Raw genomic sequence first — 57,671 nt, 5'->3', positions numbered from 1 at the left:
TAGCCAGCTTTCTTTATGTGAAGAAGCTAATTTGAACATTTCTTCTGTTTCTTTTTTTGGTCCATGATGCTTCCATAATTTTACCCACGCATGGGGATTGTTTTGAAATTCCTTGTGAAAACATAATGGTTTTCCTTTTTCATCTACTGCGACCATAGTAGATGAGGTGAAATCAATGCCAATACCTATAATTTGTGAAGAGCTGATATTTGCATCTTTTATAGCATGAGGAATTCCTTTCATAATGACTTCTAAATAGTCGCCCGGATGCTGAAGAGCATAATCTCTGGGTAATCTCGTCCCATCGTTCGTCGGAAGCATCTCTGTAATCACTCCATGCGCATATGGAATGACACATTGTCCTTTAATAGATCCATCGTCAATGTTTACTATTAAAACTCTCCCAGATTCAGTACCGAAATCAATTCCAATAGTATATTTTTCCATACCAACCACTCCATGAAAATGCTTTCATTGTACTGATTATATTAAACTAATAAAATAAAATTTACAAGCATAAAATTAATATAATCGAGCAAAAATAAACATATTTTTGTTCATTTATATTGACAATTTAAACAATATCGAATTATATTCATTATAAACAATCAAAAACAAGCAAGAAAGAACATAAATGAACATGGAGGATTAAGGATGACAGATGTGATTCATTCAAAGGCTTATAGGTTAATAGAGCCTGGAAAATTTAAAGAAACAATTATTGAACATAAAGTAAAGGAAGGTGAAGTAGTCGTCCAGCCTATTTTAGCCAGTATTTGTCATGCAGACTTAAGATACTATACCGGCAAAAGAAGAAAAGAAGCTCTTAACCAAAAGCTTCCGATGGCATTATTTCATGAAGGGATTGGAGAAGTAGTCATTTCAAAAGATGAGTTTATACAAGTTGGACAAAAGGTTGCAATTGTGCCAAGCATCCCTGGTTACAGATTAGAACAAAAGAAAAAAGAAGATTGTTGTGAATCCTGCAGGAGAAATGTCGCAGATAACTATTGTAAAACTGGAGTGTTTTTAGGAAGCGGATATGATGGCATTGGTCAGGAGTTTTTAGTATTGCCAAGCGAAAATGTTGTACCAATTCCAGAAAAGCTGAAAGATGAGATTGCTGTATTAGCAGAGTTATGCTCAGTTTCACTGCATGCACTGAATCATTTGAAAGAAGAAGATTTTCATAAAGGGAAAATTGCTGTGTTCGGCGATGGACCAGTAGGATATTTAACAGCCGCAATGCTATATCATTATTTTCATATTCCTAAAAGCCAGCTATTAGTGTTTGGAGCAGTGGAAGAAAAACTGAATCAGTTTGATTTTGCCACTGTACACTTAGTTAACGATTTTCCTTTTTTAGAAGCTAAAGGGGTGACAGTTGCAATTGAATGCACAGGTGGCAAGTTTAGCGAAAGCGCTATCAACCAAGCGATTGATTTATTGGAGCCTGAAGGCAAATTGATTTTAATGGGGGTGACAGAGCAGCGTGTACCAATTAATACAAGAGATGTATTAGAAAAAGGGTTGCAGCTTTACGGAAGTTCCAGAAGTTCAAGTGAAGATTTTAAAACTTTGATGCAAGCATTTCTAAATGAAGATTATCAGAAAACTCTCTCTAAGTTGATACCGGAAAAAAGCATAGCAATCCGAAACGCAGAAGATTTAAAAAAGGCAATGGATGAAGCTGCTGAACATAAAGGGTGGAAAAAAACATATTTATCTTTTTCATGGAACTAAATAAAAGGGGTGTAAAATAATGACACAAGTAACTGGAGTGAAATGGACTGAAAAATTAGGTATACCTTCTTCGATTGCATGGGGTTATTTAGGGATTTTAATTTTCATGATGGGAGATGGACTGGAAATTGGCTGGCTAAGTCCTTGGTTAATTGATCAAGGATTTACAGTTCAGCAAACTAGCCTATTGTTTTCGGCTTATGGGGTGACAGTCGCTGTTTCTTCGTGGCTGTCCGGAGTATTAGTTGAAGCGCTTGGTACAAAAAGAACGATGTGGCTAGGGGTGTTATTTTATATACTGGGAACAATTGGATTTTTGAGTTGTGGGCTGCCGAATTTGAATATTTGGTGGATGGTTCCGTTTTATGCATTAAGGGGCTTGGGATACCCGCTGTTTGCATACTCTTTCCTAGTATGGATTGCTTACCGTGCCGATCAGGAGCGTCTCGGAACAGCTGTCGGCTGGTTTTGGTTTGTATTTACAGGAGGTTTAAATGTTTTAGGGGCTTATTATTCCGTAGTTGCAATCAAATTATTTGGGCACTATACTACGTTGTGGTCATCAATCTTTTGGGTCGTATTAGGGGCGATAATCGCATTAATAGTTAATAAAGACAAATTAGAACCAAATCAAGGAAGTTCTGCAAAAGAAAAATTATATGAGCTAATAAAAGGTGTCACAATTGTCAAGGAAGAGCCGAAAGTATTATTAGGCGGCATTGTTCGTGTCATTAATACTACTGCGCAGTTTGCATTTCCTGTTTTTTTGCCTACTTATCTTGCTGGACACGGAATTCCAACATCTACATGGTTGGCTATTTGGGGGACAATTTTTACAAGCAATATTTTATTTAATCTATTTTTTGGATATATAGGGGATAAAATTGGCTGGCGCAATACCATCATGTATTTTGGCGGTATTGGCTGCGGAGTTACTACTTTAGCTATATATTATTTTCCAGAGTGGTTTAATGGTAATATTTGGATCGTTGGCTTAGTAGCCATTTTATGGGGCGGATTGTTAGCGGGATATGTTCCGTTGTCTGCTTTAGTACCTTCGTTGGTGAAAGAGGACAAAGGAGCTGCAATGTCTGTTCTAAATTTAGGCGCTGGCTTGCCTGTTTTTGTTGGTCCTGCTATCGTTGGCCTGTTAATTGGTTCAATAGGAAATGTAGGAGTTATTTGGGTGCTGGCAATACTTTATTTTGTAAGCGCTATATTAACCAAATTTATTACATTGCCTGAAGAAACGAAATAACAAGATCTGAAAAAACATAGTCGATTGAATTCCTAATGAAAAGAGAATAATATAAGAATAGAAAAATTTAAATTGTTAGGAAGTTCGACTATGTTAGCTCTTGAAAGGCAAAAAAAAATAGTAGAATACGTAAAGGAAAAGAAAATTGCTACTGTGGCTGAATTGGCTGTATATTTTCATGTCCATGAGGCAACGATTCGAAGAGATTTGTCGCTATTAGAATCAGAGGGAAAATTGAGAAGGACCCATGGCGGCGTTGTCATTGAGGAAGATAAAGTAAAATCGGAGCCGTCTTTTCAGGATCGGGAAACCGTTCAGTTCGAGGAAAAACGAAGAATTGGCATGCGTGCTGCACAGTTTATACAAGATGGCGAAAATATTATACTAGACTCAGGAACAACGACCGTTCATATTGCTGAAGCGATATTAGATAGAAAAAACATAACAGTGATTACAAACGATATAAATGTTGCGGCAAAGTTGCGTTTTTCAAATGGGATTAAAGTTATTGTAACAGGTGGTACGCTATATCCGGAAAGCTATATGTTAAATGGACTCATTGCTGATGAAGTGTTAGGCAATCTCCATGTGGACAAAGCATTCATCGGAACGCCAGCCCTTCATCACAAATTTGGCCTTACTCATTTTGATGAACAGATTGCTGCAACGAAGCGTTCTATGATAAAAGCTGCGAAGAGCGTCTATGTTGTAACGGATCATACGAAAGTAGGAAGGATTGCTTTGCATACTGTTGCCAGTCCAAATCAAATTGATGCGGTAATTATAGGCTCTGAATTAAGTGAGATTGAAATCAAAAAATGGGAAAATAGTGGCGTTAATCTTCATCTTGTATAAAGGAAAATTCAATATTTTACTCAAAATGCTTTCATTTTTCATTAACAATAATAATGAAAAAAGCAGATTGCACCGTACGGGCAGTCTGCTTTTAATTTACTAGCGGCAATTTTGCGAAATCAAGAACGAACAAAAAAACCTCTGAGTTTCGATTAGGAGCTGATCATGCTTTTTGTCCATTTAAAGCATTCGCAAATTCCTCTACTGCTGCGTCCAATCTTTGCACTAGCTCTTCTGACAAGCTGTATTGTTCATTTTCTTCTCTGGTTACCCAGGCATCAACGGCATAAACGCCTCCTAGAATATATCTGCCTCCCATTGTGGATAACACTGGTTTTAGCGCATAATCTATAGATAGAAGGTGAGCCAATGTGCCACCAATAAACAACGGAAGTATTGTTTTACCCAAAAGCCCTTTTTGCGGAAGTAGGTCAAGGTATGTTTTCAATACGCCTGTATAAGCTGCTTTATACACTGGGCTTGCGATGATAATTCCGTCAGCTTGTTCTACTTTTTGGTTGGCGTTCAGAATCGCCTCGCTGTCGAATTTAGCTTTGATTAAATCTTCCGCAGGCAGCTGTGCTACTTGAATGTAATCAATCTCAATTCCTTTTTGCTGCAATTGCTGTTCAGCATATTGGATTAATCCATTTAATCTTGATGATGGAAACGGACTTCCATTGATAATTACAACTTTGCTCATTTACTACTATGCTCCTTTCTACGATTCTAAAAAACATATAAATCTTATTGAAATAGTTCGCTTTATGCTATCATCATTTTTATATTCTGTCAATATATGGAGGCTCTTAGCTGTTATTCTAATAGCCTTTAATTTGAGCATAAATCAAGAGAAAATAAGAAGCAACTTTAAGCTCTTGGAGATTTAGCTTTTTCCAAAATTTTTTTGAGAAAGTTACATATTGTTCACTTTCTTTTAGATTCAACAATTCGCGAAGATATGAGACGCCTCTTTACGTGCTATTCTTTAATCCCGATGACACGAATTCGCTTATAATCGGCAAACCAGATGCCATTTTTATATATGACGTTTTTCAAGTTGTTTTCCACGTTTGTGAAGATAAGATTTTTTGTTTCGTTTGTCAAACTGTTAAACAGGCTGCCAGCGAACATCTCTATCCAATTTTTTACCCCATTTTCCCCATGTAATGGCGTTGGGCGGTCAAAATGCTGGGCGAACACGACACGGAACCCCACTTCTTCCATCAACGATGAATATTCACCAATGCTCGGGAAATACCAAGGAAATTGGTCTGCTAATTCCTCCATGCCCAATTTATTGAATTCATTTCGGATGGCATCGGTAATCGTTTTGACATTGCCTTTGCCGCCGAATTCCGCTACAAAACGGCCGTTCTCCTTTAAGGCCTGGTATATATTGATTAACGCCTGTTTTGGCGGCTTGATCCAGTGAAGAACTGCATTGGAGAAAACGGCATCAAACTCGTTGCGGTATCCAAGATTTAGAACATCCTTCACCTCAAAGGTTAAACCGGGGTATTTTGCTTTAGCCTGATTAATCATATTTTCTGATTTATCAATTCCGACGACGTCAACTCCTAATTCGTAAAGCTTCCAGGCTAAATCTCCCGTACCGCAGCCGAGGTCAAGAATACGTTCACCTTTTTTTGGCTCCAACAGATCAAGCAAATGCTCTCCAAATTTGGAAACAAATGAATGTTTTGCATCATACAAAGCTGCATTCCAACTGTCTTTTTTCATGTGATAGGATCCCTTCTTTCATTTGTAGTAAAAATATGGGGGAATTTTGCAAAATGCATTTCAATGGAACATTCGCTTATTTTTGGCCATTTCTAAACGGTTCCAGTACTTCATCCACCCATTGACGAAATTTTTCATACGCTTCCTCATTTGTTTGAACATTTTCTATAAATCCACCTTTAAATTTATCATAATAATGCTCTTTATTTACAAATAATTGTTGAAATTCTTCCTCTTTTAAATCATCAAAAAATAAATCCATTGTGCCATCAGTTCTTTCCCAGGCAATTCCTTCGATGAAAGGGGAAAATTCATCTTTAAAGTTGTCTACATGTAAATGATTCCCGGTGTAATTTTTCGAATGAAAGTAGTCATTCTTCTTCATGAGTGTGTCCTCCAAATTGATTTTTACATAATTTGAATTTTTTGCTAAGTATCTCGTTAAGAAAGATTACACAATATAACAAGATGTTTCTTGTTTACCAATTTGAAGAGCAATTTCGGAGCAGGTAACCTGCATCACGCTGCGCTTTTTAACTCCATTTTATATTTTAGAATATTTCAATTGTTTCTAGTAATGCTCTATTTCAAAAAAGATTGTAGCTTGGCCCTAGGAAAATGCGATGTTGAATCATTACACAGAAACAGGAGGCACTCCTCTTCTTAAAAACAAGGTGTCATTCCCTTATGGTAAAATGGACGAGAAGAATGTTTATCCCTACAATCTGGCAAAGGCGGGTAAAAAAGATGAAAAAAATAATCCCTCATATTTATTTGCATAACTGTAAGGAAGCGTTGCAATATTATCAGCAAGTATTTGGAGGAGAACTTAAAAATGTAGAGACATCCGATGGAAAAGAAATGTTTAAAGGCCACGAAGGAAAATATATTCATGCCGAGCTGCATATTAACGAATCCTGTGTACTTTATTTTGCCGATGTTTTCTCACCGGTGACGAAGGGGAACAATATATGGCTGACATTGGATTTGGAGTCAGAAGATGAAATAAATTCAATTTTTACAACATTAGCGAAAGACGGACAGGTCAAAATGGAATTGCAAGATACTTTTTGGAATTCAAAATATGGTGTGGTAATCGATAAATTCGGTGTAGTTTGGGAGCTAAACTATGCAAAATAATAAGCGGCAGAAATTCTAAAAATAAGTGTTTGATTTGAACATGTTTTGCTATAATTGAATAAAAGCTTAGAGGAGATGAGTAAGATGAGTCAGCAAACAGTTGAGAAGGGTTATTTTGGCCAATTTGGAGGAAGCTTTGTTCCAAAGGATTTGCAAAGAGCATTGGACATACTGGAAGAGAATTTCGAAAAATTTAAAAACGATTCAACGTTTAATGAAGAATTGGCATATTATTTAAGAGAATATGTTGGTAGAGAAAATCCGCTGACATATGCGAAAAATTTCACAGAAGCGCTCGGGGGCGCGAAAGTTTATTTAAAACGTGAAGATTTAAATCATACCGGAGCACATAAAATCAATAATGCAATTGGACAGATCTTGCTTGCCAAACGGATGGGGGCTACTAGAATCATTGCAGAAACAGGTGCTGGACAGCACGGTGTTGCAACAGCAACCGCGTGTGCGATGTTTGGAATGGAATGCACCATCTATATGGGCAAGCTCGATACAGAGCGGCAGGCATTAAATGTGTTTCGGATGGAGCTGCTTGGTGCAAAGGTAGTACCGGTTGAAAAAGGACAAGGACGTTTGAAGGATGCGGTGGATGCAGCTTTAGCTGATTATGTGGAAAATTACCAAAACACGTTTTACTTGCTTGGATCTGCTGTCGGCCCGCATCCGTATCCAACAATTGTCAAGCATTTTCAATCGGTTATTAGTGAAGAGTCGAAAAAGCAGATTCTTGAAAAAGAAGGGAAGCTTCCAACAGCAGTGATTGCTTGTGCAGGAGGAGGAAGCAATGCAATCGGAGCTTTTGCGCATTATCTGGACGAACCAAACGTAAGATTAATAGGAGTGGAGCCGGAAGAGGCACCAACGCTTACGAAAGGTGTTCCAGCTGTTATTCACGGATTTAAATGCTTAACTTTGCTTGACGAAAATAATGATCCAATGCCGACTTACTCTATTGCAGCAGGGCTTGATTATCCTGGAATTGGTCCAGAGCACAGCTATTTGAAGGAAACCGGACGGGCAGAATATGTTACGGTGTCTGGAAAAGAGGCTTTGGAAGCTTTTCAGCAATTATCTAAGTTGGAAGGAATCATCCCTGCCCTTGAAAGTTCACATGCTGTAGCATATGCGATGAAACTTGCCCCGCAGCTAAGCAAGGAGGATATTGTGATCGTTAATCTCTCTGGCAGAGGAGATAAGGATGTCGAGCAAGTGTTTGAAATGTTGAAAAAATAAGGTGAAAATCGGCGTTTTTGAACGTCGATTTTTTACTTTCTTTTAACGATTCATCAGCTGAATTTTTAGAAGAGCAAGTTGTTTATAGTAATATAAAAAAGGCAGATTTTTGATCCACCGGATAAGTGTATATTTATCTTTGAAAAAATTCTTGACAGCTCTGAAATGGGCAAGGTATGGGAGCTGTAGTCACGAAAGTGCTATAGAAAGTTAAAAGATATGGGATAAGTGCGCTCATCACATTTTTTCAATGAATCAAAATGGTGTAGTTTTTGAGGTATAGTTATCATTTGGTCTTAACTTTACTCTGATTTTATAGGAATCTTCTCAGCTCTTAGTATTTTATGTTGGTTGATAAATTTAGTTTGCGAAGGAATGACTGAGGGGTTCAATCTAACTGTTATCTAAGCTTGCCATGATTTCGGAGTTTACATTTAAACGCCGGACATTTACCACCAGCTTTGTAAATATATGAACAAAATAAGAAAAACTGTTGATTTAATGCTTTTTTCAGTGGTATAGGGTGTTAAATGGACAGCTTGGTATCTATTTTGTTCACAATTTCGACAAAAACATAAAAAAATGTCGTTTTTTTTACATTTTTCCGTTGCACCGTCATTTTCGCTTTGCTATAATAAAACCCGTCATTGCATTACGGCTACCACGAGCGATGCTTCGATGAATAAGCATCGAGTTGCCTCGACGCATCTCCTTCTTCGAATAAGCTGGAAGAGGAAGAGGCATGACAAATGCGTGTTTTTCGTCTTGATAGAAAAGAAATAATGTATGCGGGTGTAGTTTAGTGGTAAAACCTCAGCCACGAGCGATGCTTCAATGAATAAGCATCGAGTTGCCTCGACGCATCTCCTTCCTCGAATAAGCTGGAAGAGGAAGAGGCATGGCAAGTGCGTGTTTTTCGTCTTGATAGAAAAGAAATAATGTATGCGGGTGTAGTTTAGTGGTAAAACCTCAGCCACGAGCGATGCTTCGATGAATAAGCATCGAGTTGCCTCGACGCATCTACTTCCTCGAATAAGCTGGAAGAGGAAGAGGCATGGCAAGTGCGTGTTTTTCGTCTTGATAGAAAAGAAATAATGTATGCGGGTGTAGTTTAGTGGTAAAACCTCAGCCTTCCAAGCTGATGTCGTGGGTTCGATTCCCATCACCCGCTCCATACATATCATTCATCAACGCAGTGTTTCGTTTTTATAAGCAAACGAAGCATTGCGTTTTTTCATTATAGAAATTTTGTATATGGCTGCCATGCCATTAAAAGAAAGAAAAGGGAGAGGCTTAAGCGAAAATTTGTTGGCGAGCATCTCCACCGTGAATTTGAACAAACATGTTTGCCATCGCTTCAAGTAATTTTTTTGCTTCTTCTGTCCGCATCGATGGCTTTAAATAAACGATATGTAAAGCGCTTGTTGTCGAAAGCTGTACTGCTGTTCGCTTGGAATCAACATAGGGGCTTCCGAAAGGTCCGTTTGCATCACAGGTTACTAGTTTATTTTCCAAATTTACTTGGCGGCCGTTGATGGCATCATATGAATCATCATTTTCACCGATTTTTAACGTAATAGATCCTTTTATTTTGTTTCGGTCGTAGATGCCTAACGGAATTTCATATTTCAAGGAGAAAAAATTATTTAAGTCAACGGCTGAATGGATAGACTGTAAGTATTGCTGTTTTTGAACGCGGCGAAAAAGAGCCTCATTGGATGGGCGGTATCGATTAGGATCAGTGCCAACACGCTTAAAGACTTCCCGCCATTCTCGAATGCCGTCTAATTCAGCTGCATTTTTATTTTCTAGATCGAAAAAAATAGATTCTTGAAAGAAACGAAGTCTCCCTTTTAACATTTGGGGGGATTCGGATACTTGAATATGATCATACTCAATTAAGCCTATTTTAAAGTGAGGAATTCGTTGTTTGACCTCTTCAGCAATAAAAAATTCCATTGATTTCCCTCCTATTTTCAGCCATTTTATCTTAACATAGTTTATATATTTTTTGAAATAAAAACAAAGGGGGTGGAGCGGTGTGGATTTCGCAGTTCTCAAACAAGAAATTATTGAATACAGCAAGCAAATTGGAATCGATAAAATCGGTTTTGCGAGTGCTGATGTTTTTGAAACATTGAAGGAGCGGTTAATTGTACAGCAGCAGTTAGGATATCAGTCAGGATTCGAGGAGCCTGATATCGAAAAGCGGACAAATCCTGAGCTGCTCCTTCCAAAAGCAAAATCGATTATCTCTATAGCGTTGGCATATCCTTCAAAAATGAAAAATGCTCCCAGAAGTACAAAAAAAGAGCGGCGCGGTTTATTTTGCAGGGCTTCATGGGGGACAGACTATCACGTGATTCTAAAAGATCGGTTGAAAAAGCTGGAAAGATTTATTTTAGAAAAAGTGGACGGAGCACAGGTTAAATCGATGGTCGATACGGGGGAGCTGTCGGATCGGGCCGTAGCAGAGCGAGCCGGTATCGGATGGAGCGGAAAAAACTGCATGATTATTACACCGGAATTCGGCTCTTATGTATATTTGGGCGAAATGATTACAAATATTCCTTTTCCTCCCGACAGCCCCATTGAAGACCGATGCGGATCCTGCAACATATGTGTCGATTCATGTCCGACTGGTGCGCTCGTACAAGGCGGGCAGCTCGATTCAAAGAAATGTATTGCTTTTTTAACGCAAACAAAAGGGTTTCTGCCTGATGAATATCGTGGGAAAATCGGAAACAGGCTTTACGGCTGTGACACTTGTCAGCTTGTTTGTCCGGAAAATAAAGGAAAGGATTTCCATATCCATTCTGAAATGGAACCGGATCCTGAAATTGCAAAGCCAAAATTAAAGCCGCTTCTTCATATTTCAAACCGCGAGTTTAAAGAAAAATTCGGCCATATAGCTGGTTCATGGAGAGGAAAAAAACCGATTCAGCGAAATGCGATCATCGCTTTAGCCCATTATAAAGATAGAACGGCTTTGCCTGACTTAATTAAACTGATGCACGAAGATTCAAGACCGATTATTCGGGGAACCGCCGCATGGGCGATTGGAAGGATAGGAGATCAATCAGTGCTTTTTGAATTGGAAAAAGCTCTGGAAAAAGAACAAGATGAAGAAGTAAAGAATGAAATTGTCAAAGGAATTGAAATGTTGAAAGCATGATTTTAATTGTCACCATCATACGTATATAGAAGAAACGAAAATGGTGGTGACAAATGTGGACGTACAGGCTGTTTATCGAAAAATAAATGAAAAGCTGCAATTTTTAGTGAACAAATCTGTCAATCACAATCGGCAGCAATCTTCAGAGCTTGAATGGTGTGAAAAGAAAAAAGAGCTGGCAGCAAAACGAAAAGCGGAAATAGTGAAAGCGACTTGTCTCATAAAATGGCCGAAACAGATCGAAGATGAGGCAACCGTTGTAGATTATTTATGTGATTACAGGCTTCTTTATAAGCAGGGTGATTTTTTATATATAGAAGAAATTGGGGAAGAGCGGGTAGCGAAGTTTTCCAATAAAGGTCATTTAATATCTGATGAAGTTAAACTAAAAGACTGTTTTCATAAAGATGAAGAGGATGATTGGTCAAACGAAGAGTGGCATGGAAAAGATGAACGGGTTTCTTTTCAATATGATCGGTTGAAAAGCGTCCAATATGCGGAACGGTGGTGGAACAGCAGAAATCCGAATTATCCTTATTTTGACGTAAATTGTACAAATTATGTTTCCCAATGTTTACGTGCCGGTGATGCGCCGATGAGAGGCTACCCGAACCGGTCATCAGGATGGTGGCTTGCGAATAATAATTGGAGCTACAGCTGGTCTGTAGCTCATGCGCTGATGCTGTATTTGTCCACATCAAAAACAGGACTTAGAGCGGAAGAAGTTTCGTCTCCTGAGCTGCTTAAGCCCGGGGATGTGATTTGTTATGATTTTCAAGGCGACGGCAGATTTGACCATTCAACATTTGTTGTTGCAAAAGATAAAAGCGATATGCCGCTTGTCAATGCCCAAACATCCAACAGCCGAATGAGATATTGGTCGTACGAAGACTCAACTGCCTATACAGAAAACATTCAATATAAATTTTTTCATATCATTGATGATAATGAGGATTCTTAAAAATGTTATAATAGTTTTCGAGGTGAATCATTGTGGCATTACACGTTGTTTTATTTCAACCAGAAATCCCTGCAAATACTGGAAACATTGCTAGAACTTGTGCAGCGACTAATACAGCCCTTCATTTAATTCGTCCTTTAGGTTTTTCAACGGATGATAAAATGCTTCGACGCGCAGGGCTTGATTATTGGGAATTTGTAAACATTCATTATTATGATTCTCTTGACCATTTTTTTCAGCAAAACCAGAACGGGGATTTCTACTATATAACTAAATTTGGAAAACGATATTATACGAGCTATGATTTTAGTGATCCTTCCAAAGAGATTTTCTTCATTTTTGGACGTGAAACAACAGGACTTCCAAAAGAATTGCTTGCAGAAAATGAAGATCGGTGTTTGCGCATTCCAATGACGGAAAACGTTCGGGCATTAAATTTGTCGAACACTGCCGCTATTTTAGTGTATGAGGCGCTAAGACAGCAAAGCTTTCATGGATTATCTTAAACACTTTTAGTTTTGGGCTTCTTTCGGATTGTAAATATACATTATTTTTGGCGGTTATTAAAGGAAGTATGAGAAGGAAGCGGACTACCATAAGGTTAAAAAAGCAAATACAAAGGCCAGAGCTGTCAAAGCGCCTGGCCTTTTTTGCAGTCATCAAGGTATCCCATGAAGAAATGCCAATTCAAAACGTTATTTGCGGTGTTTTTCTTTATATGCTTTCGCATATTGATCAGCAGCAAAAATCGCATCTGCTACATCATCAGCTGTCACATTGAATGCATTATGGATTGTTTCCCCTTCTGCGGTTGCTGCTTTAGCGACTTTTAGTATATCTTCGCGTGAAGCATCTTTTAATTTAATGTCCTCCAACGTGACTGGCAAATCAAGGCTCAAATAAAGCTCAATATAGCGTTCAATTTCTTGTTGTGAATGTTCTTCGAGAGCGAGCTGGACAAGAGTACCAAATGCCACTTTCTCTCCGTGTGTCAAATGATGTATTTCGCCTTCTAACGCGGTAAATCCGTTATGAATAGCATGAGCCGCTGCCAAACCGCCGCTTTCAAAACCTAGTCCGCTAAGGAGCGTGTTTGCTTCGACGACCGCTTCTAACGCAGGGGTGACGACTTTTGCTTTTACTGATTCATAGGCAAGCTTCCCGTACTTGAATAAAGTTTGTTCACATTTTTCTGCAATTGCTTCAGCTGCAATTGTAGGGATACCGCCCGCCATCGTTTTTCCTCCGGATTTTATAACACTGCGTGCTTCCACCCAAGTTGCAAGTGCATCAGCGATTCCAGAGGCAAGTAAACGTGGCGGAGCATTGGCGATAATTTTCGTATCGACAAGTACAAGATCTGGATTCTTTTTATAAAAACGGTAGCTTTCAAATACGCCGTCATCAGAATATATAACAGAAAGAGCACTAGTTGGCGCATCAGTTGAAGCAGCTGTCGGCACAATCACTATATAAGCATCTAATTCATCCGCTACCGCTTTTGCGGTATCTAACGTTTTTCCTCCACCAACGCCGATTACAATAGCAGCTTCTGCTTTTCTTGCAATATTCGCGATTCTTTCTACCTCGTTTCTTGAAGCTTCTCCGCTAAAAACTACTTCTTCGGCTGCAATATTTCCTTTTTTTAATTCGTTTACTATTGTATGCCCAGCTATTTTCCAAACTATTTCATCAGCTATCACGACTGTCTTGTTTCCAATTCCTTCAAGATAATTCGCGATTTTTGTAATGACATTTTTACCTTGAACATATTTTGCAGGGCTGATAAATACTCTTTCTGCCGCCATTATTAGCACCCCTTTTATGTTTTGGAGTTATTTTCATGGAACTAAAACAAGCCGAAATTCCCTACCTGCTTTACCGCTTCACAAAATTACCGGGAGGACTACTTGTGAACAAATCATCAATATGCACAAAATTATTTTTTGTTGACACCAGGTTTATCGTTGTATCCTGCCGTGAAAATAGCAACTAAAAATGCGATGCAGACACCTAAAACTAAAGCAGTTTTCATGAAAAAGATCCCTCCTTCATATGTACAACGTAATCAAAAATTACTAGTTTTATTATACATTAACATTCCCAACGAGTGAAAGAATTTCCCTAAGGTTTGTCATTTTGTCAAAATTTTTTAACTCATTTTCAAACATTAAGCTAATCAAAAAGCATCTTTAAGGACATCCTCGCATAAATTGTATTAATCTGGTGCTCAAACCAACGATGGAGGAGGTCCCTGATGGATATTTTGAAAAAAATCGAAAAGCATAGAGAAATGGAAGAGCGCTTAAAATGGGAAGGCACCTTCGCTGAATATTTGGAAATATTAAAAGAAAAACCATGGATAGCCCAATCCGCCCACTCTCGCGTTTATAATATGATAAAAGATGCAGGGATTGAGGAGATTAATGGCCGAAAACGATATAAATTTTTCAACCAGGAAATTTTTGGACTGGACGAAGCATTGGAACGGCTTGTGGAAGAATATTTTCATCCCGCTGCTAAGCGGCTGGATGTAAGAAAAAGAATTCTGTTGTTAATGGGTCCTGTCAGCGGCGGAAAATCTACACTTGTCACTTTGTTAAAAAGGGGATTAGAAGAATATTCGAAAACCGATAGAGGTGCAGTTTATGCAATTAAAGGCTGCCCGATGCATGAAGATCCTTTGCACTTAATTCCGCACCATCTTCGCGACGACTTTTATAAAGAATACGGCATTCGAATTGAAGGCAATTTATCTCCGCTTAATATGATGCGCCTTGAAGAAGAATACGGCGGGAGAATTGAGGATGTTTTAGTTGAGCGAATTTTTTTCTCAGAAGACAAACGGGTAGGAATCGGCACATTCAGTCCGTCTGATCCAAAATCGCAGGATATTGCCGATTTAACGGGAAGTATAGATTTTTCTACAATTGCTGAATACGGCTCAGAATCCGATCCGAGAGCTTATCGATTTGATGGAGAGCTTAACAAGGCAAACAGAGGAATGATGGAATTTCAAGAGATGTTGAAATGTGATGAAAAATTTTTATGGCATCTGCTATCTCTAACTCAGGAAGGAAATTTTAAAGCGGGCCGATTTGCGCTCATTTCAGCTGATGAGCTCATAGTCGCTCACACGAATGAAACAGAATATCGTTCATTTATTTCAAACAAAAAAAATGAGGCTCTCCATTCGCGAATTATCGTCATGCCGATCCCGTATAATTTAAAGGTCTCCGATGAAGAAAGAATTTACGAAAAAATGATTAAAGAAAGCGATGTATCCGATGTTCATATCGCTCCTCATACATTGAGAGTAGCGGCAATGTTTACTATTTTAACCCGTTTAAAGGAGCCGAAGAGATCGGATATCGATCTTGTGAAAAAGATGCGGCTTTACGACGGAGAATTGGTTGAAGGGTTTAATGCTGTAGATGTGGAAGAGCTAAAAAAAGAATATCCGGAAGAAGGAATGAGCGGCATCGATCCTCGTTACGTCATCAATCGGATTTCTTCTACCATTATTCGGAAAGAAGTGCCTTCTATCAATGCGTTAGATGTACTTCGTTCGTTAAAAGAAGGTTTATATCAGCATCCTTCGATTTCAGAAGAAGACCGTGAGCGTTATTTGAATTTCATTTCCATCGCGCGGAAAGAATACGATGAAATTGCGAAAAAAGAGGTTCAAAAGGCGTTTGTCTATTCATATGAAGAATCAGCAAAAACTTTAATGGACAACTATTTAGATAATGTTGAAGCGTATTGCAATAAAAGCAAAATCCGCGATCCGCTGACAGGCGAGGAAATGAATCCGGATGAAAAATTGATGCGTTCGATTGAGGAGCAAATCGGCATCTCAGAAAATGCAAAAAAGGCTTTCCGAGAAGAAATTTTGATTCGCATTTCAGCATATGCAAGAAAAGGGAAACGTTTTGACTACAATTCCCATGAGCGGTTGCGCGAAGCTATTCAAAAAAAATTGTTTGCAGATTTGAAGGACGTTGTGAAAATTACAACGTCAACTAAAACGCCTGACGAACAGCAATTAAAGAAAATTAACGAGGTTGTAGCGAGACTCATTGATGAATATGGATACAATTCAACATCTGCCAATGAACTTCTTCGCTATGTAGGCAGTTTACTAAATCGTTGACAATTGAAGCTGGTTTCGTTCATGATTCGCCCAATGGGCGCTATTTTTTTCAAAATTTCTAATCAAAAAAGGTGTGCAACAGCATGTCAATTTTGGAAGATTCGAGCATATGATAGAATAATCTTTTATTTGTCCAAACGAACTCATTCGTTTGAATATAATAAAAGAATTGCCAAGTTTTTTAAGGGAGGGAAAAAAATGACATCCAAAGGGAACCATCACTTTGTTGTTTCTAGAGAGGATTGGTCCCTCCATCGTAAAGGCCATGATGACCAAGTTCGCCATCAAGAAAAAGTGCAAGAAGCGATTCGCAATAATCTCCCTGATCTTATTTCAGAAGAAAGCATCATCATGTCAAACGGAAAAAATGTAGTAAAAATTCCGATACGGTCGCTTGATGAATATAAAATTCGATATAACTATGACAAAAACAAACATGTCGGCCAAGGAAAGGGAGACAGTAAAATTGGCGATGTCGTTGCGAGGGATGGCACAAATGATGCACAAGCAGCTGGGAAAGGCGAAGGCGCTGGAGATTTGCCTGGAGAGGACTATTATGAAGCTGAAGTGTCGATTATGGACTTGGAAAAAGCGTTCTTTCAGGAACTTGAACTTCCAGATTTACAGCAAAAAGAAATGGATGAGAATATTGCTGAAAAAATAGAATTTAACGATGTTCGCCGTACAGGCCTTATGGGAAACATTGATAAAAAACGGACAATGCTTTCGGCATTTAAACGAAATGCGATGGCAGGAAAACGAAGTTTTTATCCGATATATCCGGAAGATTTGAAATTTAAGACTTGGAACGAAGTGGAAAAACCAGAGTCAAAAGCTGTTGTGCTTGCAATGATGGATACGAGCGGTTCTATGGGAATATGGGAAAAATACATGGCAAGAAGTTTCTTCTTTTGGATGATTAGATTTTTAAGATCGAAATACGAAACGGTAGATATTGAATTTATTGCCCATCATACGGAGGCAAAGGTTGTCACTGAGGATGAATTTTTTTCAAAAGGTGAAAGCGGAGGCACCATTTGTTCTTCTGCCTATCGAAAAGCATTAGCACTTATTGAAGAAAAATACCCGCCTTCCCGGTACAATATTTATCCGTTCCATTTTTCCGATGGAGATAATTTAACTTCAGATAACAGCCGATGCGTGAAGCTTGTCGAAGAACTAATGAAAATTTGCAACATCTTTTGTTACGGCGAGGTCAACCAGTACAACAGATACTCCACCTTAATGTCAGCTTATAAAAACATCAACAATCCAAAATTCCGCTATTTTGTGTTAAAGCAAAAAGCAGATGTGTTTCATGCGATGAAAACTTTTTTTAAAAAACAAGAAAGTAAAACCGGCTAAGTGTGAAAAGGGAACCTGACATAGGTTCCTTCTTTTGTTTTGCAGTTTCTAGTAACAGCTGTTCAAAAAGATTTTTTGAAGGAAAATTTCAGCAGATTCATTTGCATGTTGGAGAGAAGATAAGCACGAAGATTTTCACAGTCCCCTTCAACCAAAAAAATTTCCTCCTGCGCTAGACAGGTGATTTTACTGTCTAACGCAAGAGGAAAGATCAATTCGCTAGTTTATTCATATTGTTCGCAAAAGGTATTTTTGTACGGCTACTGATTCTACTGTTCAGAGTTCTTGCCTTTTTCTTTTTCTATTGGTTTATAGTAGAGCTTTTGCGCAAGTAATGTTTGCAGAATAAGGAATGATCCGCTTACTGTCCAGTAAAGAGGCAAGGCAGCTGGTGAAGCAAAAGAAGCTGTTCCTATCATTAGCGGCGACAGCATTCCCATCATTTTCATCGGTCCTTGCAATTGATCTTCAGGTACCGTTCTAATGGAAACTTTAAATTGCACATAATAAATAGCTGCAGCACAAAGCGTCAAAATAAGGTCAGGTGTTCCGAGATTAAACCATAAAAATGAATGTGTTGCAATTTCTTTCGAACCGCGAATGGCATAATACAGCCCCATGATGATCGGCATTTGAATAATAATGGGAAGGCAGCCCATTTTCAATGGATTGATGTCGTGCTTTCGATAGAAATCCATCATTTCCTTTTGAATTTTTTGTTGTTCTGCTTGATCCTTCGCCTTTTTAAACCTTTCTTGCAGCTCCTTCATCTCCGGCATGACTTTCTCCATTTTCAATTTCATATTTTGCTGGTCTTTATATTGGCGAAGCATTAACGGCATAAGAATCAACCGAATCAAGACCGTAATTAAAATAATCGCGATTCCATAGCTGCCGTGAAACCAGTCCGCAAAAGTTTTAATAATAATTGAAAAAGGTTCAACGAATGTTTGATGGAAAAAGCCTGATTGATTTGAGCTGCCAGCGCTGCATCCAGTTAGTGCAACAAAAGTGATCATGACTACGATATACAAAATATTTCGCATCTTTTTCCTCCTTATAAATAAACAAAATGTGTCTCCAACAGGGAAGGAAAAAGATGATCCTCCATATCGTCCGGTCCCTCTTTCCGCTTTCTTTTCTTTATAAGAAATGAAAGAAAAAGGAAAGTGAAATACGGGATCTCTCTTGAAATGCTGTCAAAAAAGCTGTTTTTGAACTGTTCAAATTTCGCTTTGGCAGAAATTTGATAACCAGTACGGACATAACGATGAAAAAAGTTTAGCCCGATCTGTATGCAGATCTGCAGTGAAAGGGCGATGATTAATGTATCAAAAGTCAGCTCTAGTTCGGGCACAAGAGTCACCTCAATAGCAATTATAAAGATATTGTATCGTGAACAAGCCTAATTGTCATTTCTTTATGAAAAAACATTTTAATGTAAACTTAAATAAATTTTAGGTTTACAAAAATCGTTATTTCAACTATTATGTGATTATAAAATTTTTTCGAAAGGAGTTATTTATATGAAGTTATATGATATGGTATTAGTATCAATGTTCGCGGCTGTTGTTGCTGTGCTCGGCCTCATACCGCCGATTGCGCTTCCGTTCACGCCAGTGCCAATCACCGCTCAAACATTGGGTGTGATGCTGGCAGGGGCAATATTAGGATCCAAACGAGGATTTATCAGTTTATTGTTGTTTGTATTACTTGTAGGAGCCGGAGCACCGATTCTTGCTGGCGGAAGAGGCGGGCTGGCAGTATTATTTGGTCCGAGCGGTGGATATATTTTATCTTGGCCTTTTGCATCCTTTATAATCGGTTTTTTAGTTGAAAAGAATTTTGAAAAATTAGCATTTTGGAAAGTGTTAGTATTTAATATAATTGGAGGCATTTTATTTGTTTATTTATGCGGCATTTCCTATTTGTCTTGGATTGCCAATATGAATTGGATAAGTGCGAGCATATCGGCGTTGGCTTATATTCCAGGAGATTTAACAAAAGCGGTGATTTCAGCATTTTTGGCAGTAAGAATTCAAAAATCGTATCCATTGATTAAAGCTCGTAATAAACAGGCTGCTTAAGGGGTGAGCTGATGGGGATCGGGAGAAACATTAGTCAATTTGCATACGAACATCCTCAAAAACCGGCAATTAAACAAATAAATGGAGAGACAGTTACATATTATGAACTGTACGAAAATATAAAAAAAATACAAACAGCTTTCGTTCGAATGACAAACAAAAAAAATATAAAAGTTGGCATATTAATGGGAAACACTTCAGAATTTTTAGAAGTGTTTTTTGCCGTTATTACACTTGGCGGGATTGCTGTTCCTTTTGATCCAAAATGGAGAAAGCGCGATATCCGGCATGTATTGGAAAGCGGCCAGCTGGATGTATGCATTGGAAGCCGCGATTTTTTGGAGCGGACCGGAATAAAGCAGGAGAACGTCATGTTAATTGACGAAATAAAAAAAGATGTCCAAACGGATCATCACGAGAAGTGGGAAGAGTTTGATGAAGAATTGTTTTATCTCGGCTTTACTTCAGGTTCAACTGGAAAACCGAAAGGATATATGAGAAATCATAAATCCTGGCTGGAAAGCTTTAATGTCGGAGAACAAATTTTTGGATATGGAAAAAATGATGTCATCCTTGCTCCCGGTCCTTTATGTCATTCGTTGTCCCTGTTTGCGGCTGTTCACGCCTTACATATCGGGGCGACTTTTTATTTGCTCCCGGCTTTTTCTCAAAAGGAAACATTTAATATTTTGTTAAAGAGAGAGGCAACTGTATTTTATGGTGTTCCAACGATGATTCAAGCTTTGCTTCAAATGAAGAAAAATGAAGAGAAATGCATAATGAACAATGTAACAATCATTTCGTCTGGTGCAAAGCTTTCTTATGAAGCTAGAAAGCAGTTAAAAGAAATGTTTCCGAACGGACAGTTGTTTGAGTTTTATGGCGCATCAGAATTAAGCTTTGTCAGTTATGTCGATGATGAAATTTTTAAAAAAGCGCCAAAAAGTGTCGGCATTCCTTTTCCAGGTGTGGAAGTAGCAATCAGAAAAAAAGATGGATCGGAAGCATCCTTTAATGAAGTTGGGGAAGTAGTCGTACGTAGCAATTTATTATTTTCAGGGTATTTCAACAACCCGATTGAAACAAAAAATGTATTGAAGGATGACGGCGCATCAATTGGTGATTTAGGGTACTTAGACGAGAACGGTTTTCTAACGATCGTTGGGCGCGAGAAAAATATGTTCATCAGCGGCGGTTTAAATATTTATCCGGAAGAAATTGAAAAAGTTTTGAAGGAACGGGATGAGGTTGAGGAAGCGGTTGTTATTGGAGTAGAGGACGATTATTGGGGGCAAAAGCCGGTTGCATTTATTAAATGGAAAGAGAAAGCTCAGCATAGAAGCTTCAATGCATTAAAGCGCTATTGCCGATCTGAGCTCCCGTTATATAAATGCCCGCGAACGTTTTATGAAGTGGACGAGTTCCCTTATACATCCAGCGGAAAGATTGCGCGAAAAGAACTTGAATTCATTGTGAAAGGGGAAGAAAAATGACGATCCCTGTCATTGTTATGGCAAAAAGAACGGCTATTGGAAAAATGGGGGGAATGTTTAAATACGTCCGCCCTGAACAACTGGCTGCTGCAGTCATCAAAGCGGTTGTAGACGAGAGCGGAATTGATCCGCAGGAAATTGATGAAGTTATTTTAGGAAATGCGGTCGGTCCAGGAGGAAATATCGCTAGACTCTCACTCCTTTTAGCGGGGCTTCCCGATCAAGTTCCGGGTATTACTGTTGATCGCCAATGCGGATCAGGATTGGAAGCGGTGAATCTCGCTTGCCGGCTTGTCCAATCAGGAGCCGGCGACATTTATATTGCCGGAGGAGTCGAAAGTACAAGCCTTGCCCCTTGGAAAATTGAAAAACCTTTATCTTTATATGAAATGAAGCCACCTAAGATCTATACGAGAGCACGGTTTTCGCCGGAGTCGTTCGGTGATCCTGAAATGGGGGAAGCGGCGGAAAATGTTGCGGAAGCGTTTCAAATTTCAAGGGAAGAGCAGGACTTGTTTGCATACAGCAGCCATCAAAAAGCGGTTCAAGCGATGGAGAATGACAGATTCAGCAGTGAAATTGTCCCTGTAAATGGCATGGATCGTGATGAATGTCCAAGGAAAAGGTTGAGCTTGGAAAGGCTTCGTGCCATGAAGCCGATATTTAAAGAAAATGGCACAGTGACTGTTGGAAATTCTTGTCCATTGAATGACGGGGCTTGTGCCGTCCTTGTCATGTCTGAAAAAAAATGCCGAGAGCTTGGGCTTCTGCCCGTTCTGAAATTTGTCGATTGTACAAGTGCAGGTGTCGATCCGAACCTTTTAGGCATTGGTCCTGTTCCAGCAGTGCAACAGCTGCTGAAACGAACCGGCTTCCAAATGGAGGATATCGATTTAATCGAATTTAATGAAGCTTTTGCCTCTCAAGTATTGGCTTCTGTTAAGCAATTAAACATCCCATTGGAAAAGCTGAATGTGGGAGGAGGGGCTATTGCCATCGGACATCCTTATGGTGCTTCAGGCGCTATTCTTGTTGCAAGGCTTTGCACAGAAATGAAAAGATTGAGAGGCAAACGGGCAATCGCAACATTAGGAATCGCAGGTGGTCTGGGCCTCGCTACATTGTTTGAATTGTATGACGCATAAAACAAATCATTGGAAAGCGCGTTTTCGAAGCAGCTTTCCAATATCCTTTCATTCGGCCAGACAAGTGGAAATAATCGCTTATCAGCGATGAATGGAATAGCTAAGCCTCAATCATCATTGCGAGCGGTATTTGTTTGATTGAGGCGAGCCAAAAGTATAAAAAACGCGCATATATTATTTTTCAGCGCTTCAGGCAAAGCGTTATGATTTGGAGCGTCGGAATCGAAAAAAATACCAAATGATGATTGCAGCAAATACAAGAACGGCGATCACAGCATAAATGATTTTCGAATAAATATCTATGTATTCGGTAATGAGAGGCCAAGCTTCTCCTAATCCCGCGCCAACCGATACGAGAAATATATTCCATACGAGAGAACCGATCGTAGTGAAAATCAAAAATAAAACGAAATTCATGTTGGACATTCCAGCAGGAATGGAAATTAAGCTTCGCAATAACGGAATAACTCGGCAAAATAACACAGTCCATATGCCGTAACGATCAAACCAATTGTCTGCTTTATGTATATCCTCTTTTGAAATTTTCAATATGTATCCCCAACGGTCAACAATTTTTTCCAACCTCTCAACATCCAGCAACAGACCGACGCCGTATAAAATGATTGCACCGACAACGGAGCCGCAAGTTGCCGCCAAAATAACTCCTGGAACTGTCAGGTTCGAATAAGTGGTCATAAAACCGCCAAAAGGAAGGACAATTTCGGACGGAATCGGTGGAAAAATGTTTTCTAGCGCAATAATTAAAAAAATCCCGAGGTAGCCATATTGTTCCATAAAATCTGTAATCCAGTTTTCCATTCAAGTTCCTCCTATAAAGAACAAATTCTCTATATATTATACTAAAGAAATTGTCCTAAATGATCAAAAATAAAAATCCAGCCAATTGACTGGATGTCCCTAAAGAAGTATATAAAGCTGATAAAGTACAAGTAGAACGGTGGACACAATGAAAATGTTTTTGGCTACTATTTGTTTTTTCTGTTTGTCAATGATTTTCAATTCTTTTTTATTTACTTTCGAGTGATTGGCTGTAATCCATTGTTTTACTTCCCTTTTGTTTTGACAGGTCGCTAAATACGTTTCTCCATTTTTTCCAGTTGCATGAATAATAAAACGGCAAGTTTTTTTTGTACTCAAATAGTATTCCCAACCTTTTAAAAAAGATTTAGATTACTGTTATTTTACCAAGTTCCAACTAACTTTCAACCTTATTTTAAGATTATTTTCCTTTTCAAAAATTATGAAAAATGAAAGGGGATTCATTATGTGCTGTCGTGCATGAAGATCAACAAGAACTTTCATACTAAAAGTAACATCGTCTGGAGGTAGTTTTATGAATACACTGATTATTTACGCCCATCCTAATCCCAACAGTTTTAATTATGCGATCTTGCAGACTACTGTACAAAAACTTCAGCAGAAACAGCATGAAATTAGAATTCGGGATTTGTATGAAATGAATTTTAATCCTGTCTTAAAAGAAGATTACTTTACAAAACAAAATCCAGCCGTATCCAAAGCGATACAAGAGGAACAAATGCATTTTTCGTGGGCAAAACAATTAATTTTTATTTATCCGACATGGTGGAACGGCATGCCCGCTATTTTAAAAGGATATATCGAAAAAATATTCACGAATGGCTTCGCTTTTACGTTTACGGATGAAGGGGCAAAAGGGCTTTTGCAAAATAAAAGAGCGATTATTTTTCAAACAACATCTCATCCGGAAAATTATTTAAAGCCATATCAGTTAATTGCATCAATGGAGACAATCGTTGATGTCGGTATTTTAAATTTTTGCGGGATTGAAACAATCACTCATAAGTTTTTTTATTCAGTTCCTTATGTCGATGAAAATACAAAAAAGGCGATGCTAAAGGAAGTAGAAGATATAGTTGAAATGATTTAATCTTTTCGAAATATTCACTTTTTGATAAGGATCATGCATAATAGAAATGATGCACCAAAACTAGAAAGGGAGTGGAGTTGGTTGGTCAAAAGCTTGCAAGATACGGTGACTTTACATAATGGTGTTAAAATGCCGTGGTTTGGTTTAGGCGTATATAAAGTCAATGAAGGGGAAGAAGTAATTCAAGCTGTAAAATCAGCAATTAAAGCGGGCTACCGCAGCATAGATACGGCGGCATATTATAAAAATGAAGAGGGAGTCGGAATTGCGATAAAAGAATCGGGAATACCGAGAGAAGAACTATTTATCACAACAAAAGTTTGGAATGACGATCAAGGCTACGACTCTACATTAAAAGCGTTTGATGACAGCCTAAATCGATTAGGATTAGACTATTTGGATCTATATTTAATCCACTGGCCAGTTTCAGGAAAATATAAAGAAACATGGAAGGCATTAGAACGGTTGTATAAAGACGGAAGAGTTCGGGCGATTGGAGTCTGCAACTTCCATGTTCACCATTTAGAGGATTTATTGCAAAGTGCGGAGATTAAACCGATGGTTAATCAGGTGGAATTTCATCCAAGATTAACACAGGAGGAACTTAGAAAATATTGCAAAGAGCAAAACATTCAATTTGAAGCTTGGTCCCCGCTTATGAGAGGTGGGCTTCTCGATAATGAAACTTTAGCCGAGATTGCTGAAAAATACAATAAAACGATCGCACAGGTGATTCTCCGTTGGGATCTTCAACATGAGGTCGTGACAATTCCAAAATCGACAAAAGAGCATCGAATTATTGAAAATGCTTCTATTTTCGATTTTGAACTATCTCAAGAAGATATGGAAAAAATCGATTCCCTCAATAAAAATGAGCGGATAGGTCCTGATCCTGATACTTTTTAAAAGGTAAGAAATAAGAAATCGGTAATACTACAAGCCTTTCCTATATGCTGTTCAGCAGCTTTTGAAAGGTGAAAAAATGCTTCAGCTTCAATGGAAATACATTTGTGAGCTTGAAGAAGAAATATGTTTGGAAATCTTTCCGGATAAATTGATTATTTTGCGATAGTGATTTGCAAATCATTCATCATTTTGCTGGAGCCAAGCGTATGAAGACGATTTATTGCAGTATGAACAAAATTTCTAAATATTGGAGCTACGGATATTCTGTCCGCTTTTCTTGTTAAGACTGACAAAATTTGATTATTCAAAAAGCCGCTTTTGAAATAAAAGCGGCTTTAACTTTCTTGTGCAAGTTTTTGTTTTTCTCCGACAGACAATTGTTCCATATTGCCAAGCAGGCATTTACAGCTTCCATGTTTGTCATGAAAAGACAGGTTTTCCTTATTCTGATTTTGTCCAATTTTCCAGCGCTTCCCGAAAAACGCTTTTTTCCTGTGAACCGACGATACGATCGGCTTCTTTTCCGTTTACATAATGGACAAGCGTTGGAGTTGCATCAATTTTATACTCGTCCCAGCCCTCTTCAAACTCAAGAAGGTTGTATTGGTAGATATCCACATTTAATTCTTTTGCCAAAGGCATTAAGATCGGTGTTGTGTTTTTACAGTGCGGGCAGGTAGAACTGAAAAAATAGACAATGACATCTTCTTGATTATTTAATTTTGTTTCTAGCTCATCCGGAAGTATGATGTTTTGATAATTTGGATCATCCAGCAGTTTGACGGTTTCAGGATGCAGGCTCGACTTTTTGTACGGATTTCCTTCCGCCTTTTGCTTATTTTGCAAATTTGTTACAATTGCCAGTGCCGCGAACAGTACAATAATGATTCCGCCGAATATAAGCAGTTTTTTCATATAATTTGGCGAGAAGACCCCGTAATTTTAAAAATTTTGGGGAAAGTATCGCCGTTATTCACTCCTTTCGTTCCTTTGCACTAAAAAATGTAAACCGATTTTCATAAATGACGGGAATGACGGCAACCGCAAAAAATAAATGTTTATCTTTCTAAGACCTCATGAACTTGCCGGATTGCGATTAAGTCTTAATATGGGTAAAAAAACATAATTGAAAGCTATAAATCCAAAGGTTTTGTTTGCTGGTCTATAGAATTATTCACCTCTTGAAAAATCTGAAAATAACGGAAACGTTATCCTTTCTGCCGTAAAATGAAAAAGCTTGTGAGGAAAATAATTGAAAAGCCAACTAAAGCCAAGAAAGGAATTGTAACGAATCCAAACCAATTAATGTAGTCGCTTGTACAAGGAACTCTTCCGCATGCGAGGCTATGTTCCCCTAAAAAAGGAATTTTTTGTATAGAATAATGGTAAATGGAAATCATGCCTCCCATAATGGACAAAGTTAAGGAATAGCTTGCAATTTTGTAATCCTTTTTTACTACAGCTATTCCAAGTATAACAACGAGCGGGTACATAAATATCCTTTGAAACCAGCACAATTTACATGGTTCGAAATGCATGATCTCAGAAAAATACAGGCTTCCTAAGGTAGAAATTAAAGAAGCGATCCAGCCTATCAACAGCAAATTGTCTTTTCGCTTATCATCCATCCAACTAACCTCTCTGTTTTCTTTCTAAAGGCATTATAATACATTTCCCCTGAATTAAAAATGATTTTGCGATGAAATCAATAAAACATCAGCTAAGAATTATTATCATTCATAAATTTTTACATATTGTTCAAACTATCAACGAAAGGAGTGAGACAATGGATAAAATTCGCGATATCATGTCTTCTAATGTCATTTCCGTTTCATCAAATCAAACTGTTCAGGAAGCTGCTCAGTTAATGAGACAGCATAATGTTGGTGCGATCCCTGTTGCAGATAATGGACAATTAAAAGGAATTATTACAGACCGTGATATTACGCTTCGCTCAACAGCTCAGGGCAAAAACGAAAGCACAACCGTTGCAGAAGTTATGTCGACAAACCCTGTATGCTGTAGTCCAGACGCGAGTCTGCAAGAAGCTGCCCAAATCATGGCACAAAATCAAATTCGCCGGTTGCCTGTAGTGGAAAATAATCAAGTTGTCGGCATGGTCGCATTAGGAGATTTAGCAACTAATAAGACGTCCGATGAAGCGGCAGGAGAAGCATTAACAAATATTTCTGAAAAAGATCTTCAATAAATCCTCTTGCAATCCCGGGATGGGAGTGCCTTGTTGAAAAAAGAGCGTCCGTTTGGCGCTCTTTTTTTCCGTTCAGTGGCAAAGAGCTTTGTCGCTCGGTTTGTTTTTTTTCAAATGATACAAATAATACATAAATTTATAAATAACTTGAGAAATGGAAAGACGATCATTTGCGAAAAATATGTAAAAGCTGTTTCGAACAGTTCTAAAAATAGGGATGATCATCTCATTTCCATAAAATTTGTGATAAAATATTTCAGGAGAGAAAAAGAAGGGGAACTGGAGGGGTGTTAAGTTATGGCGAAATGGAAAGAAAATTATCAACGATGGATATCGAAAGAAGATATAGATCAAGAGCTAAAACAGCAATTACTAGAAAAAGCAGACAATGAACTCGAATTAGAGGACTGCTTTTATAAAAGCTTAGAGTTTGGTACAGGAGGAATGCGGGGAGAAATTGGCCCAGGCACAAATCGGATGAACATTTATACAATCCGCAAGGCTTCTGAGGGATTGGCAAGATATATTGAATCTTTTGGAGAAGAAGCCAAAAGACGCGGCGTGGTAATTGCTTACGATTCCCGCCACAAATCGCCGCAATTTGCTATGGAAGCGGCAAAAACTATCGCAACGCATGGTATTCAAACTTATGTATTTGATGAATTAAGGCCAACTCCTGAATTATCTTTTGCTGTCCGTTATTTAAACGCATTTTCAGGTGTTGTAATAACGGCAAGCCATAACCCGCCGGAATATAATGGATTTAAAGTTTACGGAGAGGATGGAGGTCAGATTCCTCCAAAAATAGCTGATGAAATCATCAAAAAAGTGAATGAAGTTGAAAATGAATTAGAAGTTGCTGTTGAAAATGAAGATATTTTAAAACAAAAAGGCTTGATTAAAATCATTGGAGCGGAAATAGACGAAGCATATAATGAAAAGATCAAAACGATTTCACTGAATCCTAATTTGGCAAAAGAAGTAGATGTAAAGGTCGTTTTTACGCCGCTTCATGGTACAGCCAATAAACCGGTTCGACGAGCTCTTCAATCATTAGGCTATCAAAATGTAACCGTCGTCAAAGAGCAGGAGCTTCCAGATCCAAATTTTTCGACAGTGGCTTCGCCGAATCCTGAGGAGCATGCAGCGTTTGAGCTAGCGATAAGAGAAGGGAAACGCATTGATGCTGATATTTTAATCGGAACTGACCCTGATGCTGACCGTTTAGGAGTTGCTGTCAAAAATGACAAAGGCGAATACATTGTGTTAACAGGAAACCAAACGGGTGCGATTTTGCTCAACTATATCCTTTCTGAGAAAAAGAAAAAAGGATTGCTGCCTGAAAATGGCGTTGTTCTAAAAACGATTGTTACATCGGAAATAGGACGCGCAATAGCGGAGGAATATGGACTAAAAACAATTGATACGCTTACCGGGTTTAAATTTATCGGGGAAAAAATTAAAGAATTTGAACAAACGAAACAATACAAATTTCAATTCGGTTATGAGGAAAGCTACGGATATTTAATTGGCGATTTTGCCAGAGACAAAGATGCCGTTCAAGCGGCCGTTTTAGCTGTTGAAGTATGTGCATTTTATAAGAAAAAAGGGCTCACACTTTATGACGGATTAATGGAAATTTTCAATCGATACGGGTATTACAGAGAAGGGTTAAAATCGTTAACCTTAAAAGGTAAGGACGGAGCAGAACAGATTAAGCGAATTTTAGAATCTTTCCGCCAAAATCCGCTTGCTGAAATTGCAGGTAAAACGGTTACGATTATCGAGGATTATTTAACAAGTGAACGTACATTGCTTCAATCGAACAAAAAGGAAACAATTGATTTGCCAAAATCAAATGTATTGAAATATTTCCTTGAAGACGGATCTTGGTTCTGTTTGCGGCCTTCGGGAACCGAGCCGAAAGTGAAATTTTATTTTGCTGTTCAGGCCGATTCACTGAATAATAGTGAAAAGGCATTGGAAGAATTAATAAATGCCGTAATGGAAAAAGTAAATGATATTCTGACAGTTAAAAAAGCTTAACTCCATTTCGATTGAGATCCCTTCAGTCTATCCAATAAGTCTTAAAAATAAGAGCGAGGGAGAAAAACAAGACGTTTTTCCACCCTCGCTTTTTCGTTTACGCTCTTGAAAAAGCGAGCTAAGTCCCGAGTTTTGGCAAAGTTGATAGCCGATTATAGCAGCGGATCAATAGCCATGAAAAAAGGCTCCTGAAAAAACGGGCTTTCGGCAAAAACGATCGCCGCTTTCAGCATTGAAGCAATAACTTAAACGACTAAAACAGAAAGAAAAAGCAACCCCATTTTTCAGAAATAACTTTTCTGAAAAAAGGTTGCTTAAACTATTGAGTCACCTTTCTGGAAACTATTTCAGCGCGATTTCCGGTTCAACCTCTGTTACGTTTTCTAATGCATGGTCAATATAACGAAGTAAAGCATATAGTTTATGCTCAATAATTTGATAATCGTGTTCAAAATTATAAGCGTGTAAAAAATGCTCAATTTTTTTGGAAAGAAAATCGTCGTTTGTGCGCACCATTAAAATAATCAAATTGTCCCATTGCGAACGGTGCGTGTAATATAATGCTTTGTCGTAATCCATTTTATTCATAATAAACATCCCTCCCTAAAAGGAGTTATGTTTATTGTATGAATAAATCGGTTTTTTGTACCGTTGCAAATGTTGGACATAACAACAGCCGTTTCTTTCAAAACAAATGTATAAATGCCTCATTCAAAAAACGAAAGACCATTTAAGGCTTTTTTCTACTTCACATTAAACAAATGCTTCAATTCGTTTTGATTTATGATTAAATCAGCGAGTGTGTACTGATCCAGCACTTGTAAATAAGCTTGCAAGGCTTGCTGGAAAACATGGCGCAGCCTGCAGGCGGATGTGATCACACATTCGCTGTTTTTTTCATTAAAACATTCGACAAGATGGAAATCTTCTTCAGTTTTTCTGACCACATCGCCAATATTTATTTCGGATGCAGGACGTGCTAAACGGAAACCGCCATTTCGTCCTCGAATCGTTTCAATATACCCGTTTTTCCCAAGCTGGTAAATGACCTTCATTAAATGGTTTTTTGAAATGCCGTACACATCCGCAATTTCTTTAATATTGGATAATTCCTCTCGGTTTTTCGTGCCAATGTAAATGAGCACACGGAGCGAATAGTCAGTATAGTTTGTAAGACGCATTGGCCTCCCTCTCTTTGTCCGTACTAGCTCCATTATACACTGATGGATAATTTAGGTTCAAAAATGTGACATCTTTTCAAAAGATGTATTTAAAATATTGCTTTTAAGACGAAGATCAACTATTTTAAAGATATATATAAAATACATCTTTTTTTTAAAAACAAAGGAGTGCAAATTTATGTTATCCGAACGTACTATTGAAATTATAAAGTCCACCGTGCCAGTTTTAGCTAAGCAAGGAACAGAAATCACAAGTCATTTTTATAAACGAATGCTTTCCAATCATCCGGAGTTATTAAATATTTTTAATCATACAAACCAACAGAAAGGAAGACAGCAAACAGCGCTAGCAACCACACTTTATGCTGCTGCCGAGCGCATTGATCAATTGGAGACGATTTTGCCAGCTGTGAAGCAAATTGCTCATAAACACAGAAGCTTAGGGGTTAAAAAAGAACACTATCCAATTGTCGGCGAAAATTTATTAGCAGCTATGAAAGAAGTGTTAGGCGATTTAGCAACAGATGAAATTATTTCTGCGTGGGAAGAAGCTTATAACGAAATTGCAAACGTATTTATCGAATTGGAGCAACGAATGTATGCTGACGCTGAAAATATGGAAGGTGGCTGGAAAGACTTTAAGCCGTTTGTTGTTGTAGATAAAGTAAAAGAAAGCTCTGTTATTACATCGTTTTACCTAAAACCGAAAGATAATGCTGTATTGCCATCATTCCTGCCCGGACAATATGTTACCGTAAAAGTAAAAATAGACGGCCATCAATATTTACTGAATCGTCAATACAGCTTATCAGACGCTCCTGGCAAAGAATATTTTCGAATTTCTGTTAAACGTGAGGCAGAACCGGATCAACCAAAAGGGGTCGTATCGAATTACCTGCACGATGATGTTCAAATTGGCGATGAGCTTAATATTAGCGTGCCTGCTGGCGATTTTACATTGGATGTCACGCAAAACTCGCCGGTTGTTTTCATCAGCGGCGGTGTTGGAGTAACGCCAATTATGAGCATGCTGAATACAATAGCAAAAGAAAATCCTTCTAGACCGGTTCGTTTTGTTCACTCTGCTAAAAATGAAGATGTTCATGCTTTTCGTTTGGAAGTAAAAGAGTTAATGAACAGGTTGCCAAATGGAACATCCTTTATTTGTTATACGGAGCCGTCACGTCAAGAAAGCGCCAATCATACAGGTTATATGACTAAAGACATTCTTAAGCAATTCTTATCTGAAAATGCAGATTATTTTATTTGCGGCCCTGTGCCATTTATGAAAGCAGTCATTAATTATTTAAAGGAGCTGGGGGTTGCTTCCGAAAATATTCATTACGAATTTTTTGGCCCAGCTTTACAAATTGCGCAGCCTGAAGGTTCGACCATTTAATGTAGTTTTTCCAAAAAAGTTTTTAATATTTGGTGCCGTGAGAAGGCACCATTTTTTTATAAGATTGTGTATTTTTGAACAGGAATGTCTCCCTTTTTAGCTTTTCGTTTGGTGACAGGCAGTTTAAGATGTGAAATGGAAATAGTGCAATCTGACACAACGTTCAAAATGTTTTTCATCATCTCCCGTTTGTTTTCATAAATTGTTGTAAGGAAAAAGAAGGGGGATGAACAATGAACAAGGAGGATCATAAAGTTCTTCAATATGCAATTGAAGAAATAACAGAAATCGCAAAGGGGTTTGGTCTTGATTTTTATCCGATGAGATATGAAATTTGTCCAGCTGATATTATTTATACATTTGGTGCATATGGAATGCCGACTCGTTTCTCCCATTGGAGCTTTGGAAAGCAATTTTATAAAATGAAGCTCCATTATGATTTAGGTCTTAGTAAAATTTATGAACTGGTGATTAACTCAAATCCTTGTTATGCCTTTTTGCTTGATACTAATTCTCTTATTCAAAATAAACTAATTGTTGCACATGTCCTCGCGCATTGTGATTTTTTTAAAAACAATATCCGATTTAGTAATACGAAACGGGATATGGTCGAAAGCATGGCGGCAACAGCGGAAAGAATCAAGAAATATGAACTTTTATATGGAAAAAGAGAAGTGGAAAAATTTTTAGACGCGGTTTTATCCATCCAAGAACATATTGATCCGTCTTTAGTTCGGACAAAACTTTCTTGGAGCTTGGATGATGTTGATGAGGAAGAAGAGCATAAGACATACAAAACACCGTATGATGATCTCTGGTCTTTAGGAGAAAAAAAAGAAAAAAGTGAACAGACAATCAAGAAAAAGAAAAAATTCCCTCCCAAACCGGAGAAAGACGTGCTTTTGTTTATCGAAGAGTATAGCCGGGAGCTTGAAGACTGGCAGCGTGATATTTTAACAATGATGAGAGAGGAAATGCTATACTTTTGGCCTCAGCTTGAAACAAAAATAATGAATGAAGGCTGGGCGACGTATTGGCACCAGCGGATCATGAGAGAGCTGGATTTGACCTCTGATGAAGCAATTGAATATGCTAAATTAAATGCGGGTGTCGTACAGTCGTCAAGAACGAGCATTAACCCTTATTATTTAGGTTTAAAAATATTTGAGGATATCGAAGAAAGGTATAACAATCCGACCGAGGAAATGAAAAAGCGGGGAGTTCAACCCGGTTCGGGCAGGGAAAAGCTGTTTGAGGTGCGGGAAATTGAATCGGATATTTCATTTCTTCGCAACTATTTAACAAAAGATCTTGTTATGCGGGAAGACATGTACTTATTTCAAAAACAAGGCAAAGACTATAAAATTGTTGATAAAGATTGGGAAAAAGTGCGGGATCAGCTCGTAAGCATGCGGGTGAATGGCGGTTTTCCGTACATTACGGTAATGGATGGGGATTATATGAAAAACGGCGAACTATATTTAAAACATTGGTATGAAGGGATTGAACTTGATATTAAGTACCTTGAAAAGGTGCTTCCATACATTTATCAGCTTTGGGGGAGAGGTGTCCATTTAGAAACGATTATTGAGGATAAACCTGTTTTATTTAATTTTGACGGCCGGAATGTCCATCGAAAATATTTGTAATGATGGGGCAAGATTGTCTTGCCCCACGGAATTTGTTTTTAGGCTTTAGGAAAAACGGTGTCAGCATCATTTTTTAAGATGCTTCTTCTTTTGCTTCCACAGGGGAAGCTTTTTTCTTTTTTAAATATCCGGCAAAAATAACGCCTGCAACAAGAATAATCGTTAAGCCCCATTTTAGAAGCGGGTTTTCTTCAAAGAAGCCTTTTAGAAATTTTTCATCTACGATCATTTTGGCTGCTGTAAAGGCAATAACGGCAGCCCCAATTGTCACAATAACTGGGAACCGTTCAATCCATTTGATGATGAGCGTGCTGCCCCACACAACGATTGGAATAGAAATTAACAATCCGATTATGACTAAAAGGAACGATCCGTGCGCGGCACCGGCAACCGCTAAAACATTATCAAGCCCCATTAAAGCGTCTGCTACAATGATCGTTTTCATAGCGGACCAAAAGCTATTCCCGGTATCGACGTTATGCTCTTTTTTATCGATGAGAAGTTTATAGGCAATCCAAAGGAGAAGAATTCCGCCGACTAATAGCAGTCCAGGGATTTTTAATAGCCAAACAACTGCAAGCGTCGCAATTGCCCGGATAAAAATCGCTCCAAATGTCCCCCATATAATGACCTTTGTTTGTTGGTGTTTCGGCACATTTCTAGCTGCTAAACCGATTAGAATGGCATTATCACCAGCTAAAACAAGGTCAATGATAACAATCGAAAGTAATGCTGAAAAAAACTCAGGTGAGAATAGTTCCAATATTTATCACTCCTCAAATATTTTATACTCATTTCGATGTTTTTATCCTTTGTTATGCAAGACAATATTTTTCCTGTAATTCCTTCGGAGCCATTTTGATCATTTGCTGCATGATAAAAGTAAATATAACGACATCATCCACAATTCCAATTAAGGACAGGAAATCTGGTATTGCATCGAACGGCAACAGGAAATATCCAATTATGAAAGCGATCGAGAATAGCTTTTTTTTCCTATTCACCTCCTTCGATAAGAAAAATTCAAATATAAAAGGGAAAAATGAACGAAAGTTATAAATGAACCGAATTCTTTTCCATATTTTTCTCATCGTTTTCCCCTCCACTAGGTTTATTTTTTAAAATTTGTATTGTGTCATGATCCAGACTATCGATTCCTTCTTCAAACACTAATGTTGTTTTAAAACGGTATGTTAAACTGTCTGTTGTTGCGGGAAGATGCTTTGGTAAAACAAATTCAAAAGGAATTTTTGCGCAATCAGCTGGATCGATTATGTCAGGAGCGAATAACGTAATGGAGGCGATTGATTGCTGATCAGCCTGATTGTTTATTTTCATAAGATCACATTGCAGCTGCTTAATCTTTTGAGTTATAGTGCCTCCTTTAATGTAGAGCGTGCCTGTTACTTTTTCTCCTGGAGAATACGTTTCTTTATCCAGTACAAGATCGACTGTTGCAGAGCCTATTCCGATTTTGGACATATATTTTCTAAGCAGCAACTCAAATTATCCTCCCAAAAATTGTTTTAAGATGCAAAAAGACCTTTGCCATTTTTATGGCAAAGGTCTCGCTAACAACATCCAGTTGTTCAATAAAGCCGGTGGATTCCTCCACGAAATGACGACTTTATTGTTAAGCTACTCCCCTTTGGGAATTTTTATTCTTATTCCGTTTTTCTAATTTGATTATATTGGTCAAATTGCGATTTGTCTAGTATTTTTTTTACTGAAGTAAATGTGTTTTGCAAAATGTCGAACAAATAACAATTTATAAAAATAATAAGGAATTTCAATAGTTCAAATGGAAAATCCACGATATAATAAGGATAACATGATGATTTTGAGTATAGAATAGATAGGAGAATGATGTATTGAAAATGAAAAAGTATCTTCCGCTTATCATCATTGGTATTGCCATTCTTATACTAATACCGTTCAGCATCCCGATATTGCTTGCGCTGCTTACAGCTCTTGTACTTGAAAAGCCTATCAGCATTCTCCAAAATCGATTTAAAATAAAAAGACCTTATGCAGTTTTGCTCATTTTTGTTGTTTTTTTACTCTTATTATGTATTCTAGGCTTTGGTTTGATAAACTTTATATATACAAACTTTGTGAGTTTTATAGAAAATATCCCTTTATATGTTAGAAAATTCAATCATGATTTTATTAATCCTCTTCTTGATACGTGGGAAAATTATTCCGCTTCCCTTCCAGAAGGTGTCATGACGTCTATTGAAATTTCCATTAATAATTCTGTCAATGCAGTTGACGGTCTTGTGAAGCAATTGATGGAATCGCTCATATTATTTGTTTCCGGCATTCCTGGCTTTTTCATTGAAGCGCTGATTTATTTGATTGCTCTCTATTTAATCAGTTTGGATCTGCCGAAAATATGGGCTTCGCTCGAGACCATGCTGACAGAAAAAACGAGAAATAAAATAAAATATGTTGTGAATGATCTTTATAAAGCAGGCTTCGGCTTTATTAAAGCGCAAGTTATCTTAAGTTTGCTGACATTTATACTAGCTTATATTGGGTTGGTGCTGCTTCGTGTGGATTATAGCTTGATTTTGGCGATCATTATCGTGGTTGTTGACATCCTTCCTATATTGGGAACAGGATCAGTGCTGGTTCCTTGGGCTATTTATGCATTTAGCCAGGGGCAAACCAATCTCGGAATAGGATTAGTTGTCTTATTTCTTGTGATCACTGTCGTCAGACGTGCTGTCGAACCGAAAATTATGTCAACCAACATGGGAATAAGCCCTCTTGCCGCCTTGATCAGCATGTTCATTGGACTAAAGATGCTCGGTATATTAGGTTTATTCTTAGGTCCAGTTGTTGTGATTTTGTTTGAAACATTGCGAAGAGCAAACATTATAAAGCTTAACATAAAAATTTAAAAAGGTTTTCCTTAAATTTGAGCGGAAAATTTGGATTAGAAGCAATAGGAGGATTGAAAAAAATTGCTTAGAATATGTAAATACATGATATTCTAAATATTGGAACGAATGTTGCAAAATTGGATGCGGGAGGCAAGCATTTTGTTTAAATCAAAACTTCATTTTTGGACGTTAGAAATACTTTTGATCATTTTGATCTTATATTTCAGCACAAAAATATCTTTTCTTTTTGAGCCCATTGTGATCTTTATAACTACTTTGTTTTTTCCTATAATTATTTCCGGTTTTCTTTACTTTTTGTTTGCTCCGATTATTGGCTTTCTTGAAAAGCGAAAAATTCCAAGAGTGCTGGCCATTTTGATTTTGTATATCGTGTTTATCGGCGGAATTTCGATCGCCATCGGATTGGTAGGGCCTACGATTGTTAAGCAGTTTAATGATTTAATTCGAAACATTCCTTTTTATATAACAAAAACGAGAGAAATCATTGAAAACCTGTATCAAACAAGCTGGTTCCAATGGGTATTGACGCAAGATTATTTTTCCATTGAAAAAATTGAGAGCACCATTACGCAATATGCATCGAGAATTACAAATAATATTACGAATGGCGTTCAGTCCGTTTTCAGCGTTATCACAAATATAACACTCATTATTGTCACGGTGCCGTTCATTTTATTTTATATGATCAAGGACGGACATAAGCTGCCGCATCAGGTCGTAAAGTTTTTTCCGAGTGATTTCCGCGATGAAGTTATGATTATCTTAAAGGAAACAGGCGAAACCTTATCTACCTATATTCAAGGACAAATGCTTGTTTCCATGTTTGTCGGGCTCTTTACGTTTATCGGATACTTAATCATTGATCTGCCGTATGCTTTGCTGCTTGGAATAACTGTGGCAATCACCAATATTATTCCGTATTTAGGTCCGTTTATTGGGGCTGCTCCGGCCGTTATTGTCGGCTTGCTCGATTCACCTTTTAAAGCACTTCTTGCGATTATTGTCGTGACAATTGTTCAGCAAATTGATGGAAATGTGATTTCTCCGTTTATTATTGGCAAGAAGCTTGATACACATCCGCTGACCATTATTATATTGTTGCTTGTTGCAGGAAATATCGCGGGAATTTTGGGGATGATTTTGGCTGTTCCAACATATGCTGTAACCAAAACGATTGTGATTAACTTATATAAATTAATTAAACTGAGGAAAGGGATTAAAAAGACGTAATTCAAAATATACGCCGCTTGAAAAAGCTCAAGCGGCGTTTTTGATTTTAAATGATGATTTAGGAGATTTACAGAGTCGGGATGACAGGATTCGAACCTGCGACCCCCAGCACCCCATGCTGGTGCTCTACCAAGCTGAGCTACATCCCGCTGGACAATCTGTATTATAAAGAAAAAATCGATACATGACAATATGATTCAAATAAGTTTTTAAAATATAGCGCCTAGCTGGTAGCCGAGAAAGGCAAACAAAAGACCGAACGCATAGCTTGAAAGAAAATAGCAAATGGACACTGTTTTTTGTTTTTCTGTTAACAGCTGTTTATTTTCAAGCTGAAACGTAGAAAAGGTGGTAAAGGCTCCTAAACATCCTGTTCCAAATAACAGTAGATATGCTTCTGAAATATTCATGCCGATCAAAAGGCCGAGCAGGAAAGATCCGCTGACATTGATAATAAATGTCGCAACAGGAAACTTCATATTGCTTTTCTTTTTAATCCAATTGGTGACGATCAAGCGGGCATTAGCTCCTAAAAAACCTCCGATTCCTACAACGATAAAGTTGAAAAGCATTACTCTTCACTCCTATTCATGACGGGCCGTTCGTGCGTTGTGCTGGGAAAGCATTTTTCGGCCAAGATGATAACCAGACGAAACAAATAAATAACCGCCTATTAAGCTTGACAATGTATACATAATGGCTGTTTCCCATTTATCGGCAATCATCAATTGAATGTTCTCAAAACTGAAGGTTGAAAATGTTGTGAATGACCCGATTAAGCCAGTACCGATCGCTGCGGCAAAATGGGGAGGAAATCCTTTTATTTTAAATACATATTCAGTCAACCATCCTAAAAGAAAACTTCCAGCCAAATTGGCTAAAAGTGTCGCTGCTGGGAAAGATCCTGTCCAAAATCTGGAAGTCCATAGGCCGACACTGTATCGAAGACAGGCACCTGCTATCCCGCCCAAACCGACTAATAAATAAATCATTATCTTCACCTCGCAATGGTGGAAAACAACATAGCTCTTTTTAGCCAATATGATTTTCTTAATCTTCGTGAAAACTATATTTCTTTTTTTAGGGCATCGCCTTTGTAATTGCTTCTATAATGAACGCAATACAAGCTAAAAAGATAGTCAGTAAAGTTGAACATAACAATATGTTTCTGATGACGACAGCAGCTTTGTCACATCTGCTGAAAGTTTGAAAAGCAAAATATACAAAGATGCCTAATAGAATCGAGGCAAACCAACTTATAAAGCCTGTTTTCGTAGCTAATTTTGGCCAATCAAACATCCAAAAATATAGAACAGCGAAATGAATTGTTACTAACAAAATTGACATTATGATCAAGGTTGATTTTAACATAGATCCCCTCCGCACATATTATACCATGGTATGGAAAAATGGGATGCTTAGGTCCCCAAAAGGATAAGCTCTTTTAAGAGAAAGTATTTGCGAAAAATTCTTTCATAGCATTCCTTTTGGTTTGGCAGCAGATAACAAAAAGGGCAGTCTCTGCTGCCCGTTATCATGAGAACGTAAATTTTTACAACTCATCAAAGCCGTTATCAATCGTGTTGACTTTTGTATATTGTCTCGATTTTTGTTCAAAGAAGTCTGATTTTCCTAAGTCCACTTCTTCATAAGCCCGTATCCATTTCAAAGGATTTGTCCGATAGCCTTCAAAAGGACGTTCGAATCCCAGCTGATTGGCACGGAAATTCGCATAAAATTTAATATAGCTCTCCACATCTTTTAAATGCAGGCCTTCAATGTCATTGCCGATAATTACACCGGCCCATTCGATTTCCAGCTCGGCTGCTTTCATAAATGTTTTCGAAACGAATTGTTTCAGTTCATCTGTATCATATTCAGGATATTGCTTCAGCACCGCTTTGAAAATTTTTTCAAACAAACCTACGTGTATTTGTTCATCACGGTTAATGTAGTTAATCATCGTGCTAGTGGCTACCATCTTTTGGTTTCTGGCTAAATTATAAAAGAATGCGAAACCGGAATAGAAAAATAAACCTTCCAGTATGACATCAAAGACGATCGATTTCAACAAATTCTCCACATTCGGATTTTCTGCAAATGCTTTATACCCGTTGGTGACAAATTCATTTCGCTTCCTTAAAACCGGTTCGTTCCGCCAATATTCAAATACTTCATCCTGTACGTTTTTAGGCACGATGCTTGAGAGAATATACGAATATGAATGGTTATGAATCACTTCCTGCTGGGCGAGCAAAATCATTAAGGCGTTTATGCTCGAGTCTGTAATATAATCGGCAACTTTTCCGGCATAATCGGTTTGAATGCTGTCTAATAAAGCTAAGAGGCCGATAATTTTTAAAAATGCGTCCTGTTCTCTTTCTGAAAGCTCAGGAAATTGCTTCACATCTTGAGCCATATTGATTTCAAAAGGTGTCCAAAAGTTTGCGAGCATCCGTTTATATTTTGGATATGCCCACGGGTAGGCGACATCATCCCAATTGAGCACGTTGGAACATTTTCCGTTCACTATTGCTGTTGAACGGTTTGGTGCATCAGGATCCATAATAACTCGTTTTGTTAATGTTTGCTCCATATTAATTCCTCCTTAACTTGCACATGATTCACATTCATAAATGTCGCTTGATGTCGAACGGACATAATACGTTGTTTTCAATCCGGATTTCCAAGCAGTCAAATGAAGCTCCAGCAATTCTTTCGCTTTGATCGTGTTTAGAACGTAAAAGTTGAACGAAATGGACTGGTCAATATGTTTTTGACGCACCGCATTTTGTTTAATGCTCCATGTTTGGTCGATCAAATAAGCGGATTTATAATACCAAGTCGTTTTTGCATTTAAGTCCGGAACAGTAACTGGAATTTTGTAGTCTTTCTTTTCCTCTGAATAAACTTTTTGGAAAATTGGATCGATGCTTGCTGTGCTTCCGGCTATAATGGAGGTCGATGCGTTCGGTGCGACCGCCATTAAATAGCTGTTGCGGATGCCAAAAGTCTGCACCTTTTCCTTTAATTCCTGCCATTTTTTTGACGTATAACCGCGGATCTCAAAATATCGGCCCGTATCCCACTCCGAGCCTTTAAAGAGAGGGTATGCGCCTTTTTCTTTTGCGAGCTCCATACTCGACTGAATGGTTAAATACGCAATTTTTTCATATAATTGATCGACAAATTGGACTGCCTCGTTACTTTCCCATGCAATTTCCTTTAGTGCAAATAAATGATGCATGCCAAACGTTCCAAGACCGATTGCACGGTATTTTTCATTTGTAAGCTTCGCCTGTAATACCGGAATGCTGTTTAAATCGATGACGTTGTCCAGCATCCGCACTTGAATAGGGATTAATCGTTCCAGAACATTATCAGTGACAGCCCGTGCCAAATTGATGGAAGAAAGGTTGCAGACGACGAAATCGCCGGGCTTTTTCACAATGACAATTTTTCCATCTTCGACATATTGTTCTTCAACAGTTGTTGAGCTTTGATTTTGCGCAATCTCTGTGCATAAATTGCTGCAATAAATCATGCCGGCATGCTTGTTTGCGTTTTTCCGATTCACTTCATCACGATAAAACATAAAAGGCGTTCCCGTTTCAAGCTGGCTGATCATAATCCGTTTCATTATTTCAATCGCAGGCACTTTTTCTTTAGATAAGGATGGATGATTCACACACTCAAAATATTTTTCCCGAAAGCTGCCGTTACCTTTTTCTTCATCATAAAAATCTTCCAGATTGAATCCCATGACTTTGCGAACTTCGTGGGGATCGAACAAATACCAGTCTCCGCGCTTTTCAACTTGTTCCATAAATAGATCAGGAATGCATACACCTGTAAATAAATCATGGGTGCGCAGCCGTTCATCTCCGTTATTTAATTTTGCATCAAGGAAAGCGAAAATATCTTTATGCCAAACATCCAAATAAACGGCAATTGCTCCTTTTCTTTGGCCGAGCTGGTCGACGCTCACCGCCGTATTATTTAATTGCTTCATCCAAGGAATGACACCTGATGAAACTCCTTTGAACCCCCGGATATCGCTTCCGCGGCTTCTGATTTTCCCCAAATACACTCCAATGCCTCCGCCGCTTTTAGAAACATTGGCAATATCAGTGTTCGAATCATAAATGCCTTGAAGGCTGTCGTCTACCGTATCAATAAAGCAGCTTGAAAGCTGACCGACTGATTTTCCTGCATTAGCCAATGTCGGTGTTGCAACCGTCATATATAAATGGCTCAATGCCCAATACGCTTCCTTTACAAGATGCAAACGTTTGGATGGATGCTCTTTCATCATTAACGTCATAGCGATGATCATAAAACGTTCCTGTGGAAGCTCAAATGTTCGTTTATGAAAATCTTTAGCTAAATACCGGTCGTAAAGGGTCCTTAATCCGATGTATGTAAACAGCTTGTCCTTCTCAGGATCAATGGCATTTCCCAGCTCCATAATTTCCTCTTTTGAATAATGCTCTAGCAAAAGAGGGCTGTAGATTCCAAGATCGGTTAATGTTTCGATTAACAAATAAAAATCGCCGTAGCCCGGTTGGTTGTAATTTCTGTTTTGGCTCGCTTCATGGTAAATTTTTTCAAGAAATACGTGTGCAGCTAAAAAAGTCCAATCCGGCTCACTTTCCGAAATGTTTGCTAAAGCTTCAATAATCAGCAGGTTTGTAAATTTTTCAAGATCATCAATCTGCTGGTATTGTAAGGTTGTCAGCACTCTTTCGCTGTATTCATGAAAGGAAAGGGACGGAAACTTTTCTTCAAGCTGCCTTAGATAAAGTTCCAAATCGCTCCTGTTAAAATGATTTTGAAAAACCTCGTATAGATTTAATGCTTTCGTAATATTCATCAAACATCCTCCTTATCAAAATAAAAAACCGCTCAGGAAGCTGAGCGGATCAAACGATGATTAAAAAGGAGGCAGTTTACAAGGCGAAACTACTCCATTCAAACCATCGTTTCATCTTCCCAACCCCCGAAGAATTAGAAACGTTCGGACAAAGGCAGGTCTCCTGACTCGTGCTTCATCCTACTTTGAATCCTTCCCATACGAAACGTACAGTGGATTATTCATTTCGTAGCACTCACAGTTGCGGGGACAGTTCCGGATTCTCACCGGATTCCCTTTTAAGCTGAAAACAGCACCTTTGTCGTTAGGTTTTCAATATATAGTATTTAATTGTTTTTTATTACACAATATATAGATTTTGATGTTATATATTCATCATAATCGTACTTGGCGAAAATTGCAATAAAAAAGTGAGGCTGATTGAAATTTTGCAACCTCACGAAACAATTAATGAAACTGAATATCAATTTTCTTTTTGTTGTTTTCGGTTTGTTTTGGAATACGGATTTCCAAAACGCCATTTTTATATGTCGCGCTCACTTCTTCTTCTTTTACATTTGCCGGCAATGCAACAGCGCGGTGAAACCGCCCGACAAACCGTTCGCGTCTATGCATTTCTTCTTCCTTTACTTCTTTGCTTCTTTGAATTGTGCCGCTGATCGTAAGAACGTTGCGATCAAGATGAATGTCAACGTCTTCCTTTTTTTCAAGGCCGGGCAAATCACACGTAACAATTACTTCATTAGCAGTTTCATGAATATCAAGCCGGGGGGTATTCATAGTCTCAAAGTTTTCAAAAAAATGCGGGAAGCTTTCAGAAAAAACGCGATTCATGTTTCGTCTAAATTGGTTGATCTCAGAAAAAGGATCGTAAGGAATGAGAGCCATATGATTGTTCCTCCTTTGATTTTTTTACAGAAAATATTATTTGTGTTGGGAAGAGAAATATACATAAAGCAAAATTCCAATTATTGTTTTCAATGTCCGGTGTATCCAAAGTTATTTCGGAATAGAGCTCTTTCAGATTTTTACTATTTATAATCGCCTTTAAACATGTTTTTCGTCAACAGTAATCTTTAGTTTTATAGAAAATATTTCATTTTCGAATATTGAATTTAACGAATTTGAATAAATTTTAAAAATTAATTGAAAAAATTGTTGATCATCTATTTTTAATTGCCGATATATACAATGGACACTAATAATGAATTTTGAAGGGGAAATCAACCAATGTTTAAAAAAAGAAAACAAGTTCCATCACTTTTTGAAAAACAAGTAGATCTTCAACAAGTAAAACTTGAAGTGACTGATGAAAAATATCAAAGACAATTAGCGATGGTTGGCCTGACAAAGGATGATCTTATTTGTACTCTTATATTAAAAGATGCGATTGAAGAAAACATAAAGTTTATTATCGATGCATTTTATGATGCTCTCCATCAAGAACAATTTTTGATTGACTTAATTAATAAATACAGCTCGATCGAAAAGCAGAAGGAAAGATTGAAAAAACATGTGCTGCTTATGTTTAGCGGATCCTTGACAGATGAAGATATAACAAGAATGAAGCGGATTGCTGTAGCCCACGTCCGCATTGGATTAGATACGATTTGGTACATGAGTTCATTCCAGCAATTACAGAAATCTATTTTTTCCGTTGTTGCGAAAGCGTGTCCATCGAAGGAAGATTATCATAAAGCGGTGGTCACCATTGCAAAAATGTTAAACTTTGAACAGCAAATTGTGCTGGAAGCATATAATGAGGAGTATTTAAAAAGACGGCAAAAAATCGAAAAGGAAAAACAGGAGCTTCATGAAAACATCGCCCAAACCTCCATTCGTCTTGCTGATCTTATTGAATCAGCCAATTCAGCTATACAAAAAATTAACGAACGATCCAAACAATTTGCCTTAATTGCAGTTGATCGTTTTGAAACAGCGGCATCAACCGAAGCAGAGGTCAGTTCAAGGAGAGAAGACTTGAATTTTCACTCCGGTTTAATGGTCAATATAAAAGAACGGACTGATGATATTGCTTTAAAAATAAAGTCGCTTGAACAAACTTCTGAAAAAATTAATCATGTCGTCTCGATTGTTACTTCTATTGCTGAACAAACTAACTTGCTGGCTTTAAATGCCGCAATTGAATCGGCGCGCGCAGGGGAATACGGGAAAGGATTCGCTGTTGTTGCTAGTGAAGTGAGAAAGCTGGCGGAAGAAACAAAAAATTCCGTGCTTGGCGTTTCCAATTTAATTGAGGAAATCAGAGCGAAAATTAACGATACCGCTTCATCTATTGTGGAAGTAACAGAGCTTACAAGCAATGGTTCGCAAAGAATGAAAGAGATGAACCAATTCTTCGACAATATTTTGTATGCCTTCGACAAAAATAAAGAACAAACTGAAAAGACGAAAAATGAACTCGAAAACTTTGCTGAAATCATTGATGATATAACAAATTTCATTGCGCAAATCAATGAGACTTCAGAACATTTAAAAAAGCTGGCCAATCATATATAAATTCTTTTTCAGACGCTTGAGCCCCATCATTCCGAACTTAGGAGAGATGGGGTTTTTATTGGTACTGAACCATAAATAGATAGATGAAAAGGAGGGCGGCCGGGAGATGTTTGCTTCATAAATCACCATACCGCCTGTACCGTCGGCAAATCCGCTTGTTGCAAATGTTTTTCCTTCTTTTTCTGGATGAATCACAAAAAGCTGAACAAGTACTTTGGTTCTGTACAAATTTAATAGTACGAGGATCTATAAAAATTGTTTGCGCAGTTCTAACATCGTTATCGTTTTGCTTGGAGATTAAAAAAATAAGGATATATGCTCGTATATTGAACATATATCCTCATATTCTTCCAAATGTTATGTGGTGTTTTTCTATACCCCAAGATATTTATGTTGTATTTCATTATTTTTCATTAATTCATCTGGGCTGCCCTGCCATACAATAGTACCTTTGTTCATAATTAAAATTTCATCTGCTACTTTGCATGCGAGTGATATATTTTGCTCAACCATTAAGATCGAAAGTCCTTCCTGCTTCAGTTTTACAACTATATCGCCGACCTGATCGATAATGACAGGGGCTAATCCTTCCGATGGTTCATCCATTAATAAAAAGCTGGGATTTGTCATCAAAGCTCTTCCGATTGCAAGCATCTGCTGTTGTCCGCCTGAAAGCTCAGTACCCATATTTTTTTCTCTTTCTTTTAAAACAGGAAATAATTCATATACCCTTTCCAAATCCCAATTATTATTTCGGTCTATTAAATTTTTACGGGCAGCCATTGTCAAGTTTTCACGAATGGTAAGAGATGGGAAAATCCGCCTTCCTTGTGGAACGAATCCAATTCCAAGGCACGAAATTTGATGAGGCAACAGGTTATTCAGCTGCCGTTCCTTAAATTGAATTTTTCCCCTCCGCGGTTTAAGCAGCCCGGCAATCGTATGAATCGTTGTTGATTTACCTGCTCCATTTCTCCCAAGAAGAGCAACACATTTCTTGCTTGGAACTGAAAATGAAACACCTTGAAGAATATGACTCGTTCCGTAGTAAGAATGGACATTTTGAAGCTCAAGCATGAGCTTTTGCACCTCCCCCAAAGTAAATTTTCCTTACTTCTTCATTGTTTCGAACTTCTTCGGGAGTGCCGCTTAATATCACTTCTCCGTGATGAAGAACAGTAATTCTGTCAGCAATGGAAAATACAACATCCATATCATGTTCAATAATTAGTATAGATACTGTCCGAGGAAGCTTTTGAATCATTTCAGCTGTCTGTGCAGTTTCTGCTGGAGACATTCCTGATGTCGGTTCATCCAAAAGCAAGATCTTCGGTTTAGACGCCATCGCTAGCAAAATCTCAAGAAGCCGCTGCTCTCCATAGGAAAGATTGTTCACCTTGACATTTCTGCGTGTAGAAATCTCCCATTGTGCAAGGATTTCATCTGTTTCTTTTTTGAGGTCGATATGCTTTGTCAACGCATGAAACATTTGGTAGCGATATCGTTTCGTTGCTGTTAAAGCAAGATGAAGATTTTCTTCGACTGTCAAATTTCCGAACAAGTTGTTTTTTTGAAACGTTCGCGACATTCCTAAATGAACCAATTTACTGGAAGGCATATTGCTTATTTCTTGCCCTTCCAAAAATATTTTTCCTGAGTCAATTGGCAGGACATTTGTAATACAATTAAAAAGAGTTGTTTTCCCCGCACCGTTAGGGCCGATGATAACATGGCGTTCTCCTGGCTGAACTTCCAATGATACGTTTTGAAGAACTTGTAATGTTTTGAATGATTTGTTTATATTTTCTACTTTTAATATACTCAATTGACTACCTCCTCTTTTTCAACATGCTGCGGAGCGTAATCATCGCTATTTTTTCGTTTTTTATAAAAAATCTTAGATTTCAATAAAGCAAACCAATGGATAATTCCACCTTTGCCAACCAGCACAAGAATCACTAACAGGGCTCCCATTATAATTGGCCACCGTTCTGTGTACGTGCTGATAAAGTTCTGTAAAAAAATGAATAGGCCAGCTCCGATTGCCGGACCAATCAGCGTACCAACTCCTCCAATTATTACCATCATCATAACTTGACCCGAAAACATCCAACTCGATACATCTGGGCTTACAAAAAGGTTGTAAAATCCGTATAAAGATCCTGCAAATCCTGCTAGGGCTCCGGAAAATGTATATGTTAAAAGCTTATAAATGCGTACATCGTACCCCAATGCACTCATTCGTGCTTCGTTTTCCATTATTCCTTTGACAATTTTACCGACTGGAGATTCAACAAAAAATCTAAGCAGTAAATAAACAATAATAAAAGCTGCTGCCATTACGGAATAAATCCCTATAGGACTGACAATTTCGCCAAAACCGAGATTCAAAGGAGCGGAAACTTTCATGCCGTCTGCTCCACCAGTCCATTGCTTTAATTGCCAAGCCAGAGCAAACAGCAATTGTCCGAAAGCAAGAGTAATCATTAAAAAGTAAAATTTCGAAGTGCGTATAAATATCGCGCCAGTAACTAATGCAAGAAGACCAGATAAGCAGATAGAAAAAAATAGTAACAAGTAGGAATTTGGAATATGCGGTCCGAGAAGTGCCACGGTATAGGCTCCAATACCGAAAAATCCTGCATGACCTAGTGAAACCATTCCTGCATACCCCATTATTAAACCAAGACTCATGGCAAAAATAGCCATAATGAAGATTTCGGAAACAAGATCGATCCCATACACACTTAAAACGAAGGGCAGAACGAAAGCAATAAGCAGAAATACAATGAAAATTAGAATATTCTTTTTCAACTATGCCACCTCCCTTCCAAATAGCCCTTGAGGACGAATAATTAATACTACAACCATGAGAAGAAATACGATTAGCATTGATAATGAAGGAAACCAAATCTTGCCGAAGGTCTCAATCAATCCGATGAGAATTGCACCAATGAAAGAGCCTTTCCACGAACCTAAGCCGCCGATCACTACAACAATTAATGATGTAACGAGAATGTCTGATTCCATACCTGTATACATCCCGATTAACGGTCCTCCTAATACTCCGCTCAACGCAGCTAATCCTGCACCGAAAGCAAAAACTCCAGTAAATACGACCCCAACATTTATTCCAAGAGCTGAAACCATTGCCCTGTCATCCACACCTGCACGAATAATCGCGCCGATTCTAGTTTTGCTCTCAAAATACCAAAGAAGCAGCGCTAGCAGACAGCCAATTAAAACAACAAACAACCGATAAAAAGGGAAAACCATCGGTCCAATGGAGATCGACGAATCGAGCAAAGCAGGGACAGCCATCGTTTGAGGCTCTGTACCCCAAATCCACTTTGCGGTATCTGCAATAACGAAGGCTAAACCAAATGTGAGCAGCACCTGCTCAAGCTCTTTCCCATAAATTTGCCGAATAAATAATTTTTCAATAATAATCCCGATCACAGCCGTAACAGCAACTGATAGCAATAAAGCAATCCAAAAACTGAATTGTTGATTCATAAAGGTAAAGGCCATATAGGATCCAAGTAAAAATAATGTACCGTGCGCCAAGTTAACAATATTCATAACTCCTAAAATAATCGTCAACCCTGCTGCTATCATAAAATACAGCATCCCATACGCTAATCCCGTTAATAGCTGTACAGAAAATATAGACAATGACAAAACGATCCCCCACTTTCTCAATTTATGAAACGACAAATTGGGACTGGAGAACTTTGCCCCAGATCCCAATCCTGTTACATGGACTAATTTGCAGGAGCTTTTTCAGGCATCGTTACTTTTTCGACTGTCTCCAGTACTTCAGGGACAATTTGATTATCCTTTTTTGTGTTCTTTGCGATGTAGAAATTCTGTATTGGGTTGTTCGTTTTTGGATCAATCGTAATTGGTCCGCGTGGGCTGTCAAAGGAAATCCCTTTAAGGACTTTTATTAAATCCTCTGCATTTGTGCTTCCTGCTTCTTTAATCGCTATATCTATGACTTTTGCGGAGTCATAGCCTCCCACTGAAAAAGTGTTTGGCAGCTTTCCGTATTTTTCCTGATATGCCTCTACAAACTTTTTGTTTTCATCATTTTCTAGCCAAGGCGAGTACAGGATGCCAGAAATGATTCCTTCTGCTGCTTCACCAGTAGGCTCGAGGATCAGTTGATCGCCAAATTCCATTGGACCTGACAGCGGAATTTTTCCCTTTAAGCCAAAATCATTGTATTGCTGAACAAACCGAATTCCATCGCTGCCTGCCATGAATGTAAAAACTAGTTCAGGCTTTACTTGGGCTACATCAGTAAGATACGTTGCGAAATCATTCGTTCCTAATTTAGGGTATATTTCTTTTACTACCTTACCGCCAGCAGCTTCAAAAGCTTCTTTAAAAGCGGAAACAACTTCCTTTCCTGCAGGGTAGTCGGGTGCAATCGCTACCGCTGTTTTTCCAACATTTTTTGCTAAATATTCTCCAGCACTGCTGCCATTTTGCCAGTTGGAAAATGACAGGCGGTAAATGTAATCGCTTTTTTTGCTCCAGGAAAGATCGTTTCCGGCAGCATTGGCATCAATTAATATAATTTTGTCTTTCTCCACCTCGTCTCTCAATGCGTAAGCGACTGCTGAAGAAATTGGTCCAACAAGTATATCTACTTTTTCATTCTTGACTAATTGGCGATATTTCCTTAAAGCAACTTGCGGGTTTGCTTCATCATCTTCAAATTTTATTTCCACCTTTTTTCCGCCCAACTTGTTATCATTTTCTTCAAGATAAAGGTTAAATCCGTTTTTAATGCTTTCCGCAAGCGGAGCGAATGTTCCAGTTGAAGAAAGGATGACGCCAATTTTGATTGTGTCTTTTTCACCGCTGGAATTAGACTTGCTATTGCTTACAGCCGATCCTGAACAACCTGATAAAATCAACATTATAGTAATAAAAAGAACACTCCAAAATTTACCTTTTCCCACCATTTTATACCCCCCTAAAAGCATTAGTTAAACGCTTTCATTTTTTGAATTGCAAGGTTAAAAAGCTTTTCCCTCCCTTCTTTATATTTTTTAATATTCCAAATTTTTTTATTATTGTTTTTTATATTATTGCCTGCAGATTGGCTTCACAACATCGTTGTTTCAGAATGTGCAACGAATGAATAATTTTTATAATTTTAAAATAAACAGCTGTCCAGAAAGATGATTCTTATCGCACTTAGCAAATTTATAAATTCCTAATGTGACTATGACTGTTTCGGTTAAAGCAGAAGCTGTTTATTCGGATTAAAATTGTTTATATGAAAAACACGCGAAAAGAGCTATACATCCCAATTTTACTGAATTGCTCCTTAACAACTTATCTCCCTATATCGAAAATTAAATGGAAACAGCATTTCCTTTTTTTACTTTAGTGGGCGCAGTTTCTTTTATAAAACAAACAATGCCGAGACATACTATTAAGCCTCCAAGAGCAAGGAGAAGCGTTTTCTCGATGCCATAATTTTGCGCAATGAACCCGCTTAATGCCGGCATCACTCCGCCGCCAAAAATCTCGCCGATCCCAATAGGAATACCCGCTGCAGAAGCAGCAAGAGAAGGCGGCACTGACTCAACCGGTACAGGACCTGCCATTAAGCATAAACTTCCAAAGGCAAGCAATGCTAATATAAACAGAAGCATAAACAGTAAAACGAGTTGAGCGCCGATGTTCATGAAAATAAGGAGAACAATTATTGCTAAAATGAAAGCTGCAATCAAAGTTGTTTTTCTTCCGAGCAAGTCAGAAATCCCCGGAAGGATTAATTGCCCCAGGAATCCACCGAACCCAATTCCTGAAATCACAAAGCCCATTTGAGCAACAGAAAAATGTAAATAATCTGTAAAATAGTTAGGCAGCATCGCGCTTAAAACAAAAACACAGCACATGATTCCAATCAATCCGATCATAGATAAGTTGACATTGCGAGAACGAAAGATCTTGATCCAAGGCGCCCGTTCCGTTTTTCCCATTTCTGACAACTGGCTTTTGTCAAGACTGTTTGACATTACATGATCTGGTTCACGAATTGTGCGATGCAACAAATAAGCAACGATCAATCCGGGAACAGCTACAACAGCAAATACCCAGTGCCATGAAGGAACAATGCCTAACAATTGAGTAGCAATAATTGGGCCTAAACCTAGACCAAATAGAGCAAATGTACTTTGCTGAACCCCCATATTAAACCCTCTTCTTTTCGGATGAGAGGCTTCAGCTGTTGCCGCAACACTAACCGAACAAAATGCACCTTCAAAAACACCCATGGCAGCTCTTATAAACAGTAAACTCATCAATCCGGCAGCTAAGCCTGTAAAGCCAACTAATAACGAAAAAATAATCATAGCGGGTACTAAAATAACACGTCTTCCGACTTTGTCTGATACACCGCCCATAATAATGGAAAACAAACCCCAGAAAACTCCCGTGATCGCGACAATGATGCCTAAATCTTGATAGTTTAAATTTAGATCATTCATCATTACTGGGAATAGAGGACTAATGATCCATCTATCTAGTCCTACAAGTCCAAAACCAATGGCGAGAAGAGGAACAGACTTTTTTTCATATGACCGATCCCATTTATTCAACATGTTTTCTCGCATATTCACTCCAACTCCCTAAATGTATTAATTGATATCTAATTTTTTTCGATTTGTTGAATAAGCTCTTCTGTTGACATAACTCGTCCAAAAACTTTATCGATAACAGTTAATGTTGCCTGATGAGAAGCATCGTCAAATCCGCCGCAGGCATCCCCGACAAAGACTACTTTGAAATCACGCATAAAAGCGCTTCTAGCTGTACTTTCGCAGCAGACGTTCGTAACTGTTCCTGTAATAATGACAGTATCCACTATTCCTGCTCCTCGGATGTTCCGTATAATAGTTTCCAATTGTGTATTGTAAAAAGCGTCATATCTATGTTTTTGGATGGTTATTTCGCTTGGAAGCGGTTTCAATTCATCGACCACTTGTACACCTAGTGTACCGCTTCGCATTCCTTCTTTCTTTAGCCAAGGCTGGTAAGCAACTTCTAATGGAGATACTTCATATTCGTCGAAAAGCACATGTGTCGTGAAAATGACCGGTATATGATGTTGGCGGCATGAATCAAGAATTTTTTTCATATTCGGCAAATTGCGGCGTGCCATTGGAACTTCCATGATGGCGCCTTCTTTGACAAAATCATTTTGCATATCAATCACAAGAAGAACAGCTTTATTTTTATTGAAATTCCATGCAATAAAATTTTCCATAGAAATCCCTCCATAATATTTTTATTGTTTTGAATTTTAAATATTTAAAGATATCCTAGTTTAAAAAAAGAAGCATTCACCATCCTTTTTTTAATTTTGTGAATATTGCTATAATTTTTGATATAGTATAGCATGGATTGATTATATGATGGATATAGAAGTTTTTTATAGCCATTTTATTATTTATTTCATCACTGCAACATATTTGTTAAGAAAACGGTTTCGTTGGAGGAGGTTAGCATGGATTTTGAAAGCTTATATTCTTTTTTAATGGTTGCTCGAACGAAAAGTATTTCTAAAGCGGCGAAACAAATGCATGTGACACAACCTACACTTAGTGCGCGCATTCGAAAACTTGAAGAGGGTCTCGGTTTCTCTTTGATTGAACGAAACTGGGAAGGAGTAAGGTTAACTGAAAAAGGGAGATATTTTTTGCCTTATGTTGCTCAATTTTTGCAAGATTTTAGTAACGCTTTAACTGTGTGTCATGAATTTAAGGTATCCTATAAAGAGGTTATTGATATAAAAAAAATATATATTGGAATTGATTCCTGGCTTGTCCCTCTTTTTGTTCAACACATTTTGGCTGAATTTCAATATGATCCTGAGATCGAGTTTAAAATTTTGTCGCTGCCAACAGAGACCATTATTACACTAATTGAAAATGAAGCTGTAATGATCGGAATTTTTTATACTGAAGAGCAAAAAAGCGTTTTTAATAGTCTACCGCTAATCGAAGACGAGATGGTTCTTCTTTACTGTTCTAACAATAGTTTTAAGATCGAAAATGATTTATCGAACATTTCTTTATTAAAAAACAAACCGTTTTTGCTTTTTGATAATCCAGTACTTGTTTATCACAGCAACATTACGTCCCAAATCATTCAGCAGCTTGAGATCGCGAAGTTTCACATAATTGATAATATGAATGTTATGATCAATCTTGTCGCTGGCGATTATGGTTATACGATTATTCCAAAATCGAGCATAACTCAATTTTTTGATCAAATTCATCAGGGAAGGATTCCGGTTCGGCTGGTTGACATAGGTACTAATAAAATACCTAAGATCCACATTCAAATCGCATATTTGAAAGCGAACGGTGCCTCAATTCCTGTAGAAAAAATTTCTTATAATGTGTACAGGCGTGTTGTTGATTTTAAACAGACAATGAAGAAAAATGAATGAAGATGAAGTCTAGAAAGAAAGAGGAATCTGAATTGGAAGGGTTCAAGCACAAAATGGGAAATATCAGGAGAGTGAATGGTCCCCTCCTGATTTATAGCTGTTTAAATTGCGGCTCTTCGTTTTGAATGTAATTTAGCCTCGCTTTTAAATGGTCAAGCACTTCCTGTTGTTGTTTTGCAAGGTTTTGGTATAACTGCTTAGCTTGTTGATCTTCTGTTTCCAGTGCGAAGCTATGTAAGTTTGCAACCGCACTTTCACAGCTTGAAATAGTTTCCATCAATTTTGTACCAACTGTCATTTGAAAAACCTCCTTATTCTCAAATAAAAGGAGACACGGGTAGTGCCTCCATAGCCATGAATATTAATTTTTTAGTTATTGTTGTTGGAAACCGCCAATTTGTTGTTGAGCAAGTGCAACTAAACGCTTTGTGATTTCTCCACCAACAGATCCATTGGCACGGGAAGTTGTGTCTGGTCCGAGATTTACTCCGAATTCTGTTGCGATTTCGTATTTCATTTGTTCAAGCGCTTGTTGTGCACCAGGAACTAAAAGTTGGTTTGAGTTGTTGCTGCGGTTTTGTTGAGCCATAATTTTCAACTCCTTGTGAAATTTTTTTTGGCTGGGTTAGCTGGAGTTGCACCAGCGTGAATCAAAAGATTCACTGCCAAACTCGGCTTAACCCACCGGGATGTATGGTGTTCATTAAGTAGTATGAGTAGGATGTAAAAATCTATTCGAAATGAGAAATGGTAATTTCTGTTTTGTGTCGTTACTCTGTAAATCAGACTAGAAAGGGAACATTATACATAAATCAACAACAAATAAAGGAGTTTTCACATGCGAGCCTGTCCGTTATGCAATGGATTTCAGCAACTTCATAAGTATTGTTCCAAATGCGGAGGCATTTTATTGGATGCAGGGAAAATAACTGATTATTTAGATGACTACAGTGCTTATATGGAAATGGACTTGATGAAGCTTTTAGATGGAAAAAGAGATTCACTAAAAAATCATCAATGCATACATCTTTTATATTGCAGCCAATGCCATGAAGAAGAGCATGCAATCATTCAGGAAACATAACGAAAGGGGCTTTTTAAGCTTTAAGCTCTGAATTCTTTTACAGCTAAAATTTAAAAAACCTGATGTGTTTTTCAAACATCAGGCTTACTTTTCGTTAATTTTCTCTATGTCAAATGGCGGTTCTTCTTCCTCGAGGTCCCTTGCTTCTTCAATATTGGTCGCATTGTAACGGTAGTGAACAGATCCTCCTGAAAGACCCTCATTAATCATTCTGTCAATGTCCATAAACGATTGATCACGACCTTCATATAGCGAATCTTTTACTTCCTTATCTTTATCCATAACCGTATTACCCTCCTTATTCACTGGAATTATTCATTAGGTTGCTCAGGAAAAGGGAAAATTATAAAAAGAATGTATGATATCATGGATGATTACAAAAATTTGTGGCTTGTGCATCCGTTTTTATCAAGTTTTTTTGAAATCGATTCGATTTTTTGCTAAATGATGGAACAATTTGCTTAGCTGGACAATTCCGTTTTGGAATATGTCTTTTTCATCGAACACCATCGGTTTCGAATTAACCTCATAAATAAAAATATTTCCTTTTGTATCAATTCCTGCATCAATAGAAAATTCCCCAATGAATTGAAAACATTGAGAGAGTGTGCTGCCAATTTCATGGCAAATAGTTTCCATTTTTTTAGTATCGACACGGTTTTTGACAAAGGAGAAGGGAAGGATAGAGCCTCCATGTACTACATGTGTTGTGATGTTTTTAGATGCGCGCACGCCAATTCCCGAAATAACATATTTGTTTTGACTGTAATGAACGAGAATGCGCAAGTCGTATTTCTGACTGTTAATCTGATCGGAAACGATCTCCTGCTGCATCATATACGGCTCGTTTAGAATGTGTTTTATTTCTTTCCAAATATTTTCCAATGAAGATTCATTTTTTATAGAATTTACCGTTTTGATAATGTAGTTATGTTTGGATTCGGCTGTTATTTTAATGATTCCTTTCCCTTGGCTTTGTCCAACAGGCTTTAAATAAACGGAGGGGTATTTTTCAAAAAATGTATAAAAATCTTGTTTCGATGTTACTAATTGCGATTCAGGTATGACAGGAAGAAGGTGCTTATTTTTTTGCAAACAAGTAATGACATCCCATTTATTAAAAAAATGTCTGTTGAAATAAGGGATGTTTTTTTTGTTTAAAGAGCGGAAAACGAAATCTGTTTTTTGAACTGTATCGCGAAACGGATAGCGATTATAGACAACATCTGGATATAGAAACTTTTTTTTCAACCAGCGATTTTCGTTCGGTTCATATATATAGCCGACGATCGATTTTTCTTTCATGCCAGAAGGTGTAAAAACAAAGCTTGAACTGTTCTGCTCAGCCAAATGTCTTTGTATAGCTTTAAATAACGAAATGTTTCCATAAAAAGAACCGCTTCGATCGTTATCACCAGCTAAAATTCCGACGAGCATTTCATGGGGCATCATAGATCTCCTCAGTTGAAATTGTTTTTTTCATTAAATATTCGGCATATTGGAATGGAAAGCGCAATGTTAGCCGGTCTTCTTGCTGCAAATCTTTATGCATAAAAATGGAGCGGCCAGGCTTCGAGTTCGCTTCAAATAGCCATATGTTCCCGTTATTGTCGATGCCGAAATCAAAACCGATTTCTCCGATTTCACCGTCCATTTTGCGATCAATTGCCTTGCTAATAGAAAGAGCCGCGGTGGAAAGTGAACGGTAAATGTCCTCTTTATTCAGCGGCAATGATAATTCATGCAAAGATTTTATTGTTCCTCCGTTTTTTACGTGTGTTGTAGGATTTCCCTTTCCGGCCAATTTCGCAGCGATTGCACTGACAAGCCAGATTCCGTTTTCGTTCTTGTTTGTGTGCACGCGGAAATCGACAGGATTTCCACTCGATTGAAGAAGGGAAATGCCTTGTTGAGCAATATATTGATCTAATGATCGCTGTGCAAAAAAACGCTGCAAAAAGCCTTCAATAGAAGAGAACAGCTTCAACTGGCCTTTTCCGTTCTCATCATAATAGCAGCAAAGAATTGATCCATTTTTCCGATTTTTCACCAGCTTAAATATTCCTAGGCCAAGGCTTCCGTTTTCAGGTTTTAAATAAATCGTTTGAAAGCGGTTAATCAGCTGTTCAATTGTTTTTATAGACGGAGCATGATATGTCTCCGGCAAGTAATGCCTTACTGTCCCATCTTTGGATAAAATATGATGGACATCCCATTTGTTGAAAAAGCCTGAGTTGAAAAGCGGAATTGAGCGCATAAATAAGTTTTTTTTCGCAGACTGAAAGTAGTCTGAGTTTTCTACCTTCCGATTTGGAAGACGATCATAGATGACATTTGGAAATGGAACGGTTATTTTTACCCATCCGGATTCATTGAATGAATAGCCTTCAATCATCTCTAAATCCCAATGAATTTGATGTATCCCAAATACAAAACAAAAAGCGCCTGTTGAACAGCCGTTGACCACTAATTTTGAAAAAAATATCGATCTGTCGCCCAATGGGCGCAAAAGGGATTTATAAAAACCTGCTGTGAAAATGCCGACAACGGGGCCTAAAAATAGCGTTTCACTATGGACTAAAGCTTTGATCCTAATATTTTTAGGTAAAAGCAGAGATTCGGCAATATCTTTTGAAATATAAATGCTTTGGCTGTCTTCGTCATGGAGAATAGAACGGCACGCTATTTTCCGTTTGCCGAAAGAGATCGCTTCGATCGTTACATGGGAAAAAGAGCTAGGAAGCAATACGGTTTGGTTTAGGTGGTCTGCCTGTTTAATTTGATAAATCATTTATTTCCACCCCGGTTTGTAGAGAATGTTGCAAGTAGCGGGCATAGCGGACAGGAGCTTCGTACAGAACTGTTTTTCTCGCAGGATCTGTTTTTAAAA

At 38.0% G+C, this 57,671-nt stretch carries 58 protein-coding genes, 2 tRNA genes and 1 riboswitch (2 of these 61 cut by a window edge); of the genes, 25 read left to right on the top strand and 35 right to left on the bottom strand.

The genetic code is table 11. The annotated features are described in order from the left end of the window. Positions 1-447: the start of a ribulokinase gene (locus RI196_RS14785; RefSeq protein WP_066250957.1), read on the bottom strand. 1,203 nt of this gene lie to the left of the window's left edge; 447 of the gene's 1,650 nt are visible here — the first part of the coding sequence; the start codon lies at positions 445-447; its stop codon lies off the left edge, out of view. A 207-nt stretch (positions 448-654) separates the two neighbouring features. Here RI196_RS14785 and RI196_RS14780 point away from each other — a divergent pair, with 207 nt between their 5' ends. From RI196_RS14780 to RI196_RS14770, 3 genes are all read left to right on the top strand, one after another. Continuing rightward, the gene (locus RI196_RS14780; protein WP_117016928.1) at positions 655-1,743 is read left to right on the top strand and encodes an alcohol dehydrogenase catalytic domain-containing protein; all 1,089 of its coding nucleotides are present in this window, start codon (positions 655-657) and stop codon (positions 1,741-1,743) included. Positions 1,744-1,762: 19 nt separating this feature from the next. Continuing rightward, a complete protein-coding gene (locus RI196_RS14775; RefSeq protein WP_311066439.1) occupies positions 1,763-3,001 on the top strand; it encodes an MFS transporter in 1,239 nt (412 codons plus the stop codon). Positions 3,002-3,091: 90 nt separating this feature from the next. After that, positions 3,092-3,856 carry a DeoR/GlpR family DNA-binding transcription regulator gene (locus tag RI196_RS14770; protein WP_311066438.1) on the top strand — a complete coding sequence of 255 codons (765 nt, stop codon included), beginning with the start codon at positions 3,092-3,094 and terminating at the stop codon, positions 3,854-3,856. Between the two features lie 163 nt (positions 3,857-4,019). Here RI196_RS14770 and ssuE read toward each other — a convergent pair whose 3' ends face one another. From ssuE to RI196_RS14755, 3 genes are all read right to left on the bottom strand, one after another. Continuing rightward, positions 4,020-4,559: an NADPH-dependent FMN reductase gene (gene ssuE / locus RI196_RS14765; protein WP_117016930.1), complete on the bottom strand. Its 540-nt coding sequence runs from the start codon at positions 4,557-4,559 to the stop codon at positions 4,020-4,022. A 278-nt stretch (positions 4,560-4,837) separates the two neighbouring features. Further along, complete coding sequence (locus RI196_RS14760; protein ID WP_144597049.1) at positions 4,838-5,599, bottom strand: class I SAM-dependent methyltransferase; 762 nt, start codon at positions 5,597-5,599, stop codon at positions 4,838-4,840. Between the two features lie 76 nt (positions 5,600-5,675). Continuing rightward, positions 5,676-5,984, bottom strand: coding sequence for a hypothetical protein (locus RI196_RS14755; RefSeq protein ID WP_063387238.1), 309 nt, complete (start codon positions 5,982-5,984; stop codon positions 5,676-5,678). Between the two features lie 362 nt (positions 5,985-6,346). On the opposite strand from RI196_RS14755, the gene RI196_RS14750 reads away from it, so the two are divergent. The 3 genes from RI196_RS14750 (at position 6,347) to RI196_RS14740 (ending at position 9,161) form a co-directional block, all read left to right on the top strand. Continuing rightward, positions 6,347-6,739, top strand: coding sequence for a VOC family protein (locus tag RI196_RS14750; RefSeq protein ID WP_063387239.1), 393 nt, complete (start codon positions 6,347-6,349; stop codon positions 6,737-6,739). Positions 6,740-6,823: 84 nt separating this feature from the next. Continuing rightward, a complete protein-coding gene (gene trpB / locus RI196_RS14745) occupies positions 6,824-7,987 on the top strand; it encodes a tryptophan synthase subunit beta (protein WP_063387240.1) in 1,164 nt (387 codons plus the stop codon). A gap of 1,100 nt (positions 7,988-9,087) precedes the next feature. Further along, positions 9,088-9,161: transfer RNA gene (locus tag RI196_RS14740), tRNA-Gly, on the top strand. A gap of 119 nt (positions 9,162-9,280) precedes the next feature. On the opposite strand, the gene RI196_RS14735 is transcribed toward RI196_RS14740, so the two are convergent. Beyond that, a complete protein-coding gene (locus RI196_RS14735) occupies positions 9,281-9,946 on the bottom strand; it encodes a B3/B4 domain-containing protein (protein WP_144597051.1) in 666 nt (221 codons plus the stop codon). An 82-nt stretch (positions 9,947-10,028) separates the two neighbouring features. Between RI196_RS14735 and queG the strand changes: the two genes are divergently transcribed. The 3 genes from queG to trmL are packed head-to-tail and all read left to right on the top strand — an operon-like array spanning position 10,029 to position 12,629. Next, positions 10,029-11,162, top strand: coding sequence for a tRNA epoxyqueuosine(34) reductase QueG (queG, locus tag RI196_RS14730; RefSeq protein ID WP_063387242.1), 1,134 nt, complete (start codon positions 10,029-10,031; stop codon positions 11,160-11,162). 40 nt (positions 11,163-11,202) lie between these two features. After that, positions 11,203-12,123 carry an amidase domain-containing protein gene (locus RI196_RS14725; RefSeq protein WP_186439328.1) on the top strand — a complete coding sequence of 307 codons (921 nt, stop codon included), beginning with the start codon at positions 11,203-11,205 and terminating at the stop codon, positions 12,121-12,123. Between the two features lie 32 nt (positions 12,124-12,155). Further along, complete coding sequence (trmL, locus tag RI196_RS14720) at positions 12,156-12,629, top strand: tRNA (uridine(34)/cytosine(34)/5-carboxymethylaminomethyluridine(34)-2'-O)-methyltransferase TrmL (protein WP_063387243.1); 474 nt, start codon at positions 12,156-12,158, stop codon at positions 12,627-12,629. A gap of 189 nt (positions 12,630-12,818) precedes the next feature. On the opposite strand, the gene RI196_RS14715 is transcribed toward trmL, so the two are convergent. Further along, positions 12,819-13,931, bottom strand: a complete 1,113-nt coding sequence (locus RI196_RS14715; RefSeq protein ID WP_144597056.1) for a glycerol dehydrogenase — start codon at positions 13,929-13,931, stop codon at positions 12,819-12,821. A gap of 449 nt (positions 13,932-14,380) precedes the next feature. Here RI196_RS14715 and prkA point away from each other — a divergent pair, with 449 nt between their 5' ends. Continuing rightward, positions 14,381-16,276: an ATP-dependent protease PrkA gene (gene prkA / locus RI196_RS14710; RefSeq protein ID WP_063387245.1), complete on the top strand. Its 1,896-nt coding sequence runs from the start codon at positions 14,381-14,383 to the stop codon at positions 16,274-16,276. Between the two features lie 198 nt (positions 16,277-16,474). Beyond that, positions 16,475-17,641, top strand: a complete 1,167-nt coding sequence (gene yhbH, locus RI196_RS14705) for a sporulation protein YhbH (protein ID WP_311066437.1) — start codon at positions 16,475-16,477, stop codon at positions 17,639-17,641. A 269-nt stretch (positions 17,642-17,910) separates the two neighbouring features. On the opposite strand, the gene yidC is transcribed toward yhbH, so the two are convergent. Next, positions 17,911-18,687, bottom strand: a complete 777-nt coding sequence (yidC, locus tag RI196_RS14700; protein WP_063387247.1) for a membrane protein insertase YidC — start codon at positions 18,685-18,687, stop codon at positions 17,911-17,913. A 480-nt stretch (positions 18,688-19,167) separates the two neighbouring features. On the opposite strand from yidC, the gene RI196_RS14695 reads away from it, so the two are divergent. From RI196_RS14695 to RI196_RS14685, 3 genes are read left to right on the top strand one after another with little or no spacing between them, the layout of a single operon-like run. Beyond that, positions 19,168-19,728: a biotin transporter BioY gene (locus RI196_RS14695; RefSeq protein ID WP_094244590.1), complete on the top strand. Its 561-nt coding sequence runs from the start codon at positions 19,168-19,170 to the stop codon at positions 19,726-19,728. Positions 19,729-19,739: 11 nt separating this feature from the next. After that, on the top strand, positions 19,740-21,221 hold the full coding sequence (locus RI196_RS14690; protein WP_144597060.1) for an AMP-binding protein: 1,482 nt from the start codon (positions 19,740-19,742) through the stop codon (positions 21,219-21,221). Continuing rightward, entirely contained in the window at positions 21,218-22,366 is a 1,149-nt protein-coding gene (locus RI196_RS14685) for a thiolase family protein (protein WP_311066436.1), read from the top strand. Before RI196_RS14690 ends, RI196_RS14685 begins: the two co-directional genes overlap by 4 nt. Positions 22,367-22,567: 201 nt before the next feature. On the opposite strand, the gene RI196_RS14680 is transcribed toward RI196_RS14685, so the two are convergent. Beyond that, entirely contained in the window at positions 22,568-23,185 is a 618-nt protein-coding gene (locus RI196_RS14680; RefSeq protein ID WP_066250903.1) for a DedA family protein, read from the bottom strand. A 99-nt stretch (positions 23,186-23,284) separates the two neighbouring features. Then, on the bottom strand, positions 23,285-23,524 hold the full coding sequence (locus RI196_RS14675) for a hypothetical protein (RefSeq protein ID WP_144597064.1): 240 nt from the start codon (positions 23,522-23,524) through the stop codon (positions 23,285-23,287). Positions 23,525-23,720: 196 nt separating this feature from the next. Between RI196_RS14675 and RI196_RS14670 the strand changes: the two genes are divergently transcribed. Together RI196_RS14670 and pgoN are read left to right on the top strand one after the other, a co-directional pair. Beyond that, positions 23,721-24,296 (top strand): NAD(P)H-dependent oxidoreductase, encoded by a 576-nt coding sequence (locus RI196_RS14670; RefSeq protein ID WP_144597066.1) that lies wholly within the window; start codon positions 23,721-23,723, stop codon positions 24,294-24,296. 81 nt (positions 24,297-24,377) lie between these two features. Continuing rightward, the gene (pgoN, locus tag RI196_RS14665; RefSeq protein ID WP_094244595.1) at positions 24,378-25,202 is read left to right on the top strand and encodes a glyoxal/methylglyoxal reductase; all 825 of its coding nucleotides are present in this window, start codon (positions 24,378-24,380) and stop codon (positions 25,200-25,202) included. A 441-nt stretch (positions 25,203-25,643) separates the two neighbouring features. Here the strand turns inward: pgoN and RI196_RS14660 are convergent, their stop codons facing one another. After that, positions 25,644-26,117: a thioredoxin family protein gene (locus RI196_RS14660; RefSeq protein ID WP_094244596.1), complete on the bottom strand. Its 474-nt coding sequence runs from the start codon at positions 26,115-26,117 to the stop codon at positions 25,644-25,646. Positions 26,118-26,410: 293 nt separating this feature from the next. After that, entirely contained in the window at positions 26,411-26,830 is a 420-nt protein-coding gene (locus tag RI196_RS14655; RefSeq protein WP_311066435.1) for a disulfide formation protein C, read from the bottom strand. A gap of 158 nt (positions 26,831-26,988) precedes the next feature. On the opposite strand from RI196_RS14655, the gene RI196_RS14650 reads away from it, so the two are divergent. Continuing rightward, complete coding sequence (locus tag RI196_RS14650; protein WP_063387258.1) at positions 26,989-27,411, top strand: CBS domain-containing protein; 423 nt, start codon at positions 26,989-26,991, stop codon at positions 27,409-27,411. A gap of 297 nt (positions 27,412-27,708) precedes the next feature. Next, complete coding sequence (locus RI196_RS14645) at positions 27,709-29,457, top strand: phospho-sugar mutase (RefSeq protein ID WP_063387260.1); 1,749 nt, start codon at positions 27,709-27,711, stop codon at positions 29,455-29,457. A 342-nt stretch (positions 29,458-29,799) separates the two neighbouring features. On the opposite strand, the gene RI196_RS14640 is transcribed toward RI196_RS14645, so the two are convergent. Both RI196_RS14640 and RI196_RS14635 read right to left on the bottom strand, forming a co-directional pair. Further along, entirely contained in the window at positions 29,800-30,045 is a 246-nt protein-coding gene (locus RI196_RS14640) for a YhdB family protein (protein ID WP_063387261.1), read from the bottom strand. A gap of 155 nt (positions 30,046-30,200) precedes the next feature. Next, on the bottom strand, positions 30,201-30,638 hold the full coding sequence (locus RI196_RS14635; protein ID WP_063387262.1) for an Rrf2 family transcriptional regulator: 438 nt from the start codon (positions 30,636-30,638) through the stop codon (positions 30,201-30,203). Between the two features lie 178 nt (positions 30,639-30,816). Here RI196_RS14635 and hmpA point away from each other — a divergent pair, with 178 nt between their 5' ends. Beyond that, entirely contained in the window at positions 30,817-32,037 is a 1,221-nt protein-coding gene (gene hmpA / locus RI196_RS14630; RefSeq protein WP_130156492.1) for an NO-inducible flavohemoprotein, read from the top strand. A gap of 233 nt (positions 32,038-32,270) precedes the next feature. Further along, positions 32,271-33,686 (top strand): SpoVR family protein, encoded by a 1,416-nt coding sequence (locus tag RI196_RS14625; protein ID WP_311066434.1) that lies wholly within the window; start codon positions 32,271-32,273, stop codon positions 33,684-33,686. A gap of 73 nt (positions 33,687-33,759) precedes the next feature. Here the strand turns inward: RI196_RS14625 and RI196_RS14620 are convergent, their stop codons facing one another. From RI196_RS14620 to RI196_RS14610, 3 genes are read right to left on the bottom strand one after another with little or no spacing between them, the layout of a single operon-like run. Continuing rightward, the gene (locus RI196_RS14620) at positions 33,760-34,449 is read right to left on the bottom strand and encodes a TerC family protein (RefSeq protein WP_066250886.1); all 690 of its coding nucleotides are present in this window, start codon (positions 34,447-34,449) and stop codon (positions 33,760-33,762) included. Between the two features lie 52 nt (positions 34,450-34,501). Beyond that, positions 34,502-34,777 (bottom strand): YkvA family protein, encoded by a 276-nt coding sequence (locus RI196_RS14615; RefSeq protein ID WP_066250884.1) that lies wholly within the window; start codon positions 34,775-34,777, stop codon positions 34,502-34,504. Beyond that, positions 34,740-35,186 (bottom strand): sporulation protein, encoded by a 447-nt coding sequence (locus RI196_RS14610; RefSeq protein ID WP_063387267.1) that lies wholly within the window; start codon positions 35,184-35,186, stop codon positions 34,740-34,742. Before RI196_RS14610 ends, RI196_RS14615 begins: the two co-directional genes overlap by 38 nt. Positions 35,187-35,563: 377 nt before the next feature. On the opposite strand from RI196_RS14610, the gene ytvI reads away from it, so the two are divergent. Both ytvI and RI196_RS14600 read left to right on the top strand, forming a co-directional pair. Further along, the gene (gene ytvI, locus RI196_RS14605) at positions 35,564-36,592 is read left to right on the top strand and encodes a sporulation integral membrane protein YtvI (RefSeq protein ID WP_063387477.1); all 1,029 of its coding nucleotides are present in this window, start codon (positions 35,564-35,566) and stop codon (positions 36,590-36,592) included. A gap of 141 nt (positions 36,593-36,733) precedes the next feature. Next, positions 36,734-37,825 (top strand): AI-2E family transporter, encoded by a 1,092-nt coding sequence (locus RI196_RS14600; RefSeq protein ID WP_311066433.1) that lies wholly within the window; start codon positions 36,734-36,736, stop codon positions 37,823-37,825. 75 nt (positions 37,826-37,900) lie between these two features. Here the strand turns inward: RI196_RS14600 and RI196_RS14595 are convergent. The 6 genes from RI196_RS14595 to RI196_RS14570 all read right to left on the bottom strand — a co-directional run bounded on the left by RI196_RS14595 (position 37,901) and on the right by RI196_RS14570 (position 43,586). Next, positions 37,901-37,974: transfer RNA gene (locus tag RI196_RS14595), tRNA-Pro, on the bottom strand. 60 nt (positions 37,975-38,034) lie between these two features. Next, positions 38,035-38,397, bottom strand: coding sequence for a fluoride efflux transporter CrcB (gene crcB / locus RI196_RS14590; protein ID WP_094244601.1), 363 nt, complete (start codon positions 38,395-38,397; stop codon positions 38,035-38,037). Positions 38,398-38,409: 12 nt separating this feature from the next. Further along, complete coding sequence (gene crcB, locus RI196_RS14585) at positions 38,410-38,817, bottom strand: fluoride efflux transporter CrcB (RefSeq protein WP_311066432.1); 408 nt, start codon at positions 38,815-38,817, stop codon at positions 38,410-38,412. Positions 38,818-39,377: 560 nt separating this feature from the next. Then, entirely contained in the window at positions 39,378-40,421 is a 1,044-nt protein-coding gene (locus tag RI196_RS14580; protein WP_063387272.1) for a ribonucleotide-diphosphate reductase subunit beta, read from the bottom strand. 12 nt (positions 40,422-40,433) lie between these two features. After that, the gene (locus RI196_RS14575) at positions 40,434-42,698 is read right to left on the bottom strand and encodes a ribonucleoside-diphosphate reductase subunit alpha (protein WP_311066431.1); all 2,265 of its coding nucleotides are present in this window, start codon (positions 42,696-42,698) and stop codon (positions 40,434-40,436) included. 136 nt (positions 42,699-42,834) lie between these two features. Next, a riboswitch (cobalamin riboswitch) is annotated at positions 42,835-43,013 on the bottom strand. 132 nt (positions 43,014-43,145) lie between these two features. Next, on the bottom strand, positions 43,146-43,586 hold the full coding sequence (locus RI196_RS14570) for an Hsp20/alpha crystallin family protein (RefSeq protein ID WP_063387274.1): 441 nt from the start codon (positions 43,584-43,586) through the stop codon (positions 43,146-43,148). A 342-nt stretch (positions 43,587-43,928) separates the two neighbouring features. Between RI196_RS14570 and RI196_RS14565 the strand changes: the two genes are divergently transcribed. Further along, on the top strand, positions 43,929-45,218 hold the full coding sequence (locus tag RI196_RS14565) for a globin-coupled sensor protein (protein WP_199757325.1): 1,290 nt from the start codon (positions 43,929-43,931) through the stop codon (positions 45,216-45,218). Positions 45,219-45,590: 372 nt separating this feature from the next. Here RI196_RS14565 and RI196_RS14560 read toward each other — a convergent pair whose 3' ends face one another. The 7 genes from RI196_RS14560 to RI196_RS14530 form a co-directional block, all read right to left on the bottom strand. Continuing rightward, on the bottom strand, positions 45,591-46,295 hold the full coding sequence (locus RI196_RS14560) for an ABC transporter ATP-binding protein (protein WP_094244608.1): 705 nt from the start codon (positions 46,293-46,295) through the stop codon (positions 45,591-45,593). Continuing rightward, complete coding sequence (locus RI196_RS14555) at positions 46,288-47,043, bottom strand: ABC transporter ATP-binding protein (protein ID WP_063387278.1); 756 nt, start codon at positions 47,041-47,043, stop codon at positions 46,288-46,290. The genes RI196_RS14560 and RI196_RS14555 overlap by 8 nt, the downstream gene beginning before the upstream one ends. Beyond that, entirely contained in the window at positions 47,040-48,032 is a 993-nt protein-coding gene (locus RI196_RS14550; protein WP_094244607.1) for a branched-chain amino acid ABC transporter permease, read from the bottom strand. Before RI196_RS14550 ends, RI196_RS14555 begins: the two co-directional genes overlap by 4 nt. Then, a complete protein-coding gene (locus RI196_RS14545) occupies positions 48,033-48,893 on the bottom strand; it encodes a branched-chain amino acid ABC transporter permease (RefSeq protein WP_094246385.1) in 861 nt (286 codons plus the stop codon). 89 nt (positions 48,894-48,982) lie between these two features. After that, entirely contained in the window at positions 48,983-50,194 is a 1,212-nt protein-coding gene (locus tag RI196_RS14540; protein ID WP_311066430.1) for an ABC transporter substrate-binding protein, read from the bottom strand. Positions 50,195-50,590: 396 nt separating this feature from the next. Further along, positions 50,591-51,856, bottom strand: coding sequence for an MFS transporter (locus RI196_RS14535; RefSeq protein ID WP_311066429.1), 1,266 nt, complete (start codon positions 51,854-51,856; stop codon positions 50,591-50,593). Positions 51,857-51,891: 35 nt separating this feature from the next. Beyond that, positions 51,892-52,509, bottom strand: a complete 618-nt coding sequence (locus RI196_RS14530; protein WP_063387282.1) for an isochorismatase family protein — start codon at positions 52,507-52,509, stop codon at positions 51,892-51,894. A gap of 240 nt (positions 52,510-52,749) precedes the next feature. Between RI196_RS14530 and RI196_RS14525 the strand changes: the two genes are divergently transcribed. After that, positions 52,750-53,697 (top strand): LysR family transcriptional regulator, encoded by a 948-nt coding sequence (locus tag RI196_RS14525; RefSeq protein WP_311066428.1) that lies wholly within the window; start codon positions 52,750-52,752, stop codon positions 53,695-53,697. Positions 53,698-53,788: 91 nt separating this feature from the next. On the opposite strand, the gene RI196_RS14520 is transcribed toward RI196_RS14525, so the two are convergent. Then, the gene (locus tag RI196_RS14520) at positions 53,789-53,995 is read right to left on the bottom strand and encodes a DUF1657 domain-containing protein (RefSeq protein ID WP_063387284.1); all 207 of its coding nucleotides are present in this window, start codon (positions 53,993-53,995) and stop codon (positions 53,789-53,791) included. 75 nt (positions 53,996-54,070) lie between these two features. Beyond that, positions 54,071-54,286 (bottom strand): alpha/beta-type small acid-soluble spore protein, encoded by a 216-nt coding sequence (locus RI196_RS14515; protein ID WP_063387285.1) that lies wholly within the window; start codon positions 54,284-54,286, stop codon positions 54,071-54,073. A 249-nt stretch (positions 54,287-54,535) separates the two neighbouring features. On the opposite strand from RI196_RS14515, the gene RI196_RS14510 reads away from it, so the two are divergent. Then, positions 54,536-54,781 (top strand): hypothetical protein, encoded by a 246-nt coding sequence (locus tag RI196_RS14510; protein ID WP_144597080.1) that lies wholly within the window; start codon positions 54,536-54,538, stop codon positions 54,779-54,781. 84 nt (positions 54,782-54,865) lie between these two features. Here RI196_RS14510 and RI196_RS14505 read toward each other — a convergent pair whose 3' ends face one another. The 4 genes from RI196_RS14505 to RI196_RS14490 all read right to left on the bottom strand — a co-directional run. Then, positions 54,866-55,063, bottom strand: a complete 198-nt coding sequence (locus RI196_RS14505) for a hypothetical protein (RefSeq protein ID WP_144597082.1) — start codon at positions 55,061-55,063, stop codon at positions 54,866-54,868. Between the two features lie 126 nt (positions 55,064-55,189). After that, positions 55,190-56,230: a YheC/YheD family endospore coat-associated protein gene (locus tag RI196_RS14500; RefSeq protein WP_311066427.1), complete on the bottom strand. Its 1,041-nt coding sequence runs from the start codon at positions 56,228-56,230 to the stop codon at positions 55,190-55,192. Next, on the bottom strand, positions 56,220-57,572 hold the full coding sequence (locus tag RI196_RS14495) for a YheC/YheD family endospore coat-associated protein (protein WP_311066426.1): 1,353 nt from the start codon (positions 57,570-57,572) through the stop codon (positions 56,220-56,222). The genes RI196_RS14500 and RI196_RS14495 overlap by 11 nt, the downstream gene beginning before the upstream one ends. Next, positions 57,556-57,671: the end of a YheC/YheD family endospore coat-associated protein gene (locus RI196_RS14490; protein ID WP_066248962.1), read on the bottom strand. It continues 994 nt past the right edge of the window; only the last 116 of its 1,110 coding nucleotides appear in the window; the start codon falls outside the window, past its right edge — the gene reads right to left on this strand; it ends in the stop codon at positions 57,556-57,558. The genes RI196_RS14495 and RI196_RS14490 overlap by 17 nt, the downstream gene beginning before the upstream one ends.

It is taken from the genome of Aeribacillus composti, from assembly GCF_031760945.1.
GTDB lineage: Bacteria > Bacillota > Bacilli > Bacillales > Aeribacillaceae > Aeribacillus > Aeribacillus composti.
This window is presented reverse-complemented; position numbering and strand designations above follow the sequence as displayed.

Coding starts and splice junctions, on each gene's coding strand:
- crcB (WP_311066432.1), bottom strand. CDS start 38,817: ATGATTTATTTATTAGTCGGTTTGGGCGGGATAGCAGGTGCCTGTCTT.
- RI196_RS14640 (WP_063387261.1), bottom strand. CDS start 30,045: ATGAATAAAATGGATTACGACAAAGCATTATATTACACGCACCGTTCG.
- RI196_RS14750 (WP_063387239.1), top strand. CDS start 6,347: ATGAAAAAAATAATCCCTCATATTTATTTGCATAACTGTAAGGAAGCG.
- RI196_RS14655 (WP_311066435.1), bottom strand. CDS start 26,830: ATGGATGATAAGCGAAAAGACAATTTGCTGTTGATAGGCTGGATCGCT.
- RI196_RS14635 (WP_063387262.1), bottom strand. CDS start 30,638: ATGCGTCTTACAAACTATACTGACTATTCGCTCCGTGTGCTCATTTAC.
- hmpA (WP_130156492.1), top strand. CDS start 30,817: ATGTTATCCGAACGTACTATTGAAATTATAAAGTCCACCGTGCCAGTT.
- RI196_RS14560 (WP_094244608.1), bottom strand. CDS start 46,295: ATGCTTGAGCTTCAAAATGTCCATTCTTACTACGGAACGAGTCATATT.
- RI196_RS14500 (WP_311066427.1), bottom strand. CDS start 56,230: ATGCCCCATGAAATGCTCGTCGGAATTTTAGCTGGTGATAACGATCGA.
- RI196_RS14625 (WP_311066434.1), top strand. CDS start 32,271: ATGAACAAGGAGGATCATAAAGTTCTTCAATATGCAATTGAAGAAATA.
- RI196_RS14735 (WP_144597051.1), bottom strand. CDS start 9,946: ATGGAATTTTTTATTGCTGAAGAGGTCAAACAACGAATTCCTCACTTT.
- RI196_RS14660 (WP_094244596.1), bottom strand. CDS start 26,117: ATGAAAAAACTGCTTATATTCGGCGGAATCATTATTGTACTGTTCGCG.
- RI196_RS14520 (WP_063387284.1), bottom strand. CDS start 53,995: ATGACAGTTGGTACAAAATTGATGGAAACTATTTCAAGCTGTGAAAGT.
- RI196_RS14780 (WP_117016928.1), top strand. CDS start 655: ATGACAGATGTGATTCATTCAAAGGCTTATAGGTTAATAGAGCCTGGA.
- RI196_RS14495 (WP_311066426.1), bottom strand. CDS start 57,572: ATGATTTATCAAATTAAACAGGCAGACCACCTAAACCAAACCGTATTG.
- yhbH (WP_311066437.1), top strand. CDS start 16,475: ATGACATCCAAAGGGAACCATCACTTTGTTGTTTCTAGAGAGGATTGG.
- trpB (WP_063387240.1), top strand. CDS start 6,824: ATGAGTCAGCAAACAGTTGAGAAGGGTTATTTTGGCCAATTTGGAGGA.
- RI196_RS14695 (WP_094244590.1), top strand. CDS start 19,168: ATGAAGTTATATGATATGGTATTAGTATCAATGTTCGCGGCTGTTGTT.
- RI196_RS14645 (WP_063387260.1), top strand. CDS start 27,709: ATGGCGAAATGGAAAGAAAATTATCAACGATGGATATCGAAAGAAGAT.
- ytvI (WP_063387477.1), top strand. CDS start 35,564: ATGAAAAAGTATCTTCCGCTTATCATCATTGGTATTGCCATTCTTATA.
- RI196_RS14530 (WP_063387282.1), bottom strand. CDS start 52,509: ATGGAAAATTTTATTGCATGGAATTTCAATAAAAATAAAGCTGTTCTT.
- crcB (WP_094244601.1), bottom strand. CDS start 38,397: ATGCTTTTCAACTTTATCGTTGTAGGAATCGGAGGTTTTTTAGGAGCT.
- yidC (WP_063387247.1), bottom strand. CDS start 18,687: ATGCGAAATATTTTGTATATCGTAGTCATGATCACTTTTGTTGCACTA.
- RI196_RS14680 (WP_066250903.1), bottom strand. CDS start 23,185: ATGGAAAACTGGATTACAGATTTTATGGAACAATATGGCTACCTCGGG.
- RI196_RS14690 (WP_144597060.1), top strand. CDS start 19,740: ATGGGGATCGGGAGAAACATTAGTCAATTTGCATACGAACATCCTCAA.
- RI196_RS14570 (WP_063387274.1), bottom strand. CDS start 43,586: ATGGCTCTCATTCCTTACGATCCTTTTTCTGAGATCAACCAATTTAGA.
- RI196_RS14685 (WP_311066436.1), top strand. CDS start 21,218: ATGACGATCCCTGTCATTGTTATGGCAAAAAGAACGGCTATTGGAAAA.
- RI196_RS14515 (WP_063387285.1), bottom strand. CDS start 54,286: ATGGCTCAACAAAACCGCAGCAACAACTCAAACCAACTTTTAGTTCCT.
- RI196_RS14650 (WP_063387258.1), top strand. CDS start 26,989: ATGGATAAAATTCGCGATATCATGTCTTCTAATGTCATTTCCGTTTCA.
- RI196_RS14775 (WP_311066439.1), top strand. CDS start 1,763: ATGACACAAGTAACTGGAGTGAAATGGACTGAAAAATTAGGTATACCT.
- RI196_RS14575 (WP_311066431.1), bottom strand. CDS start 42,698: ATGAATATTACGAAAGCATTAAATCTATACGAGGTTTTTCAAAATCAT.
- RI196_RS14505 (WP_144597082.1), bottom strand. CDS start 55,063: ATGGATAAAGATAAGGAAGTAAAAGATTCGCTATATGAAGGTCGTGAT.
- RI196_RS14715 (WP_144597056.1), bottom strand. CDS start 13,931: ATGGCGGCAGAAAGAGTATTTATCAGCCCTGCAAAATATGTTCAAGGT.
- prkA (WP_063387245.1), top strand. CDS start 14,381: ATGGATATTTTGAAAAAAATCGAAAAGCATAGAGAAATGGAAGAGCGC.
- RI196_RS14540 (WP_311066430.1), bottom strand. CDS start 50,194: ATGGTGGGAAAAGGTAAATTTTGGAGTGTTCTTTTTATTACTATAATG.
- RI196_RS14565 (WP_199757325.1), top strand. CDS start 43,929: ATGTTTAAAAAAAGAAAACAAGTTCCATCACTTTTTGAAAAACAAGTA.
- RI196_RS14535 (WP_311066429.1), bottom strand. CDS start 51,856: ATGCGAGAAAACATGTTGAATAAATGGGATCGGTCATATGAAAAAAAG.
- RI196_RS14755 (WP_063387238.1), bottom strand. CDS start 5,984: ATGAAGAAGAATGACTACTTTCATTCGAAAAATTACACCGGGAATCAT.
- RI196_RS14670 (WP_144597066.1), top strand. CDS start 23,721: ATGAATACACTGATTATTTACGCCCATCCTAATCCCAACAGTTTTAAT.
- RI196_RS14760 (WP_144597049.1), bottom strand. CDS start 5,599: ATGAAAAAAGACAGTTGGAATGCAGCTTTGTATGATGCAAAACATTCA.
- RI196_RS14510 (WP_144597080.1), top strand. CDS start 54,536: ATGCGAGCCTGTCCGTTATGCAATGGATTTCAGCAACTTCATAAGTAT.
- RI196_RS14580 (WP_063387272.1), bottom strand. CDS start 40,421: ATGGAGCAAACATTAACAAAACGAGTTATTATGGATCCTGATGCACCA.
- RI196_RS14725 (WP_186439328.1), top strand. CDS start 11,203: ATGGTGGTGACAAATGTGGACGTACAGGCTGTTTATCGAAAAATAAAT.
- ssuE (WP_117016930.1), bottom strand. CDS start 4,559: ATGAGCAAAGTTGTAATTATCAATGGAAGTCCGTTTCCATCATCAAGA.
- RI196_RS14770 (WP_311066438.1), top strand. CDS start 3,092: ATGTTAGCTCTTGAAAGGCAAAAAAAAATAGTAGAATACGTAAAGGAA.
- RI196_RS14525 (WP_311066428.1), top strand. CDS start 52,750: ATGGATTTTGAAAGCTTATATTCTTTTTTAATGGTTGCTCGAACGAAA.
- RI196_RS14615 (WP_066250884.1), bottom strand. CDS start 34,777: ATGAGAAAAATATGGAAAAGAATTCGGTTCATTTATAACTTTCGTTCA.